The sequence below is a fragment of the Novosphingobium sp. Fuku2-ISO-50 genome (genome assembly GCF_001519055.1).
Lineage (GTDB): Bacteria > Pseudomonadota > Alphaproteobacteria > Sphingomonadales > Sphingomonadaceae > Novosphingobium.
This window is the reverse complement of record NZ_KQ954287.1, coordinates 1-56152: the sequence shown is the minus strand read 5'-3', so window position 1 is coordinate 56152 and position 56152 is coordinate 1. Positions and strand designations below refer to the sequence as shown.

At 64.8% G+C, this 56152-nt stretch carries 51 protein-coding genes, 2 tRNA genes and 1 pseudogene (1 of these 54 cut by a window edge); 34 read left to right on the top strand and 20 right to left on the bottom strand.

Annotated elements, in window-relative coordinates; all coding sequences use genetic code 11:
• A pseudogene (locus AQZ50_RS19980) lies at window positions 1–148 on the top strand (DUF2155 domain-containing protein) (its annotated part extends 323 nt beyond the left edge of the window); the annotation flags it as partial.
• Between the two features lie 35 nt (window positions 149–183).
• Here the strand turns inward: AQZ50_RS19980 and aat are convergent.
• The gene (aat, locus tag AQZ50_RS05935; RefSeq protein WP_197412393.1) at window positions 184–990 is read right to left on the bottom strand and encodes a leucyl/phenylalanyl-tRNA--protein transferase; all 807 of its coding nucleotides are present in this window, start codon (window positions 988–990) and stop codon (window positions 184–186) included.
• An 89-nt stretch (window positions 991–1079) separates the two neighbouring features.
• Here aat and AQZ50_RS05930 point away from each other — a divergent pair.
• Window positions 1080–1155, top strand: a tRNA-Trp gene (locus tag AQZ50_RS05930).
• Window positions 1156–1400: 245 nt separating this feature from the next.
• Here the strand turns inward: AQZ50_RS05930 and AQZ50_RS05925 are convergent.
• The gene (locus AQZ50_RS05925) at window positions 1401–1793 is read right to left on the bottom strand and encodes a type II toxin-antitoxin system HicB family antitoxin (protein WP_067744662.1); all 393 of its coding nucleotides are present in this window, start codon (window positions 1791–1793) and stop codon (window positions 1401–1403) included.
• 29 nt (window positions 1794–1822) lie between these two features.
• Window positions 1823–2185 (bottom strand): type II toxin-antitoxin system HicA family toxin, encoded by a 363-nt coding sequence (locus tag AQZ50_RS20900; RefSeq protein ID WP_231730131.1) that lies wholly within the window; start codon window positions 2183–2185, stop codon window positions 1823–1825.
• Between the two features lie 63 nt (window positions 2186–2248).
• Here AQZ50_RS20900 and AQZ50_RS05915 point away from each other — a divergent pair, with 63 nt between their 5' ends.
• Complete coding sequence (locus AQZ50_RS05915) at window positions 2249–4042, top strand: sensor domain-containing diguanylate cyclase (protein WP_067744083.1); 1794 nt, start codon at window positions 2249–2251, stop codon at window positions 4040–4042.
• Here AQZ50_RS05915 and AQZ50_RS05910 read toward each other — a convergent pair whose 3' ends face one another.
• Complete coding sequence (locus AQZ50_RS05910) at window positions 4043–5374, bottom strand: AMP-binding protein (RefSeq protein WP_067744081.1); 1332 nt, start codon at window positions 5372–5374, stop codon at window positions 4043–4045.
• Window positions 5375–5703: 329 nt separating this feature from the next.
• Between AQZ50_RS05910 and secE the strand changes: the two genes are divergently transcribed.
• The 4 genes from secE (at window position 5704) to rplA (ending at window position 7796) form a co-directional block, all read left to right on the top strand.
• Window positions 5704–5898, top strand: a complete 195-nt coding sequence (secE, locus tag AQZ50_RS05905; protein ID WP_067744078.1) for a preprotein translocase subunit SecE — start codon at window positions 5704–5706, stop codon at window positions 5896–5898.
• A 35-nt stretch (window positions 5899–5933) separates the two neighbouring features.
• Window positions 5934–6470, top strand: a complete 537-nt coding sequence (gene nusG, locus AQZ50_RS05900) for a transcription termination/antitermination protein NusG (protein WP_067744075.1) — start codon at window positions 5934–5936, stop codon at window positions 6468–6470.
• Between the two features lie 188 nt (window positions 6471–6658).
• Window positions 6659–7090, top strand: a complete 432-nt coding sequence (gene rplK / locus AQZ50_RS05895; RefSeq protein ID WP_067744072.1) for a 50S ribosomal protein L11 — start codon at window positions 6659–6661, stop codon at window positions 7088–7090.
• 4 nt (window positions 7091–7094) lie between these two features.
• Window positions 7095–7796: a 50S ribosomal protein L1 gene (gene rplA, locus AQZ50_RS05890; protein ID WP_067744069.1), complete on the top strand. Its 702-nt coding sequence runs from the start codon at window positions 7095–7097 to the stop codon at window positions 7794–7796.
• A gap of 71 nt (window positions 7797–7867) precedes the next feature.
• On the opposite strand, the gene AQZ50_RS05885 is transcribed toward rplA, so the two are convergent.
• The 7 genes from AQZ50_RS05885 to rimO form a co-directional block, all read right to left on the bottom strand.
• Window positions 7868–8773, bottom strand: coding sequence for an NAD-dependent epimerase/dehydratase family protein (locus AQZ50_RS05885; protein ID WP_067744066.1), 906 nt, complete (start codon window positions 8771–8773; stop codon window positions 7868–7870).
• A gap of 93 nt (window positions 8774–8866) precedes the next feature.
• Window positions 8867–10228, bottom strand: a complete 1362-nt coding sequence (locus AQZ50_RS05880) for a hypothetical protein (protein ID WP_067744063.1) — start codon at window positions 10226–10228, stop codon at window positions 8867–8869.
• Between the two features lie 109 nt (window positions 10229–10337).
• Window positions 10338–10904 (bottom strand): chorismate--pyruvate lyase family protein, encoded by a 567-nt coding sequence (locus AQZ50_RS05875; protein ID WP_067744060.1) that lies wholly within the window; start codon window positions 10902–10904, stop codon window positions 10338–10340.
• Window positions 10901–11662 carry a competence/damage-inducible protein A gene (locus AQZ50_RS05870; protein ID WP_067744057.1) on the bottom strand — a complete coding sequence of 254 codons (762 nt, stop codon included), beginning with the start codon at window positions 11660–11662 and terminating at the stop codon, window positions 10901–10903. The genes AQZ50_RS05875 and AQZ50_RS05870 overlap by 4 nt, the downstream gene beginning before the upstream one ends.
• 42 nt (window positions 11663–11704) lie before the next feature.
• Window positions 11705–13210 carry a flavin-containing monooxygenase gene (locus tag AQZ50_RS05865; RefSeq protein ID WP_067744054.1) on the bottom strand — a complete coding sequence of 502 codons (1506 nt, stop codon included), beginning with the start codon at window positions 13208–13210 and terminating at the stop codon, window positions 11705–11707.
• Window positions 13211–13287: 77 nt separating this feature from the next.
• The gene (locus tag AQZ50_RS05860; RefSeq protein WP_067744052.1) at window positions 13288–14706 is read right to left on the bottom strand and encodes a serine hydrolase domain-containing protein; all 1419 of its coding nucleotides are present in this window, start codon (window positions 14704–14706) and stop codon (window positions 13288–13290) included.
• Between the two features lie 44 nt (window positions 14707–14750).
• Window positions 14751–16145, bottom strand: a complete 1395-nt coding sequence (gene rimO / locus AQZ50_RS05855) for a 30S ribosomal protein S12 methylthiotransferase RimO (protein ID WP_067744049.1) — start codon at window positions 16143–16145, stop codon at window positions 14751–14753.
• A 126-nt stretch (window positions 16146–16271) separates the two neighbouring features.
• Between rimO and AQZ50_RS05850 the strand changes: the two genes are divergently transcribed.
• The gene (locus tag AQZ50_RS05850; RefSeq protein ID WP_067744046.1) at window positions 16272–16685 is read left to right on the top strand and encodes a DUF1761 domain-containing protein; all 414 of its coding nucleotides are present in this window, start codon (window positions 16272–16274) and stop codon (window positions 16683–16685) included.
• Window positions 16686–16706: 21 nt separating this feature from the next.
• Here the strand turns inward: AQZ50_RS05850 and AQZ50_RS05845 are convergent, their stop codons facing one another.
• Both AQZ50_RS05845 and serS read right to left on the bottom strand, forming a co-directional pair.
• Window positions 16707–17468 carry a M23 family metallopeptidase gene (locus tag AQZ50_RS05845; RefSeq protein ID WP_067744661.1) on the bottom strand — a complete coding sequence of 254 codons (762 nt, stop codon included), beginning with the start codon at window positions 17466–17468 and terminating at the stop codon, window positions 16707–16709.
• A gap of 14 nt (window positions 17469–17482) precedes the next feature.
• Window positions 17483–18763: a serine--tRNA ligase gene (gene serS / locus AQZ50_RS05840; protein ID WP_067744043.1), complete on the bottom strand. Its 1281-nt coding sequence runs from the start codon at window positions 18761–18763 to the stop codon at window positions 17483–17485.
• Here serS and AQZ50_RS05835 point away from each other — a divergent pair.
• The 4 genes from AQZ50_RS05835 to cydX all read left to right on the top strand — a co-directional run bounded on the left by AQZ50_RS05835 (window position 18758) and on the right by cydX (window position 22066).
• Window positions 18758–18979, top strand: coding sequence for a hypothetical protein (locus tag AQZ50_RS05835; RefSeq protein WP_067744040.1), 222 nt, complete (start codon window positions 18758–18760; stop codon window positions 18977–18979). The genes serS and AQZ50_RS05835 overlap by 6 nt on opposite strands.
• Before the next feature lie 228 nt (window positions 18980–19207).
• On the top strand, window positions 19208–20776 hold the full coding sequence (locus AQZ50_RS05830) for a cytochrome ubiquinol oxidase subunit I (RefSeq protein WP_067744037.1): 1569 nt from the start codon (window positions 19208–19210) through the stop codon (window positions 20774–20776).
• A 13-nt stretch (window positions 20777–20789) separates the two neighbouring features.
• On the top strand, window positions 20790–21938 hold the full coding sequence (gene cydB, locus AQZ50_RS05825; RefSeq protein WP_067744034.1) for a cytochrome d ubiquinol oxidase subunit II: 1149 nt from the start codon (window positions 20790–20792) through the stop codon (window positions 21936–21938).
• Between the two features lie 17 nt (window positions 21939–21955).
• On the top strand, window positions 21956–22066 hold the full coding sequence (cydX, locus tag AQZ50_RS19975) for a cytochrome bd-I oxidase subunit CydX (protein WP_082703443.1): 111 nt from the start codon (window positions 21956–21958) through the stop codon (window positions 22064–22066).
• A 79-nt stretch (window positions 22067–22145) separates the two neighbouring features.
• On the opposite strand, the gene trxC is transcribed toward cydX, so the two are convergent.
• On the bottom strand, window positions 22146–22589 hold the full coding sequence (gene trxC / locus AQZ50_RS05820) for a thioredoxin TrxC (RefSeq protein ID WP_067744032.1): 444 nt from the start codon (window positions 22587–22589) through the stop codon (window positions 22146–22148).
• 4 nt (window positions 22590–22593) lie between these two features.
• On the bottom strand, window positions 22594–22944 hold the full coding sequence (locus tag AQZ50_RS05815; RefSeq protein WP_067744029.1) for a carboxymuconolactone decarboxylase family protein: 351 nt from the start codon (window positions 22942–22944) through the stop codon (window positions 22594–22596).
• Window positions 22945–23069: 125 nt separating this feature from the next.
• Between AQZ50_RS05815 and AQZ50_RS20345 the strand changes: the two genes are divergently transcribed.
• From AQZ50_RS20345 to thiS, 5 genes are read left to right on the top strand one after another with little or no spacing between them, the layout of a single operon-like run.
• A complete protein-coding gene (locus tag AQZ50_RS20345; RefSeq protein WP_156427244.1) occupies window positions 23070–23207 on the top strand; it encodes a hypothetical protein in 138 nt (45 codons plus the stop codon).
• Window positions 23204–23527: an ArsR/SmtB family transcription factor gene (locus AQZ50_RS05810; protein ID WP_067744026.1), complete on the top strand. Its 324-nt coding sequence runs from the start codon at window positions 23204–23206 to the stop codon at window positions 23525–23527. The genes AQZ50_RS20345 and AQZ50_RS05810 overlap by 4 nt, the downstream gene beginning before the upstream one ends.
• 60 nt (window positions 23528–23587) lie before the next feature.
• Window positions 23588–24916: an MFS transporter gene (locus AQZ50_RS05805; protein ID WP_156427243.1), complete on the top strand. Its 1329-nt coding sequence runs from the start codon at window positions 23588–23590 to the stop codon at window positions 24914–24916.
• Window positions 24916–26655, top strand: a complete 1740-nt coding sequence (locus AQZ50_RS05800) for a chloride channel protein (protein ID WP_067744019.1) — start codon at window positions 24916–24918, stop codon at window positions 26653–26655. The genes AQZ50_RS05805 and AQZ50_RS05800 overlap by 1 nt, the downstream gene beginning before the upstream one ends.
• A gap of 46 nt (window positions 26656–26701) precedes the next feature.
• Window positions 26702–27676, top strand: a complete 975-nt coding sequence (gene thiS / locus AQZ50_RS05795; RefSeq protein WP_067744657.1) for a sulfur carrier protein ThiS — start codon at window positions 26702–26704, stop codon at window positions 27674–27676.
• Window positions 27677–27823: 147 nt separating this feature from the next.
• Here thiS and AQZ50_RS05790 read toward each other — a convergent pair whose 3' ends face one another.
• Window positions 27824–30088: an NADP-dependent malic enzyme gene (locus AQZ50_RS05790; protein WP_067744016.1), complete on the bottom strand. Its 2265-nt coding sequence runs from the start codon at window positions 30086–30088 to the stop codon at window positions 27824–27826.
• Window positions 30089–30244: 156 nt separating this feature from the next.
• Window positions 30245–31882, bottom strand: coding sequence for a hypothetical protein (locus tag AQZ50_RS05785; protein WP_067744013.1), 1638 nt, complete (start codon window positions 31880–31882; stop codon window positions 30245–30247).
• Between the two features lie 203 nt (window positions 31883–32085).
• Here AQZ50_RS05785 and mutS point away from each other — a divergent pair, with 203 nt between their 5' ends.
• Genes mutS through AQZ50_RS05770 form a run of 3 tightly spaced genes read left to right on the top strand, consistent with a single transcriptional unit; the run spans window position 32086 to window position 36936 of the window.
• Window positions 32086–34674, top strand: a complete 2589-nt coding sequence (gene mutS / locus AQZ50_RS05780; RefSeq protein ID WP_067744010.1) for a DNA mismatch repair protein MutS — start codon at window positions 32086–32088, stop codon at window positions 34672–34674.
• Window positions 34675–34728: 54 nt separating this feature from the next.
• A complete protein-coding gene (locus AQZ50_RS05775) occupies window positions 34729–36291 on the top strand; it encodes a carboxylesterase/lipase family protein (protein ID WP_067744007.1) in 1563 nt (520 codons plus the stop codon).
• 12 nt (window positions 36292–36303) lie between these two features.
• Complete coding sequence (locus AQZ50_RS05770; protein WP_067744004.1) at window positions 36304–36936, top strand: 5'-methylthioadenosine/S-adenosylhomocysteine nucleosidase; 633 nt, start codon at window positions 36304–36306, stop codon at window positions 36934–36936.
• A gap of 636 nt (window positions 36937–37572) precedes the next feature.
• On the opposite strand, the gene AQZ50_RS05765 is transcribed toward AQZ50_RS05770, so the two are convergent.
• Window positions 37573–38835 carry a NupC/NupG family nucleoside CNT transporter gene (locus AQZ50_RS05765; RefSeq protein WP_067744001.1) on the bottom strand — a complete coding sequence of 421 codons (1263 nt, stop codon included), beginning with the start codon at window positions 38833–38835 and terminating at the stop codon, window positions 37573–37575.
• A gap of 94 nt (window positions 38836–38929) precedes the next feature.
• Here AQZ50_RS05765 and AQZ50_RS05760 point away from each other — a divergent pair, with 94 nt between their 5' ends.
• The 5 genes from AQZ50_RS05760 (at window position 38930) to AQZ50_RS05740 (ending at window position 42545) form a co-directional block, all read left to right on the top strand.
• On the top strand, window positions 38930–39613 hold the full coding sequence (locus tag AQZ50_RS05760) for a queuosine precursor transporter (RefSeq protein ID WP_067744655.1): 684 nt from the start codon (window positions 38930–38932) through the stop codon (window positions 39611–39613).
• A gap of 66 nt (window positions 39614–39679) precedes the next feature.
• The gene (argB, locus tag AQZ50_RS05755; RefSeq protein WP_197412392.1) at window positions 39680–40594 is read left to right on the top strand and encodes an acetylglutamate kinase; all 915 of its coding nucleotides are present in this window, start codon (window positions 39680–39682) and stop codon (window positions 40592–40594) included.
• A gap of 46 nt (window positions 40595–40640) precedes the next feature.
• Window positions 40641–40934 carry a YggT family protein gene (locus AQZ50_RS05750; RefSeq protein ID WP_067743995.1) on the top strand — a complete coding sequence of 98 codons (294 nt, stop codon included), beginning with the start codon at window positions 40641–40643 and terminating at the stop codon, window positions 40932–40934.
• A gap of 4 nt (window positions 40935–40938) precedes the next feature.
• Window positions 40939–41832, top strand: a complete 894-nt coding sequence (gene folD / locus AQZ50_RS05745) for a bifunctional methylenetetrahydrofolate dehydrogenase/methenyltetrahydrofolate cyclohydrolase FolD (RefSeq protein ID WP_067743992.1) — start codon at window positions 40939–40941, stop codon at window positions 41830–41832.
• Between the two features lie 353 nt (window positions 41833–42185).
• Window positions 42186–42545, top strand: a complete 360-nt coding sequence (locus AQZ50_RS05740) for a hypothetical protein (RefSeq protein WP_067743989.1) — start codon at window positions 42186–42188, stop codon at window positions 42543–42545.
• A 3-nt stretch (window positions 42546–42548) separates the two neighbouring features.
• On the opposite strand, the gene AQZ50_RS05735 is transcribed toward AQZ50_RS05740, so the two are convergent.
• Both AQZ50_RS05735 and AQZ50_RS05730 read right to left on the bottom strand, forming a co-directional pair.
• Entirely contained in the window at window positions 42549–43163 is a 615-nt protein-coding gene (locus AQZ50_RS05735; protein WP_067744652.1) for an LON peptidase substrate-binding domain-containing protein, read from the bottom strand.
• Window positions 43164–43180: 17 nt separating this feature from the next.
• Window positions 43181–44110, bottom strand: coding sequence for a tetratricopeptide repeat protein (locus AQZ50_RS05730; RefSeq protein WP_067743986.1), 930 nt, complete (start codon window positions 44108–44110; stop codon window positions 43181–43183).
• Between the two features lie 223 nt (window positions 44111–44333).
• Between AQZ50_RS05730 and AQZ50_RS05725 the strand changes: the two genes are divergently transcribed.
• The 9 genes from AQZ50_RS05725 to AQZ50_RS05685 all read left to right on the top strand — a co-directional run bounded on the left by AQZ50_RS05725 (window position 44334) and on the right by AQZ50_RS05685 (window position 56016).
• A tRNA-Gly gene (locus tag AQZ50_RS05725) sits at window positions 44334–44408 on the top strand.
• A gap of 586 nt (window positions 44409–44994) precedes the next feature.
• Window positions 44995–47049 (top strand): GMC oxidoreductase, encoded by a 2055-nt coding sequence (locus tag AQZ50_RS05720; RefSeq protein ID WP_067743983.1) that lies wholly within the window; start codon window positions 44995–44997, stop codon window positions 47047–47049.
• 117 nt (window positions 47050–47166) lie between these two features.
• Complete coding sequence (locus AQZ50_RS05715; RefSeq protein WP_067744650.1) at window positions 47167–48684, top strand: calcium-binding protein; 1518 nt, start codon at window positions 47167–47169, stop codon at window positions 48682–48684.
• 86 nt (window positions 48685–48770) lie between these two features.
• Entirely contained in the window at window positions 48771–50093 is a 1323-nt protein-coding gene (locus AQZ50_RS05710; protein WP_231730130.1) for an MFS transporter, read from the top strand.
• A gap of 86 nt (window positions 50094–50179) precedes the next feature.
• Window positions 50180–50923 carry a TadE/TadG family type IV pilus assembly protein gene (locus tag AQZ50_RS05705; RefSeq protein WP_067743980.1) on the top strand — a complete coding sequence of 248 codons (744 nt, stop codon included), beginning with the start codon at window positions 50180–50182 and terminating at the stop codon, window positions 50921–50923.
• Window positions 50917–51606 carry a TadE/TadG family type IV pilus assembly protein gene (locus AQZ50_RS05700; RefSeq protein WP_156427259.1) on the top strand — a complete coding sequence of 230 codons (690 nt, stop codon included), beginning with the start codon at window positions 50917–50919 and terminating at the stop codon, window positions 51604–51606. Before AQZ50_RS05705 ends, AQZ50_RS05700 begins: the two co-directional genes overlap by 7 nt.
• A gap of 8 nt (window positions 51607–51614) precedes the next feature.
• Window positions 51615–53252 carry a pilus assembly protein TadG-related protein gene (locus AQZ50_RS05695; protein WP_067743975.1) on the top strand — a complete coding sequence of 546 codons (1638 nt, stop codon included), beginning with the start codon at window positions 51615–51617 and terminating at the stop codon, window positions 53250–53252.
• 104 nt (window positions 53253–53356) lie between these two features.
• Window positions 53357–54835, top strand: a complete 1479-nt coding sequence (locus tag AQZ50_RS05690) for a bifunctional enoyl-CoA hydratase/phosphate acetyltransferase (protein ID WP_067743972.1) — start codon at window positions 53357–53359, stop codon at window positions 54833–54835.
• Complete coding sequence (locus AQZ50_RS05685; protein WP_067743969.1) at window positions 54832–56016, top strand: acetate/propionate family kinase; 1185 nt, start codon at window positions 54832–54834, stop codon at window positions 56014–56016. The genes AQZ50_RS05690 and AQZ50_RS05685 overlap by 4 nt, the downstream gene beginning before the upstream one ends.
• The last annotated feature ends 136 nt before the right edge of the window (window positions 56017–56152 follow it).

Sequence of the window (56152 nt, the reverse complement as noted above, 5' to 3'; positions counted from 1 at the left end):
CATCATCAAGCTGGCGACCTGCGAGCGCACCGCGCCATGGGAAGACCCGCAGGAAACCGGCGCCTTCGTCCAGGTCTTTGTCGAGGAACGTGCCAGCATTCAGGACCGGCTGGCCTGGCACAAGGTGTTTTCCGGCTGGCTGTTCAAGAACACGCCTTCGCTCAATGTGGTCGAACATCCGGTCTATGACGTCTGGGTCAAGGACTGCGCGATGAAATTCCCGGGCGAAGAAGACGAGCCCGCCGCCGCCGCTTCGATGAGAGCGGCAAAGCCCAAGGGCAAAAGCGCGCCCGCCCCCGATGTCGCCGCAGATGCGGCAGGCGGGGACGACGCCCCGGTTGAAGACGCCCCGCCGCAGTAAAGTGCCCGATCGCCGGGCTCGGCAGGCCGCATGGCATGGGCCAACAGCGCCAGATAGTCGGCCTGGGGCAATTCGACCGCGCCCAGCGAGGCCAGATGCGGCGTGGTGAACTGGCAATCGAGCAGTTCCGCGCCGCCAAAGCGCAAGGCCGCGACCAGCCAGGCCAGCGCCACTTTCGATGCATCGGTTTCGCGGGCAAACATGCTCTCGCCGCAAAATACGCGGGAAAAGCCCACGCCATAGAGCCCGCCGACCAGCCGTTCCACGCCATCGGGCCCGGTCGCCCATGTTTCGATGGAATGGGCTGCGCCCAAGGCGTGCAATTGGCGATAACTGTCGCGGATGCGCGCGCTGATCCAGCTTTCTTCCGCATCGGCGCGCGGCGCGGCGCAATGATCGATCACGGCGTCGAACGCGGTGTTGCAGGTCACGCGGAAATGGTCGCGGCGCAGCGTTTTGGCCAGCGAGCGCGACAGGTGAAAGCCGTCGAGCGGCAGGATCGCGCGCATACGCGGCTCGACCCAATAGATTTCGGGATCGTCACGGCTGTCGGCCATGGGAAAGATCCCGGCGCGATAAGCCCTGAGCAAAAGCTCGGGCGGAATGATATGAGGATCTTCGCGCGCCATGGTCTGTCGATTTTGATGATCTCTGCGGTTGCATCCCTTTCGTCAACCCACTATGGGCGACGCTCTTCCGGTGCGTAAGCCCTGGATGCAGGAGTGTAGCTCAGTTGGTAGAGCATCGGTCTCCAAAACCGAGGGCCGTGGGTTCGAGTCCCCCCACTCCTGCCATTTTCTTTCAGAAGCTGTTATATTTCAGTTCGTCAGGAAGGGGTGGCGTTGGCCGCTTTTCCAGCGGCAGCTAATTCGTCAATTTGAGAATCAATTTCCGGGGTGCGTTCGAACCGCTCGCCTCGGAGTCTTTTGCTTGGCAAATGCCGTATGAAAGTGGCGCTCAAGGATCGGGCAGTCGGCGGGCAATCCTTGACGACCAGATCGAAATCACTGGCGGTAGAGGATGTCCTCTCGATCACCGGTCAATGCGCGCCCTGAATTTCGTTGAGCACCGATTGAGCGATGAACGCGCTGCGGGTCAGGTTGCGCTCGGTCGCGGCTCTGTCGATCGCGACCAGCATGCCCCGGTCAAGCGAGATATTTGCGCGAACCACTTTCCCGTCGTTACGCACGTAAGGAACCGCAACGATGAAAGCGCCGGCGGCCAGATCGGCAGCCGCAGCGCCTTGCACTTCGTCGAGGCGCATCGGTTGCACGAACGGGGTATCTTCGAACCACAGGCTCAACGCCTCACACGCGTTGGGCACGATGTCCTTCACGTCATCCGCAGCCGAAAAACAGCCGGGCAGATCGGGGAAAGACACGCCCCAGGCGCTATCTTCATCCTTATGCACGATGGCATAAAAATATTTCATGTCGCCCTCCTTGGCGCCGGTCGGGTGGGTCAGAGCCACCCGGCCATCTTTGCTATGTTGCGAGCGGTGCCCAGCGGCAGATCCTTTTTCGGGTGCGGGACAATCACGACCCGATCGGCTTTGCGGAACTTGTGATGCGAACCGGCGACTTTCACCAGTTCGAACCCTTCGTCGACAAGGCGCTTGACGATCTGCCTGCTGTTTCGCTCCATGCGCAAATATATGCACATGGCGTGGGCGGTGTGCAATGGATAATGCGCAAATAATTGCGCATTGCGTTCTCGCGGGTTCGGTAGTTGCGGGTTTGCCGAGGGTCGCGCCTCTGTTCGGGGGCTTCCCATCCTTTCGCGCCTCATGCCTTCACGGCAGTCGTTTGCCGCATGAATCTGCATCCGCGCGTCTTTGGGTGGCCGTTGGCAATGGTCTGTTAACACGTATTGCCAAAAGGTGACCGTATGGTGCTGAGGCAAGATCAGGTGAGCGATGGCGAAGGCCGCGTGCTGCGCGACCGGGCTCTGTGGGCTTTTGTGGGCGCCGCGACCTATTTCCTGATGGCCACGGCGACGATTGTCCTGACCAGCGACGGGCGCAGTCATGCCACCGTCTGGCCGGCGGATGCGGTCATCCTGGCGCTGATGTTGTCACGGCCACGGCGCGACTGGTCTGCGTTGCTGCTGGCGGGATGGCTGGCCAATCTTCTGGCCAATGGCGTGGCGCGGGGCTGGTCGGGCGGCATCGTGTTCTATGGCGTGATCAACATGGCCCAGACGGCGATGGCGGCCTGGTGTATGGATCGTTCGCGGGCGAGCGAGGAAATCCTGGCCGATGGGCGCACGATGGTGCGTTTCCTGTTCGGCGCGGGGCTGGTCACGCCGGCGTTGGGGGCGGGGGCCGGGGCGCTGGTCTCGGCACTGACCTATGGAACGCCCATGGGGACGTCGTTCCTGCGCTGGTATGGCAGCAACGCGCTTGGGTTCGTCATTTTCACGCCTTTTTTCAAAGCGTTGTTTGATGGAAGCTATGCCCGCGCGATCAAGGCGCAATCCCCCGTCGGGCATGCGCGCGCGCTGGGGCTGTTTGCGCTCCATGCGGCGGTGACGGTTGTCGTTTTTGCCCAGAGTGGATTGCCGATCCTGTTCCTGTCGTTTTCCACGCTGCTTTTGCTGTCGTTCGGATCGGGGCGGCTGTCGACTCAGGGCGGGGTCATTCTGGTCGCGGTGATCGGTGCGATGGCCTCGCTGCACCAGGGCGGGCCGATGGCTCTGATTCATCAGGGGCCGGTGTTTCAGGCGCTGTTTTTTCAGGCCTATCTGGCGGTCTTGTTGTGCACGGCGATGCCGGTTGCGGCAATCGTCGCCTCGCGCGCAGAGGCCCGCGCCTTGCTGGCCGATCGCGAAGAACTGCTTCGGCTGATCATGGCGCATTCGCCCGATGCGATTCTCGGCTTCGATGGCGCGGGCATCTGTCGCTGGGCGGATGGCCCGGTGCGCGATTATCTGGGGCGAAGCCCTGAGGATCTGGTCGGCGTGTCTTTGACAAAGCTGGCGACGCGCGCCGGGGTTGCGCTCGATCAGTTGTTGCAAGGGCCCGCCGCGGGCGGATTGCGCACGGTCGAATTTCGCGCACCGGGCCAGCCGCAGATCACGCTCGAGGCTTCGCTGCGCGTCGCACAAGGGGAAAGCCAGGCGGTCGGATCGGTCATCACGCTGCGCGACATCACGTTGCGCAAGGCGCGCGAACTGGCGATTTCGCGGCGGATCGAAACCGATGACCTGACCGGTGTGTTCAGCCGCGCCGGGTTTCGCCAGCGGTTTCTGCGGGCGATCGAGGCGGCCGCCGCCACGCCCGGACGCGAGCTGACGCTGGCCTTGATCGATGTCGATCATTTCAAGACCATCAACGACACCCATGGCCATCCGGCGGGCGATGCCGCGCTGGTCGAAATCGCCCGCCGCCTGTTGGCCGGCACGCGCGAGGATGATGTCGTCGGGCGGTTGAGCGGGGACGAATTCGCCATCCTGTTCCGCTGCGGCCTCGAAACCGCGCGCGCGGCCTGCGAACGGATCACCAGGATGATCGCGGCAGAGCCGATCGTGATCGCGGGGAATGTGCGGGTCTTGACCTCGATTTCGTGCGGGCTGGCGCAAATGCATCCGGGGATGACCCGCGACGCGCTGTTCGACAGCGCCGATCTGGCGCTTTACGAAGCGAAGCGATCAGGGCGCAACGGGGTTCGCGCCGTCGCCTGATTAGGGGGCCAAATGAAGCCGCCCTTGCGTATCGAGATGGCCGCGATCGCCGGTCAGCACCCAGCCATCGCGGGTCAGCGCCATGGCGGTCGCTTCGGGCCGGTTCCAATAGCCGAGCATGGTGCTGGACGATCGCGCCGCGATGGCGCCCGTCGTTCCTGCGGGAAGCGGGGTGCCGTCGGCGTCGACAATGCGGAGTTCCACCCCCGGCAAGGCATGCCCGACGGCGCTGGTCGCCTCGGCCTCGTCGGGGGGCAGCATGGCGATTGTCCCTGCGGTTTCGGGGCGGCCATAGCTGCGGACAAGGCGCGCGGACAGCCGCGCCCGGACGCGTCGGCGCAGCCCGGCGGCGACCGCCTGCGGGCCGCAGGTGATATAGCGCAAGGTTTGGCACGCGGTCGCGGCGGGATGGTCGAGCACGGCGCCAAGGTCGGCGGGCGCGATATAGAGCCGCGTTACCCTGTGGGCAGCGAGGGCGGCTACGATGTCGGCGGGATCGGCAGGGGCGCGAATCACGGCAGGCACGCCCGCGGCGAGAGCCATGACCACCGGGCCGATCCCCGCGATGCGCCAGAACGGCATGGCCACCATCAGCGCTTCGTCATCGCCGGGCGCGACGTGGGGCAAATCATGGCCCAGCATCGCCTTGCGCAGGCCAAGCAGATTGCAATGCGACAAGAGCGTGCCGCGCAAGTCACGGGGGCGCAAGTCAGGGGGGCGCAAGTCAGGGGGGCGCAGTTCACGGGGCGGATTGACCACCGGGCCGGGCTCGTAAAGGTGCAGGACCGCGGCATTGGGGGCAGGCGCGGCCAGCCTGGCGGGGGCAAGGCCCGCGATCCAGCGCCGCGTTTCATCGGCATCGAGGCAGCGCACAGGGCCGGAGCGCACGGGGTCGGAGCGTACAGGGCCCGGGAGCCCCGCCATGGCGGCCCTGACCATGGCATGCCCGCTGCCCAGAAACACCGCCTTTGCCCCGGCGTCTTCGACGATGGCCTGCGCGGCATCACAGGCATGGTCAGGCTCGATCGGCACCATGACCACCCCGGCGCGCGCCGCAGCCAGAAACAACATGAAAAACAGCCCGGCATCGCGCCCCTGCCAGGCGATTCGATCGCCCTCGTCGACGCCAAGCTCGCCAAAACCCGCCGCGATCGCTGCCGTGATCCGGTCGAGGTCTGCAAAGTCGAGCACCGCGTCGGAGGTATCGAGCGCAAGCCGACCGGGCCTGTCTTCGGCCCAGAAGCGCACATAGCCGTCAAGCGTGAAGACATGCGCAGTGCGCTCGGCCGTGTCAGGCACTGCCGAAGGCACGGCGAGGTGCGGCTCGCCCATGCATCACTCTCCCTTTCACGTGCCGTCCGGTACTCGTGCCGGCGGCATCGCTTTCGTTTTTTCCGAAGACAGCCCCCCGGAGCGCGTATCAGGCCACGGCTTTGGCGCTTGTGCAACAGGCATTGCAGCGAATCGGGCGCAATTGCGCGGGATTCGCACTGCCTTGCGCCGCTGTTCAGGCCTGCCCTTGCGTTTTTGCGCGTCGCCGCCTAGATGCGAATCTCTCCCGCATACATGGAGCGTTACTTGCCCCTCCCGGACTTGTCCGGGGCGGCGATGACCCCTAGGCGGAAGGCGTGTACATTTTCGTTGAAGGCAAGAAGAGAGCCATGGCCAGGACCAGCCCGAGCGAGTTTTTCAACCAGGTCAAAGCCGAAGCGCGCAAGGTCGTTTGGCCGACCCGCCAGGAAACCGTGACCACGGCGATTTTTGTCGGGGTCATGATGCTGCTGCTGTCGGTGTTCTTCCTCGGTATCGATACCCTGTTCGGCTATGCCGTCCGGCTTCTTCTTTCGCTTGCTTGATTGCCCTAAGCGGCAGTTCTGTTCAGGAAATCCCCATGGCCCGTTGGTATATCATCCACGCCTATTCCGGCTTTGAAAACAAGGTCCGCGAAGCGATCATCGCCGAAGCCGAGCGCAAAGGCCTGTCACAACTGGTCGAAGCGGTCGAAGTGCCGACCGAGACCGTGACCGAAGTCAAGCGCGGCAAGAAAGTCCAGGTCGAACGCAAGTTCATGCCCGGCTATGTTCTCGCCAAGCTGACCTTGAACGACGACATCTATCACCTGGTCAAGAACACGGCCAAAGTGACCGGCTTTCTCGGCACCAACAACAAGCCGCAGCCGATTTCCGAAAAGGAAGCGCAGCGCTATTTCGGCGCGCGCGATGCCATGGCTGCCGAACCGAGCAACCAGATCCTGGTCGATTACGAAATCGGCGATTCGGTCAAAGTCAACGCGGGGCCCTTCGCTTCGTTCAACGGCATCGTCGAAGAGCTCGATTTCGAAAAGCAGCGCGTCAAGGTGTCGGTGTCGATCTTCGGTCGCGCCACACCGGTCGAACTCGCTTTCGAAGAAGTCGAACTGGTCAGATAACAGGCGCGCCTCTTCTCGCTTGCGGGGGGAGGCGGTGCTTGCATTTTTCGCGCGTGCTGTTATGCGCGCGCCCTTCACCCGGTAAAACCCGGGTGTTTCCGCTGCGGGAGGCGCGGGCCTTTATGGTTCGCTCTGTTTGACCGCTACCTCTGCGGGGGCAACCCCAACAGGACTACAAGGAGGCCATCATGGCCAAAAAGATCGACTGCTATATCAAGCTGCAGATCAAGGCAGGCGAAGCCAAGCCTTCGCCGCCGATCGGGCCTGCGCTGGGTCAGCGCGGCGTGAATATCATGGGTTTCTGCAAGGAATTCAACGCCGCCACTCAGGAAGTGGAAAAGGGCACGCCGTTGCCGACGGTGATCACCGTCTATGCCGACCGCTCGTTCACGTTCATCACCAAGACGCCGCCGGCGACCTTCTTCATCAAGCAGGCGCTCGGTCTCAAGTCTGGTTCGAAGACTCCGGGCAAGGCTTCTGCCGGCACGATCACGCAGGCGCAGCTTGCCGAAATCGCCCAGGCGAAGATGAAGGATCTCAACGCCAACTCGATCGAGCAGGCGGCGAAGATCATCGAAGGTTCTGCCCGTTCGATGGGCATCCAGGTTGTGGAGGGCTGATCCGATGGCAACGCAGACCAAGAAGGCCAAGGCCCTTACCGCCAAGCTCGGCGACAACCAGAAGCTTTACGGCATCGATGAAGCCATCGCGCTGTTGAAGGATCTCAAGAGCGCCAAGTTCGACGAATCGCTCGAAGTCGCGCTGAATCTCGGCGTCGATCCGCGTCATGCCGACCAGATGGTTCGCGGCATGGTCACGCTGCCTTCGGGCACCGGCAAGGACGTCAAGGTTGCCGTGTTCGCGCGCGGCGACAAGGCCGAAGCGGCGCTCGCCGCCGGGGCTGACCGCGTCGGCGCCGAAGACCTGCTCGAAGAAATGCAGGGCGGCAATGTCGATTATGGCCGCGTCATCGCGACGCCGGACATGATGGGCGTCGTCGGCCGTCTCGGCAAGATCCTGGGCCCCAAGGGCCTCATGCCGAACCCGAAGCTGGGCACCGTGACTCCGAACGTTGCCGAAGCGATCAAGGCAGCCAAGGGCGGCCAGATCGAATTCCGCGTCGAAAAGGCCGGGATCATCCATGGCGGCATCGGCAAGCTGTCGTTCTCGAACGAAGCGCTGCGCGCCAACTTCGACGCGTTTGTCGACGCGATCGTCAAGGCCAAGCCGTCGGGCGCCAAGGGCAAGTATCTGCGCAAGGTCGGCCTGTCGAGCTCGATGGGTCCGGGGATCAAGGTCGATCTGACCGAAGTCCACGGCGGCTGATCCGTCAGACACCGAACACGAAAAAGGGCGGTCGGGAGCAGTCCCGGCCGCCCTTTTCGTATGCGCGCCGATCAAAAGGGAAGCGGCGCCCCTGTGCGCAGGCTTTCGAGCAGCGCGGCAAAGTCCGTCGTGCAGCGAAAGCCCAGTTCGCGCTCGATCAGGCCCGCATCATAGACCCGGTCGATCGAGCGCGGCAGAGTCCAGCCGCGCGCGGCAAACAGCGCGGCGGCATCGGGGAAGTGGCGCGCGATGACCGAGGCCGCGTCGCGTTTGAGCTCGACCGCTTCGTCGCGGCGGAACGGGGTCGGCGCGGACACGATATAGGCGGCAAAGCCGGGCTTTGCCGCATCGAGCGCATGGATGCATGCGGCCACGGCATCGGTCAGCGTCAGGCGGCGGTGAAGCAGCTCGATGGCGCGTGCATTGTCGCCCCGGATCAGGCCGATGGCGTTGTCGTCTTCGGGGAAGAAGCGCGACAGGCGCAACGCGGCGACCGCAATGTTTCCTTCGGCAAACAGGCGAGCGAGATTTTCCGCCGCCAGCTTGGTCGCGCCATAGATGTTGCGCGGCGCCAGCGGGCCGTGGCTTTCATCGAGGAATTGCGCGCGATCAGCCTGCCCCGCCGAGAGCGCGGCATCGATCATCAGCGAAGTGCTCGATGTCAGCACGATCCGCGTGCAGCCGGCGGCGCGTGCGGCTTCGAGGACATTGAGCGTGCCGCTCACGTTGACATCGACAAAGGCGCGCATCGCGGCCTTTCGCAAGTCGGGCTGGTGCAGCGCGGCGGTGTGGATCACGGCGTCGGCGCCAAAGGCAAAGGCGCGGTCGACCACGGTGCGATTGGCGACCGAGCCGACAACTTGCGTTTCGGGCCCGGCCACGAGGTCGAGCCCGGTAACGCGGTGATCCTTTGCGCGTAACGCGGCGGCGAGTTGTCGGCCCAATCGGCCTGATGATCCCGTCAGGACTATGCGCAAAATTATCCATCCCGCTTGTTTGTCATCAGCGGGATAGAGGTCATTTCTCCGACATCTGCAATTCGGACAAAGTCCGAATTGCAGATTGAAGGATCAGAACGCGACCCAGGTAAACAGGCGGAGCGAGTTGTTGTCACTGGCGTTGGCTGTGGTGCCGTCGAACTGCCGGTATGCGGTGTATTGCGCGCCGACGCGCAGATTGACCAGCGGGCCGAGTGGACCATTGCCCGCGCCCCAGGGGGTGAAGTCGATTTGCCCCATGACCCCGTTGCTGTCGGGGCGGTCAATCGTGTTGCCGGCATAGACGAAGTTGTTGACCGATCCTGTCGTGGTAAAGCCGGTGAGCGTCAGTCCGACTTTGCCGTGCCAGTTATAGGCCACGTCGCCACGCAGCTCGCCAATGTTGACGTTCGCGCAATCGAGCGGCATTTCGCTGAGCGCGCAGCTCGCCTGCAGGCTCTGGGCTTCATGGATATAGCGGGCCTGAAGGGTAAAAGTGTCGCCCTTGCCCAAGGGCAGCATGTACGAACCATCGACCCCGAGATCGGTGTAATGGTCGGTCACCCCGGTTGAACGGTCGCGCCCGGGATTGATCGCCGCCTTCAGGGCAAGCGCGCCGACATGCAACGTGCCGTTGCCCAGATCGCGCTGATAGGCGATGCGGCCATAGGGCGCGACACCATGGATGTCGCCCATCCCGATCGGATCAGCGCCCAGCCATTGCAGCGTGCCCGACGCCGGGGACGTATAGCCGCCGGCCTCAAGATAGAAGTGGTGGTCGATCCAGGCATAAGCCGACACGCCGAGCACTTGCTGCGCCAGCGCGCCGTTGACCAAGGTCGCCGCGCCCGGGGTCTGTGCCACGGCGCCGCCGGTATAGGGGAAGCCCCAAGCCGGCGTGGTGTTGAACACGTCCTGTGCGGTCGGGTTGTTGTTGATGTCAAACCCGTAGGTCGCGTCCTTGCCGAACAGCTTGCCCTGATTGACCACGCGGATATCGATATTGTCCCAAGTCCAGACTTTGCCGATACCGTCGTAGGTGACCTGCGCCAGCCCGCCGACATGCTCGCCGATCCCGCCGCCGAGGAATAAGCCGACCTGATCCAGCGTGAAATTGTCGTTGGGCTTCAGGTTGTCCGGCGCGGGCACCTGATCGGCCTTGGTGTGGGTGTATGCCCCGATCGCCATCGCCGACAGCGGCACGTTGAACGCCTTGGCGCGCATCGTATAACCGTTCAGCTTGAATTCGCGCCCGAATGTGGTGAGTTGCGGCCCGAAACCGCCGACATGGCAGGCCTGGCACGGTTGCCCGGTCTGGTCGGCAAAGCTCGGCACGGCCGCAGCGGGCCGCGTCAGCGCCAGCGCACCGAGGCAAGCTGCCGTGGGCAGCGCCAGACGGAGTGCCAGCTTGGTATGCTGCAGTGCAGTTCGTTTTGTGTTGGATGCGTTTGGCATCGGATTTCCCCCTGTCCAGCGATTGCATCGTAGTCCCCGCGTTGGCCTATGGCCCATTTTGGCATGGTTGTCCTTGATTCGGATCAGATACAAGCCTCGGACAATACGCTCAGCGCGGCGCGATATTGGCCCGCGTGTAGCATTCGCTGACCAGGCTGTAGGCCGTGCCGTCATCGCGATGCAGCACGGCGGTGTTGTGCTGGATCGTGCCGGCGGGGCAGGGCGCCGGCGATGGGGCCCCGGCAGAAAGCGTCCGGCGATGCAGGCCGAGCGGCGCGACGACTTTGCCGAACGGCATGCGCGTGCTGTCGAGGACATGGTTCATGTCCGGCGTCAGCCGCGCGGGGACATACCAGTTGCGCGCATCGGACAGCACCGTTCCGCCGCAGGAAAGCAGGACATGGCGCACGCGCAGCGGTTCGTCCGGCCCGACGCCGAGCGCGGCGCGGATCGCAGGCGTGGCGGGGATGGCGTCGGCATCGTTCTGCGTGGCGGCTTCGACATGCGCCGGATTGGCGATCCCGCGCCGGGCGCACCATTGTTCGAGCGCAAGCGTCGCGCTGTCCTGCGCGGCGAGCGTGCGGCGAAAATCGGCGAGCGTGCCATCGCGGACGCAGCCCGTGGCAAGACCCGCCAGCAGCAGGCCGGACAGGACGGCCGGGATCGCGCGCGTCATATCCCGCCGTCGAACGGCTCTCGTCCGAGGGTGGCCAGGGCCTCGCCCAGCGAGCGGGCGCAGGCGGCGAGCACGGTCGCATCGGTCGACCGGATCACGAAATTGGCGCCCGTGCGGCCTTCGCGAAAGAACGGATAGCTGCCGATCTGGACTCCGGCAAAGCTCGCTTCGGTTTCGCGCAGCAAGTCGGCGATCTCGCTTTCGGCGACCCAGCAGCCGACGGTGTGGGACAGGAGCGGCAACCCGCCTTCGAGCTTTCCGGTCAGCCCGTCGAGCATTTGCGCGGTGATCGAAGGCACGCCCGCCATCAGGAACACATTGCCCGCGCGGATGCCGGGCGCACCCGACAGGCGGTTTTCGATAAGGTCGGCACCCTCGGGCACGCGCGCCATGCGCAACCGGGCCTCGGTCAGCCCGCCACGCGTGGCGTAATGGGATTCGAGAATGGCGCGCGCACGGGGATGGACCACGACCGGCACGCCCAGCGCTTCGGCCACGGCATCGACCGTGATGTCATCGTGAGTCGGGCCGATCCCGCCGGTGGTGAACAGGTAATCGTTGCGCGCGCGCAAGGTGTTTACCGCCTCGACGATCGCTGCGGTCACATCGGGCACGACGCGCACTTCGCGCAGGCGAATCCCCTGCACGCCAAGCCAGGTGGCGATTTGCGCGATGTTCTTGTCCTGCGTGCGGCCAGACAGGATTTCGTCGCCCACGACGATCAGCGCGGCGGTCCAGATGCGGTTGGTTTCGGTCATCAAGGCCCAGCGATATAGCAATGGCGGCCCCGTGCAAGGGGCCTATTCGGCGGCTTGCAGAACGTTTTCGGGGGCGGGTTCGAGCCGCAGCACGCCGTCGTCGAGCGGATCGCTTTTCATCCAGGCGCGATCACGCAGATAATCCTGGCTCAGCCGCCAGCGCATCGCCGACGCGCTTTTGGGCAGGAGATGGCGCGCGCGCGCGATATAGCCCGACGAGAAATCGAACGGATCATGTTCAACGAGGTCGTGATCGGCGGCAAGGACCGGAACAGCGACCGCGAGCCCGCGCGCCTTCATCAGGTTCAGCAGGCGGCAGGCATAGTCGGAGATGATGTCCGCGCGCAGCGTCCACGATGCGTTGAGATAGCCGAACACCGCGACGAGATTGGGCACGTTCGAAAACATGCACGCCTTGTAGTACCAGTGCTGCGACCAATCGATCGGCACGCCGTCGAGGCTGATGGCGATCTTGCCCGCCATGGTCATTTTAAGCCCGGTCGCCGTGACGATCACATCGGCGTCGAGATGCTGTCCCGAGGCGAGCTGCACCCCGGTCGCGTCGATGCGCTCGATCCGGTCGGTGACCACGCTCGCGCGGCCCTTGCGGATCGCGGCGAACAAGTCCCCATCGGGCACGAGGCACAGCCGTTGATCCCACGGGTCATAAGGCGGGGTGAAATCGCGCGCGTTGTAATGGGCCCCAAGCAGCTTTTGCGTTTGTTTGATCAGGAACGCCCTGACTTTGTCGGGCCGGGTGCGCGCGCGGTGAAACACCATCGATTGCAGCTTGATGTTCTTGAACCGGGTCAGGCGATAGGCCAGCTTTTCGGGCAGGACGCGGCGCAAGCCATTGGCCAGCGCATCGCGCGCCGGGCGCGAGGCCATCCAGGTCGGAGTCCTTTGCAGCATGGTGACATGGGCGGCGGTCTTCGCCATGGCCGGGACCACGGTCACCGCGGTTGCGCCCGATCCGATGACCACGACATTCTTTCCGGCATAGTCGAGATCGGCGGGCCAGAATTGCGGATGAACCAGCCGTCCGGCAAAGTCCTGCTTGCCGGGAATATCGGCCTCGTGGGGATCGTCGTAGTCGTAATAGCCCGAGCCGAGGAACAGGAAGCGAGCAGCGATCCGGCTGCGCGCACCGGCGGCTTCGACCTCCAGCCGCCATAGCGCGGCCGCGCTGTCCCAATCGGCGGACACGACGCGCGTGCCAAAGCGGATATGCGGGCGAATGCCGCGTTCGTCGGCAATGCGGTCGAGATAGTCGAGAATGGCCGGGCCGTCGGCGATCGATTTTTCATGCCGCCAGGGTTCGAAGACAAAGCCCAGCGTATGCATGTCGCTGTCCGAGCGGACGCCCGGATAGCGGAACAGATCCCATGTCCCGCCGATGCGGTCGCGGCGATCGAGCACGGCATAACGCTGATCGGGGCACAGCGCCTGCATGTGCGCGGCCATGCCGATGCCCGAAAGCCCCGCGCCCACGATGATCAGATCGAGCGGCGCGTCTGCCGTACCTTGTTGTGTCGCGCTGGCGACCATGGTTCTCTCCCGGCTGTTTTTAATCGACTCGTTAAACACTATGTCAATTCGCAGCGGACTGCCAGCGGCGTGACCATTCAATCAGGGCTGATCAGGATCTGTTCCCAGCGCCCGTTCGGCCCGCGTTCGGCATAGGTGATCACGGTCAGATCGCGCTTGCCGCACGTGACGGTGAAATTGCGGTTGACGAAGCCGCCGCGCAGGCGGGGTTTTGTCTTGGCAGCAAAGCCGGTGCAGGGCCCGAGCGCGGCGAGCGAGCGGTGATAGTCGGCAATCGCCGTGGCGGTGAAATAGCCGCGCGCGTTGTCGGTAAACCGTTTTGCGACAAAGCGTCCGGCGCCGAGCGCGGCGAATTCGGCGCGCGCGTCGTCGATCCGTGCCGCTTCGCCGGTCTGCGCCTGGACTGCGCGGGGCAGGATCACTTTGGCGATCGCGTCGGTCAGCGCGGTATCGGTATCGGAAAAGCCCGCATTGGTCAGCACCACGACAGCGGCGCGATCATCGGGCCAGACGGTGTTTTGCGACAGGAATCCGATCGATTCGCCGCCGTGATCGATGACCCGGCGCCCCTCTCGCTCGGCCAGGTGGACGCCAAGGCCATAGCCGCTGCTGGTCCCGTCGGTCAGGCGCACGGCGGTTTCCTGTTCGGCCCAGTCGCGCGGGGGGAGCACTTGCCGCTCGATCCGCGCGATGTCCCACCGGGCCAGCTCGGACGCGGTCATGGTCAATTCGCCCCCGGCAAACAGCCAGCCGCGCGCAGGCGGCGTCACCGCATGGACCGGGCCGAGCGCATAGCGGTCATGGCCTTGCGGATAGCGCGGCCCCACCGCATCGTCGATGAAGCGCGGGTGAATCGCCAGCGGGCGGAACAGGTACTGGTCGAGCAAGTCGGCCAAAGGCGCGCCACCGGCGAGTTCTGCAATCCGCCCGGCGACGACATAGCCGGTGTTGGAATATTGCCAGCGCGTGCCGGGATCGTAATCGAGCGGTTTCATCGCCCAGCGGCGGATGATCGCTTCGGGCGTGGTCGGCTCGGCCATTGCGGCAAAGGCATAGTCCTGCGGCCAGTAATCCTGCAGCCCGGAAGTGTGCGACAAAAGCTGGCGCACGGTCATGCGCTCCGCGCCGCTGACTTGCGGCAACCATTTGGCCACTTTGTCATCGAGCGACAGGCGGCCCTGATCGGCGAGCAGCAGGATCAGCGCGCCGAGGAACTGCTTCGAATTTGACGCGATCTGATAGGGCATGTCGGGCTTTGCCGGGCCCAGCGTGGCGGATGCCTGTCCCCAGGCGCGCGCCATGACCAGCTTTCCATCGCGCACCACCGCGATCGACACCGAGGGCACCCCGGTCCGCGCGAGCGTCGCGGTGACGGCGCTGTCGATCGCCATGTCCTCGTCCGGGCTCAGCGCCTGGGCGGTTGCGGGCAGGGGGATGGCCGTCAGCGGCAGGGCGGCAAGCGCCAGCGCGATCAGGGTGCGGATCGGTCGTTTCATGGACCGCCACCCTAAGCCGCAGCGCCTGCCTTGCAAGCGGTCGTTCAGTCCGCGACGATCACCCCGAACAAGTCGTGATCATCGGCCTCTTCGATGGCGACATCGACGAAATCGCCCGGGGCGAGATCGGCGGGGACGTTGCGCAGATGGACCGCGCCGTCGATCTCCGGCGCATCGGCCTGAGACCGGCCGGTCGCGCCGATGTCGCCGTCTTCGTCGGGCTCGCCCACGTCGTCGATGATCACGCGGATCGTGCGGCCGACTTTGGCGGCAAGCTTGGCGCGGCTGATGGCCTCCGTCTTTTCCATCAGGCGGGCATAGCGTTCTTCCTTGACCGCCTCGGGCACCTGATCGGGCAAGGCATTGGCCGCAGCGCCTGCGACCGGCTCGAACCGGAATGCGCCGACCCGGTCGAGCTGCGCTTCGTCGAGCCAGTCGAGCAGATAGCGGAAATCGTCCTCGGTCTCGCCCGGAAAGCCGACCACAAAGCTCGACCGGATGGCGAGGTCGGGGCAGATGTCGCGCCATGTGCGCAGCCGTTCGAGCACTTTGGCCTCGTTTGCCGGGCGCTTCATCGCGCGCAGTACGGCGGGGCTGGCATGCTGGAACGGGATGTCGAGATAGGGCGTGATCAATCCTTCGGCCATGAGCGGGATCACCGCTTCGACATGGGGATAGGGATAGACATAGTGCAGCCGTACCCACGGCACCTGACCATCGGGGGTGCGCAGACCGCCCAGTTCGCGCGCGAGATCGGTCATGTGGGTGCGCACCGCATGGCCTTTCCACTGCCGTTCTTCATGGCGGACATCGACACCATAGGCAGACGTGTCCTGGCTGATGATCAGCAATTCGCGCGTGCCCGCCGCGACCAGCTTTTCCGCCTCGCGCAGCACGGCGTCGATACGGCGGCTGACGAGGGGCCCGCGCAATTGCGGAATGATGCAAAAGGCGCAGGCATGGTTGCAGCCTTCGGAAATCTTCACATAGCTGTAGTGGCGCGGGGTCAGTTTGACATCGCCCGGCACGGCCTGGGGAATGAGGTCGATATAAGGCCCCATGCCCGGCGGCGCGGCGGCATGGACCGCATCGACGACATCTTCGTACTGGTGCGCGCCGGTGACCGCGAGAACCTGGGGAAAGCGCGCGCGGATCGCTTCGGCTTCGTTGCCCATGCATCCGGTCACGATGACTCGGCCGTTTTCGGCAATCGCCTCGCCGATCGCGGCCAGGCTTTCCTCCTTGGCCGAATCGAGAAAGCCGCATGTGTTCACCAGAACGACATCTGCGCCCTGATAATCGGCGCTCATGTCATAGCCGTCGGCGCGCAGCCGGGTCAGGATCCGCTCGGAATCGACCAGCGCCTTTGGACAGCCGAGGCTGACCATGCCGACGCGGGGAGGGGCGGGAACGATTTGGGGGGATTGATCGGAAGCCATCAGGCGCGGCGCATAGCCTGTTTTGACGGCTGCGTCACGGGGGCCCGCGAATTGCCAACACGGGCGGCGATATGTATGTGCAAAATCCGCGTCATTTTCACGAAATGGCGCGCTGGAGAGCGGTCTATGGGTCCGGTTAACTGGTTGGGCGTCTTTGTGGCAGCGCTGGTCGCGCTGGGGGTGTCTGCCTTGTGGTATGGCCCGATCCATGGTCGTGCCCGGCTGGAGGAGCTCGGGCCCGGTGGACTGGGGCAGCGGATCGCGCCGGGGCGCACGGCGCTGGCCAGCTTTGCCCTGCTGCTGATTTCGGCGACGATGATCGGCCACATGTTTGCCCGCGTCGGTCCCGCCACGCTGTCGGTCAAGCCGTGGCTCTATTTCATGATGTCGGGCGGGCTTGCCGGGGCCTTCATCATCCCGGCGATGTGGGTCAACTACATGAATTTGCGCGTGAGCCGCCGACTGGCGCTGATCGATGCGGGCTTCTGGCTGATCGCATATCTTGCGATGGGGCTGACCTTTTTCCTGATGGCGCGCTGAAGCGGGGTTCCAACCGGGCCGTTACAGGCGGATCGGCAGCACCGGCAGCGGGTCTCGCGGTACGTTGTCGTGGCGCAGTTCGAAATGGAGCGTGGGCTTTTTGGCTTCGCCGCTGGTGCCGATCCGCGCGATCGGGGCCCCCGCGCGCACGGTCTCGCCCTGTTTGACCATGACTTTGCCGAGATAGGCATAAGCCGTGGCCCATCCGGCGCCGTGGTCGATCACGATCAATTGGCCAAATCGCTCGGGCTCGGTCCCGGCAAAGATCACCCGGCCCCCCGCGGCGGCGCGCACGGTCATGCCGGCAAAGGCGGCCAGATCGATGCCGTTGTTGGGGCGACCGCGGACATCGGCGGCAAACCGGCTGACGACGGCGCCCGATGTCGGCCAGATCAGATGCGGCGTGCCCGCCTCGGGGCGATGCGCCGGGGCCAGCTCGGGCAAAGGGCGCGGCGTCGGTGCGGGCCGCGGCGTGGGCGAGGGGCGCGGGGGCACCGGCGGACGGCGCGGCGGGCGCGCCGTTGCGGACGGCATGCCGCCTGGATCGGGGCGTTTGAGCACGGTGCCGGGCGGCAGCGGGGCATCGGCGTCGATGCCGTTGGCGCGTGCCAGTTCGGGCGGTGAAACACCCATCCGCGCGGCGATCCCCGCCATCGTGTCGCCCGACCGAACCGTATACGTCCAGGCGACGATCGGCGGCGCAGCCACCGCGACGCCTGCCAACGGCGACGGGGCCAACAGGGTCAGGGTCAGGGTCAGCAAACCCGGCCAGAGCTGTTTCACGCCCCGGATCTTTTTCACATCAGCGGCACGAGACGGGTGAGCCCGCCGGTATAAGGCGCGAGCGCGGCGGGAACCTCGACCGAGCCATCGGCCTGCTGATAGTTTTCGAGCACCGCGACCAGGGTTCGCCCGACCGCCAGGCCGGAGCCGTTGAGCGTGTGGACGAATTCGTTGGTCTTGCCGCCTTCGGGGCGAAAGCGCGTGTTCATCCGCCGCGCCTGGAAATCGCCGCAGTTGGAGCACGAGGAAATCTCGCGATAGGCGCCCTGACCCGGCAGCCAGACTTCGAGATCATAGGTCTTCCGCGCCGTAAAGCCCATGTCGCCGGTGCACAGCAGAACCTTGCGATAGGGCAGGTTCAGCGCCTTGAGCACGGCTTCGGCACAGGCGGTCATGCGTTCGTGTTCGGCTTCGGAGTCTTCGGGCCGCGTGATCGACACCAGCTCGACCTTTTCGAACTGATGCTGGCGGATAAAGCCGCGCGTGTCGCGCCCGGCGGCGCCCGCTTCGGAGCGAAAGCACGGGGTCAGCGCGGTCAGGCGTTGCGGCAGCGTGGCATCGGCCAGGATCTGTTCGCGCACCGAATTGGTCAGGCTGACTTCGGCGGTCGGGATCAGCCAGCGCCCGTCGGTGGTGCGAAACAGGTCTTCGGCAAATTTGGGCAATTGCCCGGTGCCGAATGCGGCTTCGTCGCGCACCATCAGCGGGGTGATGCATTCGGTATAGCCATGCGTTCCGGTTTGCAGATCGAGCATGAACTGCGCCAGCGCGCGATGGAGCCGCGCCATCTGCCCCCGAAGGAACGTAAAGCGCGCGCCCGACAGCAGCGCACCGGTTTCGAAATCGAGCCCCAGCGCCGGGCCGATGTCGGCATGTTCGCGCGGGGTGAAATCGAAATCGCGCGGGGTTCCCCAGCGCATGACTTCGACATTGTCGGCTTCGTCGGCGCCTTCGGGCACTTCTGCCGCGGGCAGATTGGGCAGCGCGGCCAGCGCGGCGTTCAATTCGGCGGTCAGGCGGCGCTCGTCGTCTTCCTGCGCGGGAAGCTCGTCCTTGAGCGCGGCGACTTCGGCCTTGAGCTTTTCGGCGGTTTCGCGATCGCCTTTGCCCATCGCCGCGCCGATCGCCTTTGAGGCTTCGTTGCGGCGGGCCTGCGCCTCCTGCATCCGCGTGACCAGTTCGCGGCGCGCGGAATCGAGCGCGAGGATCGCGGCTGCGGCGGGGGGAGCCCCGCGCCGGGCAAGGCCGGCGTCAAAGGCTGCGGGGTTTTCGCGGATCAGTCGAATATCATGCATGGTGCACAAGCCTATGCCCGCGCGCGTGGCCGCTTTCAACCCGGTGAAGGCAACAAGCTGGCCGGCGAAGGCAACAAGCTGGCCGGTGAAGGCAACAAGCTGGCCGGCGAAGGCAACAAGACCGTTTCATGCGCCAGCACGGCCACGGCGCAGCGCCCGCAACGATCAGCGCCGGACCTAGACTATCTGCTTGATGAAAAACGATCCGATGACTGATACAATGCGCCAGCCAGGCTGCAAAAAGGACTGCGCCAACGCTGTCCGGGATCCACCACAAGGCGGCGCGGCGATCCGGCGCGGAATTTGCAGCGCGGCAAGCGATCTAACTATATTATGAGTACATTATATTGGAAATGCCCGAATTGAAAGACCGGTCCGACGTTCGCCGGGCCGGCTGTTCGACTCTCTGACGCCCCGGCGCCAAACTGCAAGGGATTCCCCCCGATGGACATGGCTGTCATCGAACTTTCGCGGCTGCAATTTGCACTGACCGCGATGTACCATTTTCTGTTCGTGCCGCTCACGCTCGGCCTGTCGTTCATGCTGGTGATCATGGAAAGCATCTATGTCATCACCAAGCGCCCGATCTGGCGTGTGATCACCCGGTTCTGGGCGCGGCTGTTCGGCATCAATTTCGTGCTCGGCGTGGCCACCGGGCTGACCATGGAATTCGAATTCGGCACCAATTGGGCCTATTACGCGCACTATGTCGGCGACATTTTCGGCGCGCCGCTGGCGATCGAGGGGCTGATGGCCTTTTTCCTCGAAGCCACGATGATCGGGCTGATGTTCTTCGGTTGGGACCGGTTGAGCCGGGTGCAGCATCTGGTGGTCACGTTTCTGGTCGCGCTTGGCAGCAACCTTTCGGCGCTGTGGATCCTGATTGCCAACGGCTGGATGCAGAACCCGGTCGGGGCGAGCTTCAATCCCGCGACGATGCGGATGGAAGTCACCGATTTCAAGGACGTGCTGTTCAATCCGGTGGCGCAGGCGAAATTCGTCCACACCGTCAGCGCGGGCTATGTCTGCGCCGCGACTTTCGTCATGGGGGTTTCGGCGATCTATCTGCTGCGCGGAAAATGGACCAATGTCGCGCGCCGCTCGATGATGGTCGCCGCCGCGTTCGGGCTGGCCTCGTCGCTTTCGGTCGTCGTGCTGGGCGATGAAAGCGGCTATGCGCTGACCGACAACCAGAAGATGAAGCTCGCCTCGATCGAGGCGATGTGGAAGACCGAAGACGCGCCTGCCGGGCTCACTCTGTTCGGCGTGCCCGATGTCGCCGCGCACAAGACCCGCTATGCGATTCAGGTGCCCTATGTGCTGGGCCTGATTTCGACGCGCAGCCTGTCGGGCGAAGTGACCGGGATCGACGATCTGGTGCTGCGCGCCGATCAGCGCATCAGCAGCGGGATCATCGCCTATGACGCGGTGCAAAAGCTGAAAGCGAACCGCTTCGACTTGTCGGCGCGGGCCGCGTTCGAGGCGCACAAGGCCGACATCGGCTTTGCCTTGTTGTTGAAGCGCTATGTCGCTGACCCGCGTCAGGCGACCAATGACCAGATCCTGCGCGCCGCTGCCGATACCATTCCCAATGTGCCGGTGATGTTCTGGCTGTTCCGGGGGATGGCGGGGCTTGGCTTTGGCTTCATCGCCTATTTCGCTGCGGCTTTCTGGTGCGCGTCGGCCTGCCATTTTTCGAAGCGCTGGTTCCTCAGGCTGGCGGTGGTGATGATGCCGCTGCCGTGGCTCGCGATCGAGGGCGGCTGGGTACTGGCCGAAATCGGGCGCCAGCCCTGGGCGGTCGACGGCGTGTTGCCGACGTTCCTGGGCGCCTCTTCGCTGACCGTGTCCCAGGTCTGGGCGACGATCATCGGCTTTACCGCGCTCTATGGCACTTTGGCGGTGATCGAGGTCCGCTTGATGATCGCCTCGATCCGCAAGGGACCGATCGAACACGCCCCCGGCGAGGACCACGGCTTTGCCGACGGCCTTGCTCCGCTTCCCGCCGAATAAGGGAGACAGGCACATGCATATCCCGCTCGACTATGAAACCTTGCGCCTGATCTGGTGGGCGCTGCTCGGCGTGCTGCTGATCGGTTTTGCGCTGACCGACGGTTATGACCTTGGCGTCGCCGCGCTGCTGCCGTTTGTGGCGCGCAATGACGAGGAACGGCGCCTGACGATCAACACGATCGCGCCGCACTGGGAAGGACACCAGGTCTGGCTGATCCTCGGCGGCGGGGCGATTTTTGCCGCCTGGCCGTTCGTCTATGCGGTCAGCTTTTCGGGCTTTTACCTGGCCATGTTCCTCGTGCTGGCATCGCTGATCCTGCGCCCGGTGGCGTTCAAGTACCGCTCGAAACGCCCCGATGCCGCCTGGCGCGCGCGCTGGGACTGGGCGCTGTTCGTCGGCGGATTTGTCCCCGCTTTGGTGTTCGGCGTGGCCGTGGGCAATGTCCTGGTCGGTGCGCCGTTCCGCTTCGACAGCGATCTGCGCATGACCTACGAAGGCTCGCTGCTCGGGCTGTTCACGCCGTTTACCGTGCTGACCGGGCTGTTGTCGGTGGCGATGCTGGCGCTGCACGGCGCGGGCTGGCTGGCGGTCAAGGCCGAGGAAGGCCCGGTTCTGGTCCGTGCCCGCGCCATCGGGCGGATTGCCGCGATGGTCAGCATGGTGCTGTTTGCGCTGGGCGGACTGATGGTGGCGAAATCGGGCATGGGGATGCATCTTGTCGGCGCCGTCGATGTCGAAGGGCCATCGAATCCGCTGATGTCGCCGAGCGTCGCCGCGCCGGGGGCCTGGCTGGACAATTACGGCGCGCATCCGTGGATGATCGCGGCGCCTGTGCTCGGCTTTGTCGGTTCGCTGCTCGCGCTCGCCGGGATTTCGGCGCGGCGCGGATGGATGAACTTTGTCGGCACCGCGCTGGCGACGACCGGGATCATCGCCACTGTCGGCCTGTCGATGTTTCCCTTCATCCTGCCCAGTTCGATCGATCCGCGGTCGAGCCTGACGGTGTGGAACGCTTCGTCGAGCCATCTGACGCTGTTCATCATGCTGCTGGTGACGATCGTCTTCCTGCCGATCGTGCTCGCTTATACGTTCTGGGTGATGAAAGTTCTGTCGGGCCGGATCACGCTGGCCGAAGTGCGCACCAGCCCCGACTTCTATTGAGCGAAAGGCCAAGCGACATGTGGTATTTTACCTGGGTTCTCGGCGTTGGCTTTGCCGTCGCCTTTGGCGTGATCAACGGCCTGTGGCACGAATTCAATTCGCCGATCGATGACGATCCCGCCGTATAAACACCGGACCTTTCCGCAAATATGAAAAACCCCGCAAGGCGCGTGCCTCGCGGGGTTTTTCATGGAGCCTTTGGGCGGGTCAGGATCGCGCCCAGGCGATGATATGGCGCGCGTCCATCGCGCCCGACACCCGCTTTACCTCGCGCCCGCCCGAAAACAGGATCATCGTCGGGATCGAGCGAATGGCATGCGCCCCGGCCAGCGCCTGCTCGGCCTCGGTATCGACTTTGGCCAGCCGGATCTGCGGTTCGAGGACATGCGCGGCTTCGGCAAACGCCGGGGCCATCGTGCGGCACGGGCCGCACCACGGCGCCCAGAAATCGACGAGCACGGGCAGGCTGCCCTTGCCGACATGCGCGGCAAAGGCGGCAGCGTTGAGCGCCAGCGGATGGCCGGTGAACAGTGCGGCGTGGCACTTGCCGCAATTGGGCGCATTGTCCAGCCGGTCGTGTTCGACGCGATTGAGCGCGAGACAGTGCGGACAGACAACCAATTCCGGCGCGAGGATTTCCGGGGCGGACATCGTGTTAGCCTTTCGCGGCGGCGAACTGGTCAAAGGCTTCCACAGCTTGCGCCGCATACATCAGGCTGGGGCCGGCTCCCATGTAGATGGCAAGACCCATGGTTTCCATGATTTCCTCGCGGCTGGCGCCATGTTTGACCGCCGCCTGGGCATGAAACGCGACGCAGCCGTCGCAGCGGATGGCGACCGCGATGGCCATGGCCATCAATTCCTTGGTCTTGGTGTCGAGCGCGCCGGTGCCGGTTGCCGCCGTGGCCATCGCCGAAAAGTTCTTCATCACGTCGGGCGCGCCGACGCGCACTTCCTTGATCGCGGCAGAGAGATCGCGGGCCATCTGCGGCCAATCCTTGTTCATGGCATGCTCCTGTTTGACAGTCAGTTATAACTTGCGCCGACCAGTCGCTGGCCTTCGGCCTCGATCGCGTCGCATGAATGGTGCTTGGTGAATATTCGTAAAATAGCATATTCGCAAGAAATGATTTGAACGGACCGCAATTCGTGTGGGAAGTGCCCCGGGGCACGTTCCGCGACATGGGCGGGGCGTTCATGGTCGCGCCGCCGGCGATCTGCGTGGTCTTGCGCGATGACGGGATCGCTCTATCTGGGGAGGCACCATGAAACCGAACGACCTTTCCGAATTGAAGTCCAATGCCGGCCAGATGGCGCAGCGGCTCAAAGTGATGAGCCATCCCGAGCGGTTGTTGATGCTGTGCCGTATGGACGAGGGCGAAGCCAGCGTGACCGAACTGGTGGTGATGACCGGCCTGTCGCAATCGGGCGTGTCGCAGCATCTCGCGCTGCTGCGCGCGGAAGACATCGTCACCGTCCGGGTCGATGCCAATACCCGCTGGTACAGCCTGAAAGACCGCATCGTCTCGGGCGTGATTCACGCGCTGTGCGACTTGTGCGAGCCGAATGCGCGGTGCGCGCAGGCCTGACCTGCGCGCGGAGGGCTCGTCAAGCGGTGGGGCACCGGTTATGGCTGCGGGCATGAGCCGGTGCAAGTTTTGACAATCGGGAGGGATGCAGCTTCGCGCCGGATCGGGGCGGGCATTTCCGACAAGCGCGGCGCGTCGCTCTTTGCGCTTGCGATGTTTGGCGCCCATCTGGCTTATGCGCCGCTGCTGACTCTGTTGCTGCCCCGGCGGATCGTCGCGATCGCGCCGCAGCATGCAGCGGCGATGGCTTCGGTCGTGATGCTGACCGGCGCGGTCGCGGCCAGCCTCGCCCATATCTTCGCCGGACGGATCAGCGACGGCTGGCGTCGACGCCACGGCAACCGGCGCGCCCCGATCGCGCTGGGGCTGTGCCTGACTGTGGTGGCGCTGATCGGCCTTGGCTTTGCCCGGCGCGTCGATCTGATCATCGGCGGGCTGATCGTGTTTCAGGTCGCGCTCAATCTGATGTTCGCTCCGGCAGGGGCGCTGCTGGTCGATTATTTTCCCGACCGGGCGAAAGGGCGCGTGGCGGCCTTGAGCAATCTGGCCATGCCGCTTGCCGGTCTTGGCACCGGGGCCGCTGCGCTGCTCTTTCCGCGAGATGGATGGGCGCCGTTTGTCGCGCTGGCGGGCGCGGTGATGCTGGCGGTGCTGCCGTTGATCGCGGTCTGGCCTTTTGCGGCTGCGGCGCCAGTACTGTCTGCAAAGGATGTACTGCCTGCAAAGAATGTATTGCCTGCGCCCGAGGAGCCGTTGCCCCCGTCGGCGCACGATGGTGCGTGGCGTCGCGATTTGTGGGGTGCGTGGCGCCGCGATTTGTGGCGGGCCGGGCTGGCGCGGTTGCTGGTGCAAGGCGGCGCGGCGTTCATGATGACGTATTTCTATCTCTTTCTGGTGCGTCATCCGGGGCGGGTCGGGCTTGAGCCGGGACAGGCGGTTGACGGGCTTTATGGTCGGCTGGTCATGGCGACGACGCTGGTCGTGCTGATCGTGACCGTGGCGGCCGGGCACTGGTCGGATCGCCATCGCCGCCGCCGCGCGCCGATGATGGCCGGCGCGCTGGCGGCGGCGCTGGCGCTCGGCGCGGTGCAAGGGGGGCATGGCGCGCTGCTGATGGTCGGCTATGGCTTGTTTCAGGTCGGCCTGATCGCCTATCTCGCGCTGGATGCCGCGCTTGTGGCGGAACTGTTGCGCGGCCATGCCCGGCCGGGGGAAATGCTCGGCTACATGAACCTTTCCAACACGCTGCCTTCGATTCTCGTGCCGCTGATCGTGCTCGGCCTGACGGGGGGCGCGGCGGATGTGCTGTGGGCGCCGGGCTTTGCCGGTGCGGCCGGGTGTTGTGTATTGGCCGCGATGCTGGTTGCGCGCATCCGGACGGTTGCCTGATGGGGTTTGCGCGCTCCCTTGCGATCCGCCTGCGGCGGCGCCTGCGCGAAAGCGAGGCGGCGCTGATCGTGCTGGCGGCGCTGGTCGGCAGCGCTGCCGGGCTGGCTACGCTGGCGCAAAGCTGGCTGGCGCATGCCATGCAGCATCTGTTCTATGGCGTGACGATAAACCGGTTGAGCGCGCTTGCCTCGATTCAGCATCCCTGGCGCCTGCTCGCGCTGCCGCTTGGCGGGGCGGGGATCGTCGCGCTGGGGCGCTGGATGGCGCGGCGCGGCGGGGCGCCGGTCGATGTGGTCGAGGCCAATGCGCTGCATGGCGGGCGCATCCCCGCCGGCGACAATCTGGTGATCGCGGCGCAGACGATCGTGTCGAACGGCTGCGGCGCGTCGGTCGGGCTGGAGGCGACGTATGCCCAGATGGGCGGCGGCATGGCGTCGTTGCTGGGCCAATGGCTCAATTTGCGCCGCGCCGATCTGCGCACGCTGGTCGGTGCAGGCGCCGGGGCGGGCGTCGGTGCGGCGTTTGGCGCGCCGTTGGCGGGCGCGTTCTATGCATTTGAAATCGTTATCGGCTCTTACAGCATCGGGGCTGTCGCGCCGGTCATTGCGGCTACGCTGGCCGGGGTTTTGGTGCTGCGCTGGCTGGGGGTCGAGCCCTATCTCGTGGCCCTGACGGTCAGCCGCGCGCGGACCGTTTTCGATTATGGCGCGGCGGTTGCGCTGGGGCTGATCTGCGCGGGGCTGGGGATCATGCTGATGCGCCTGGTCACTGCCGTCGAGCGCCTGTTGCAATCCGCGACGCGCGGCAGCGTATGGCGCCCGGTATTGGGCGGGGCGTTGCTGATGCCGGTCGCCTGGCTTTCGCCGCAGGCGCTGTCGGCGGGGCATGGCGCGCTGCATCTCGATTTGTTGACGCGTCCGCCGGTGCAGTATCTGTTGCTGATCCTCGGGCTCAAGATCGCCGCTTCGGTGATTTCGCTGGCGAGCGGGTTTCGCGGCGGGCTGTTCTTTGCCTCGCTGTTCCTCGGCTCGCTGGCGGGGCAGGCCTTTGCCGAAGCGCTCAATCTCGTCGGGCTTGGCGTCATGTTCGATCCGACCGATTTTGCGCTGGTCGGCATGGCCGCGCTGTGCGTTTCGGTGATCGGCGGGCCGATGACGCTGGCGCTGCTGACGCTGGAGACGACTCACGATTTTTCGCTGATGGGGGTGGTCCTGACTGCCGCGCTCATCGCCAGCGCGGTGACGCGCGAAGCATTCGGCTATTCGTTCTCGACATGGCGGCTGCATGTGCGCGGGTCCGACATCCGCTCGCCGCGCGACATCGGCTGGATGCTGTCGCTGACGGCAGAGCGGATGATGCGCCGCGATTTCGTGACTGTTCCGGAAACGGCGACGGTGGCGGTGTTTCGCGACACAGTCCCGCCGGGATCGGCCAGCAAGGCGATTCTGGTCGATGCGCAGGGCGTCTATCGCGGTATTGTCGCCAGCGCGGCGGTCCATACGTCGGCACTGGACCCGGCGGCGCCGATCGCCCCGCTCGCGCGCCTCGCCAATGTCACGCTGGCCCCCGATTGCGGGATCAAGCCGATCCTCGCCGCCTTCGACGCCGAAAGCGCCGATGAACTGGCCGTGGTCGACGAGGCCGGGCGCGTGATCGGCGTGCTGACCGAAAAGCACGCGCGCCGCCGCTATCTCGAAGAAATCGAAGCGGCACAAAGGCGCATGTTTGGCGAAGGTTAGGGCCGACTCGCTTGATCGGCAGGACAAGCACGGTATGGCCTTTGCCATGACCGACCCTCTTCAGATCATCGTCAACGGCGAACCCCGCCGCGCCGCCCCCGGTTCGATTGCCGATCTCGTTCGCGCGCTCGACCTCGATCCCGCCAAAGTCGCGGTCGAACGCAATGCGGTGATCGTGCCGCGCTCGACGCTGGACGAAGTCGCGCTGGCCGATGGCGACGTGCTGGAAATCGTCCATTTCGTCGGCGGCGGCAATGACACCTGGAGCGTCGCCGGGCGCACATTTACCTCGCGGCTGATCGTCGGCACCGGCAAGTACAAGGATTTTGCGCAGAACGCCGCCGCCGTCGAGGCCTCGGGCGCGGAAATCGTCACGGTCGCGGTGCGCCGGGTCAATGTCTCGGACCCCAAGGCGCCGATGCTGACCGATTTCATCGATCCCAAAAAGATCACGTATCTGCCCAATACCGCCGGTTGTTTCACGGCCGAAGACGCGATCCGCACGCTGCGCCTGGCGCGCGAGGCGGGCGGCTGGGATCTGGTCAAGCTCGAAGTGCTGGGCGAGGCGCGCACGCTCTATCCCAACATGATCGAGACGATCCGCGCGACCGAAGTGCTGGCCAAGGAGGGCTTTCTGCCGATGGTCTATTGCACCGACGATCCGATCGCGGCGAAGCAGCTGGAAGACGCGGGCGCCGTGGCGGTCATGCCGCTGGGCGCGCCGATCGGATCGGGGCTCGGCATTCAGAATCGCGTGACCATCCGCCTGATCGTCGAAGGGGCCAAAGTGCCGGTGTTGGTCGATGCAGGCGTCGGCACGGCGAGCGATGCGGCGGTCGCGCTGGAACTGGGCTGCGACGGCGTGCTGATGAACACCGCGATTGCCGAAGCGAAAGACCCGATCCGCATGGCCCGCGCGATGAAACTGGCGGTCGAAGCCGGGCGCGACGCCTATCTTGCGGGCCGCATGGGCACGCGCAAATATGCCGACCCGTCGAGCCCGCTTGCCGGCCTGATCTAGATACTCCCCGAACCGGGGAGGGGGACCACGCGGCGCGTGGTGGAGGGGTTGCGCCTTGGGCACGCCTTAGCCCCGGGTGGTGTCACGAGGATAGCCCCCTCCACCACCCTGCGGGCGGTCCCCCTCCCCGGCACGGGGAGGAATGGCTTAGCCCGCGATCCCTGCGGCCGCGAGCACGGCAAGCGTCAGGATGTCGGGCGCGATCGAGGTCATCGGGGCGATCTGGACCGGCTTTTCCATGCCGATCAGCATCGGGCCGATCACCGCATTGCCGCCCAGTTCGCGCAACAGCTTGGCCGAGATATTGGCCGATTGCAGCCCCGGCATGATCAGCACGTTGGCCCGGCCCGACAGGCGGCTGAACGGGTAATTGGCCATGACCTTGGGATTGAGCGCGACGTCGGGGGCCATTTCGCCTTCGTATTCGAAGCCGGGCTTGCGTTCGTCGAGGATCGCCACCGCGTCGCGGATATTGTCGTTCCATTTGCCGAACGGATTGCCGAAGGTCGAAAACGACATGAACGCGACGCGCGGTTCATGCCCCATGCGGCGCGCGACGGCGGCCGTCTCGGTCGCGATCTGCGCCAGATCTGCGGCCGAGGGGCGTTCGTTGACCGTCGTGTCGGCCAGAAACACGGTGTCGTTCTTGCCAACCATCAGGTGAATGCCAAAGGGGATATGCCCCGGCTTGGGATCGAGCACGCGGCGCACTTCGGCCAGAGTTTGCGAAAACGTGCGCGTCATGCCCGAAATCATCGCGTCGCCATGGCCCAGCGCGACGAGCAGCGAGGCAAACACGTTGCGGTCCTGATTGACCATCCGCTTGACGTCGCGTTCGAGAAAGCCCCGGCGCTGCAGACGCGGATAGAGATAGGAAACCATTTCGGGGACCAGCGGCGAAATCGACGAATTGTGGATTTCATAGCTGTCGGGGTTCGACACGCCCAGTTCGAGCAGCTTGTCGACCACCGCCTGGGTGCGGCCGACGAGGACCGGGGTGCCATAGCCGAAATCGCGGTACTGAATCGCCGCGCGCAGCATGACTTCGTTTTCCGCCTCGGCAAAGACCACCCGCTTCGGGTTCTGCTTCACCTGGGCATAGACGTTGGTCAGCACCGACGTCGTCGGGTTGAGCCGCGCCTTGAGCGCGTTGCGATAGACTTCGAAATCCTCGATCGGCAGCCGCGCCACGCCCGAATCCATCGCCGCCTTGGCCACGGCGGACGAAACGACTTCCATCAGGCGCGGGTCGAACGGGGCGGGGATGATATAGTCGAGCCCGAACTGGTGGTTCTTGCCGTAGGCGGCGGCGACTTCTTCGGGCACCGGTTCGCGCGCCAGCTCGGCAATCGCCTTGGCTGCGGCGATTTTCATCTCTTCGTTGATCGTCGTCGCCCGCACGTCGAGCGCGCCGCGAAAGATGAACGGAAAGCCGAGCACGTTGTTGACCTGATTGGGATAGTCCGACCGGCCCGTGGCGACGATGCAATCGGGGCGCGCCGCCTTGGCTTCGGGCGGGGTGATTTCCGGATCGGGATTGGCCATGGCAAAGATGATCGGCTGCGGCGCCATGTCCATGACCCATTCGGGCTTCAGCGCCCTGGCCGCCGACAGGCCGAGGAATATGTCCGCGCCTTTCAGCGCGTCTTCGAGCGAGCGGGCCTCGGTGGGCACGGCATGCGCGCTCTTCCACTGGTCCATGCTGTCCTGGCGGCCCTGATAGATCACGCCCGAGCGATCGCACATGATCACATTGTTGTGCTGCACGCCCATCGCCTTCATCAGCGCGGTGCAGGCGATCGCCGCCGCCCCCGCGCCGTTGACCACGACTTTGACGTCGGCAAGGCTGCGCCCGGTCAGGAAACAGGCGTTGAGCAGGCCGGCGGCCGAGATGATCGCGGTGCCGTGCTGGTCATCGTGCATTACCGGGATTTTCATCCGGTCGCGCAACGCCTGTTCGATGATGAAGCATTCGGGCGCCTTGATGTCTTCGAGATTGATCCCGCCGAAGCTGGGTTCGAGCAGCGCGACGGCCTCGATGAACTTGTCGGGGTCTTCGGTGTCGACTTCGATGTCGATCGCATCGACGTCGGCAAAGCGCTTGAACAGCACTGCCTTGCCCTCCATCACCGGCTTTGACGCCAGCGCGCCGAGATTGCCCATGCCCAGGATCGCGGTCCCGTTGGAAATCACCGCGACGAGATTGCCCTTGGCGGTATAGTCATAGGCACAGGCCGGATCGTCGGCGATCGCCTGGACCGGCACGGCGACGCCGGGCGAATAGGCAAGGCTGAGGTCGCGCTGCGTGGCGACCGGCTTTGAGGCGATGATCTCGATTTTGCCGGGGCGGATCGTCTTGTGATAGAACAGCGCTTCGCGTTCGGTGAAACGGACGTTGCTTTCATCAGACATCGTTTATCCCCAACTCGATCGCGCCATGGCGGCGCTTGCGGCGGCATGGCGCCTTCGGTGTGCCGTGGCACTGTATCCTCTTTTCCGCTGCGTCAAGGCGGGAGGAATTCGGTTTTTCGCTCGGACGGTTCCGTTTTCCGGAACTGTCGCAGGCCGTTACAATCCGCGCGGCTGCCAATTGGGGATCGCCAGCGGGCGCACGGCGAACAACAGGCTGCGCCCGTCCTGCCAGACGAGCTGCAGGCGCGGGTCGGGACGTTTGGGCAGGCCGGTATCGATCAGCCAGACATAGTCGACCCGTTCGATCGGCGCATATTTGAGCGCGCTGTCGACGCTGCGCAGCCGCCCCCCGGCACAGCGTTCGGACCACACGAATTCCGACGGATCGGCGGTGAAATTGCGGCCCGGGCGAAAACGCGGGACGACCATGTGCAGCCCCGGCACGGCCCAGTTGTCGTTGACCCAAGCCTGTCGATAGAGGCTGGCCAGGCTGGCGAGATGGTCGCGCCGGGTGTTGCGCCAGGATTCCTCAAGGCACGAATGTTCGACAAAGGCGAGCACGCGGCTGCCCGGTTCGATATGCTGCAAGGCGACCAGTTGCTTGCGAAAATCCTCGGCATAATCGGCAAAGCTTGCCGCCGTGACGACCAGCCGCAGCGCGAGCAGAACGAGGCCGCTATAAGCGACGATCTGCGCAATGCGCGGCCGCGCCCGGCTCCAGTCCATCAGCCCGAGCAACAGCATGCAGGCCACCGGCAAGAGCCGCACATCGACGAAATTGCTGCCGTTGATGTCGCTCGGGATCGCGACGAATTCGGCCAGGACGAGAAATCCGGGCAGGAATTGCGACCATTTCCAGCGCCCGCCGATCAGCCAGCCCAACGTGATCAGCGCATAGCAGGCGATCGTCGTCGCCGCATCGAGGATCATCGACTGGTCGCGCAGCGTCAGGATCAGATACCATTCCTTTTCGTCCCAGCGCCAGCGGTTGAAGCTGCGCGCAGGGGCGGGCGACAGGAATTTCCACAGCAGGATGGTGATCACCGTGGCCGCGAGCGGCCAGAGCAGCACGATCAGCCGCCGCATCGCCGCGCGCCAGTCGTGCGTCGCGATCACTTCGCGAAACCGCGAAGGCCGCCACCAGCCTGCGGGCAGCGCGTCCATTTCGCGCCCGACCGCATTGGCCCCGATCAACAGCGCGAGCAGCAGCCCGCCGATCGCATGGCACAGCATGGCCACCGGCTGAATCACGATCAGCATCGCCGCGCGCCGGGTCGGCTGTTTTTCCAGCCAGATCGAGGCGGCAAACGCGCTCAGCGAGAGCCCGGTCGCGAGAATGAAGTTGAGAAACCCGGTGAGCAGCGGAAAACTGAACACATATATGAGCGCCCAGCCCGCCCCATGCCCGCCGCGCGCATTGAGCATGCGGATCGTGGCAAGGCACCCGCCGGCATAAAGCCCCGTGGCCAGCACCGTCGACCACCACCCGGCGGCCAGCACGCCGAATTGCGCGCCGATCAGCTTCATCAGCACGCCGTCGCCGATATTGAGCGTAAACACCCATTTCCACGCGAAATATTTTTCCAGCGGGCTGTTCGGCCCGGCGGCCTCGATCGCGGCGGCGCCCATGTGTCCGGGAATGTCGATCAGCGGCGGCACTTCGACCAGCACGAACGGCAGGCACACGAGCAGCACGATCAGCGCCATGCCCGGGCCGCTCAGCCAGGGTAGCCCGTTCTTTGTGATGGTAAATGGCCAGAAGCGGAATCGCCGCACTTTCAACCCAACCTGCATGGACGGATGGATTCGCGCTGCCCTGTGGGGCCCGAAATCCTGATTGCCCGGTTTTTTGCCGTTTGCGCTGCCAGACGCTGTCCCGGATGCCTCGGTAATGTCATCCAGGGTCGCGGAATTGTCGATATCCTCGAGGCAGCGGTTTGAGATATGCCGGTTTCTGGTCTAGCCCCGGCGACGTGACCTCTCATGCCCCAACTCCGATGATGGCGCAATATCTTGCGCTCAAGGCACAAGCCGACGGTTGCCTGTTGTTCTATCGCATGGGCGATTTCTTCGAGCTGTTTTTCGATGATGCCCGCCGCGCCAGCCAGGTGCTCGACATTGCGCTGACCAGCCGGGGCGAACATGGCGGCGCGCCGGTGCCAATGTGCGGCGTGCCGGTCCATGCCGCCGAAGGCTACCTCGCGCGGCTGATTCGCGCCGGATGCCGCGTGGCCATCGCCGAGCAGGTCGAAACCCCCGAACAGGCCAAAAAGCGCGGCGGGGCGAAGGCGCTGGTCGCGCGCGACATCGTCCGTTTCGTTACGGCGGGCACGTTGACCGAGGAAGCGCTGCTCGAACCGCGCCGGGCCAATGTGCTGGCGGCGGTGTGCTTCGTCTCGGGCGCGGTCGGTCTGGCCGCCTGCGACATTTCGACCGGGCGCATGGAGCTTGAAGAATGCGCGCCCGACGTGCTGGGCGCGGCGCTGGCCAGGATCGGCGCGAGCGAAGTGATCGTCTCCGAATCCGCCGCCGCGCAAGGTCTGGCCGTGCCGCCCGAGGCTGCGGCGCGCCCGGTGCGCGGGTTTGACGCGGGCCGTGGCGAAGCGGTGTTGCGCGACATCCACGGGGTCACCACGCTTGATGGCTTTGGTGGATTTTCGCGCGCGATGCTGGCAGCCGCAGGCGGGTTGATCGACTATCTCGACCATGTCGGGCGCGGGCGCCTGCCGTTCCTTTTGCCCCCGCAGGCGCGCACGTCGGACCAGACCATGGCGATGGACGAAGCGACGCGGACCAGCCTCGAAGTGACGCAAGCCACGGGCGGCGGGCGGCGCGGCAGTCTGATCGAAGCGGTCGACCGCTGTGTCACCGGGGCGGGCGCGCGGATGCTGGCCGAAGACCTGTCGGCGCCCCTGACCGACATCGGCGCGATCCGCCAACGGCTCGAACTGGTAAGCTGGCTTTACGATGATCCCTTGTTGCGCGGCGATGTCCGGGCGTTGCTGCGCGCCGCGCCCGACATTGGCCGGGCAATCGGTCGCGTGGTGGCCGGGCGGGGCAGCCCGCGCGATCTCGGCCAGTTGCGCGACGGTCTTGCCGAAGCGGCGCGGCTGGCCGACCTGATCGGCCAGATGGCCGATTTGCCGCAGCTTGCCGCCGGGCTCCTGCCGCATTTGCGCGGGCATGGCGCGCTGGTCGACTTGTTCGCCCGCGCGCTGGTTCCCGCGCCGCCGACCGAGCGCACCAGCGGCGGGTTCATTGCCGAAGGCTATGACGCCGCGCTTGACGAATTGCGCAGCATGGCCAGCCATTCGCGCCGCGCCATCGCCGCGCTGGAGGCGAAATACCGCGATGACACCGGCGTCGCCGCGCTGAAAATCCGCCACAACGGCGTGCTCGGCTATTTCATCGAAGTGCCAGCGCGTCATGCCGACCGGCTGATGGCGCCGGATTCGGGCTTTACCCATCGCCAGACGATGGCCGGCGCGGTGCGCTTCAACGCTTTGGCGCTGCACGAAGAGGCCAGCCGGATTGCCGAAGCGGGGGGGCATGCGCTCGCTGCCGAGGAAGCCCATTTCGAGGATCTTTCGGCCCGCGCCGTCGCCGCGCGCGAGGCGATTGCCCGCACCGCCGCCGCGCTCGCCCGCTTCGATGTCGCCGCAGGGCTTGCCGAGCGCGCGGCGGAAGGCGGCTGGTCCCTGCCGCGCGTGGTCGAAGAGCCGGTGCTCGACATCGTCGGCGGGCGCCATCCGGTGGTCGAGGCGGCGCTGGGCGTGCGCGGTGAACGCTTTGTCGCCAACGACTGCCGACTGGTTCCCGAAGATCGGCTGTGGCTCGTCGGCGGGCCCAACATGGGCGGTAAATCGACATTTCTGCGGCAAAACGCGCTGATCGTGCTGCTGGCCCAGGCCGGGGGCTTCGTCCCTGCCGAGGCGGCGACGATCGGTGTGGTCGATCGGCTGTTCAGCCGCGTCGGCGCGAGCGACAATCTGGCGCGCGGGCGTTCGACATTCATGGTCGAAATGGTCGAGACCGCCGCGATTCTGGCGCAGGCGGGCCCGCGCAGCTTTGTCATTCTCGACGAAGTCGGGCGCGGGACATCGACGTATGACGGGCTGGCGCTGGCCTGGGCGGTGGTCGAGGCGGTGCACGAGGTCAATGCCTGCCGCTGCCTGTTTGCGACGCATTACCACGAATTGGCGCGGCTGGCCGAAAGCTGCGCGGCGCTGTCGCTGCATCATGTCCGCGCGCGCGAATGGAAAGGCGATCTCGTCTTGCTGCACGAACTCGCGCCGGGCCCTGCGGACAAGAGCTATGGTCTGGCGGTCGCCAAATTGGCGGGCGTGCCGCAGCCGGTGATCCGCCGCGCGCGATCGGTGCTCGATCGGCTCGAAAAAGGGCGCTCGGCGACCGGGGGCCTTGCCGCCGGGCTCGACGATCTGCCGCTGTTTGCCGCCGCGATCGAGGCGGCGGAAGAAAAAGTCGATGCCTTGCGGGACAAGCTGAACACGCTCGACATCGACGCGCTGTCTCCGCGTGCCGCGCTCGACCTTCTTTATGAGCTCAAGCGCGAGGCCAACAGCTAGGCAAAGGCTTCCTTTTCGGGCATTCTCGCGCCGGGCAATTGGGACAAGACCGCGATGATCGGGCTAACCGCATACGCGCCATGGCGCGCTGCACTGCTGGCGCTTGCGCTGGCGGGGCCGGTTGCGGCCGAAACGGTGGCGCCGCGTATCGCATCTGCCGAACGGCAGCCCGAGATCGCGGTGGGCGCGGCGCGCGTGAAGGGGCTGGCGCTGGCCGGCGGGGTCAGCGCGTTTCTTGGCATTCCTTACGCCACGCCGCCGGTCGGCGATCGGCGCTGGCATGTTTCGACGCTGGCGCGCCTTCGTGGGCCGATCGATGCGACCCGCTTCGGCGCGGCCTGTCCGCAGGGCGAGGGGACCACTCTGTGGTATCGCAAGCTGGCCGTGGCCATGGGCAGCGATTCCGATGTCGTGCCGCCGCCGCCGCCCGGCGCGGAAAACTGCCTGTTTCTCAATATTTGGTCCCCCGCCGCGCCGCGCGCGAAGGCGGCAAAGGGCCTGCCGGTGATGGTCTGGGTCCATGGCGGATCGAACATCAGCGGCTATGGGCACGAGCCCGATTATCGCGGCGCGCGGCTGGCGGGCAAGGGCGTGATCGTCGTCACGCTCAACTATCGCCTTGGCGCGCTGGGCTTTTTTGCGCATCCCGCGATTGCCGATGTCAGCGCCGGGCGACAGGGGCTGTCCGACCAGATCACCGCGCTGCGCTGGGTTCAGGCCAATATTGCCGCGTTTGGCGGCGATCCTGCGCGTGTGACGCTGTTTGGCGAATCTGCCGGGGGCACAGACATCGTTGCGCTGATGCATATGCCCGTGGCGCGCGGCCTGTTTGCCCGCGCGATCGTCGAAAGCGGCTATTTGCCCGATGGCGCGCTGGCCACGCCTGCCGCCGCGACCCGCGCCGCGCTCGATCTCTATGGCCGCGATGTCAGCGCCGCCGCGCTGGCGCAACATTCGGCCCAGGAACTCGTGCGGGCAGAAGCCGAACGGCGCAAGGGGCAGTTTGCCGCGCCGCTGGTCCCGCCAAAGCAGGCGTTTCGCGTACCGCTGCTGATCGGCAGCAATGCCGACGAATTCCGCATGGATCTGCCCGCCGATCCGGCAACGCGCGGTGCGGGCGAAGCCTCGACGCTGCTCGGCATGGCCCATGCGGGGGATGCCGCGCATCTGTTGCAGCGCCTGTCAAACGACCCGGCGACCCGCGCCGACCTGTTGGCCAGCGCGCCGGTGTTTCATTGCCCGGCGGTGACGCTGGCCGGGGAAACCAGCGCCGCCGGACAGCCGACCTTCGTCTATCGCTTTGAGCGGGTGCGGCCGGGACACCATGGCTTTGGCGCTTATCATGGCGCGGAAATCCCCTATGTCTTCGGCACCGGGGCGGCCTGGCTGCCGAGCGAGCCGGTCGATCGCGCGCTGTCGGACACGGTCATGCGCTATTGGGTCAATTTCGCGAAAGGCGGCGATCCCAATGGCGCCGGGCTACCGGTCTGGCCGCGCTGGCCCGTCGGGGCCGCCGATCCGGCCCAGATTCCGGTCATGCATCTTGGCGCCACGGCGCATGCCGCGCCGATTGCCGATCTTGCACTTTGCCCCCTGATCAACGCGCCGCATTCGTGATAGGGGCGCGCCATGCCGCACGACCATCGCCCTGATCTGGTGCCGATGGCGGGCAGGAATGTCCTGTTCGTCATGGCCGCCGACGCCGAATATGGCCCGCATTTGCGCGCCCGTTTCAATCCGCTGTTTACCGGCGTCGGCCCGATCGAGGCGGCGATGAAGGGTGCCTTGGCCATGGGGGCTTTGGCGCGCGCAGGACAACGCCCCGATCTGGTCGTCTGCCTCGGCTCGGCGGGATCGCAAGTCTGCCCGCTGGGCGAGGTGTTTCAGGTCAAGAGCGTGTCATGGCGCGACATCGATGCCTCGCCGTTCGGGTTTGCCAAAGGCGTGACGCCGTTTCTCGACCATCCGGTCGACATTCCGCTGGCAACCCCGCTGCCGATCGCTGCGGCCCGGCTGTCGACCGGCGGCGATGTCCTGTCGGGCGATCGCTATGCGGCGATCGATGCCGACATGGTCGATATGGAAACATTCGCGCTGGCGCGGGTCTGCGCGCTGTTCGACGTGCCGCTGATGGGCCTGCGCGGGATTTCCGACGGGCCCGAGCCGCCGACCGGGCTGCACGACTGGACCAACCTGCTGGGCCACCTCGACGAGGAACTGGCCAAGGCGGTGGATATGCTGCCGGATGCCCTGGCGCAATAAGCGCGCCCCCTGAAGGGCTGTGTCGTCCACACATCGGGTCATTTAACCTGTATCGCCCCCGCGCGCGGCATTCAGGTTGCCGCCGAAGATCGACCTGAGTGAATAGGCAGGGCTTGGCGCAAGCCCGCCCGCGCATTGAGATATAATATTGTTTTTTCGGAAATATCCGCTCGTCCTGAGCCTGTCGAAGGACTCGCACCGAGGCTTGCGCTGTGCACTGACCTGATCACCTGACGAACCGTTGCGCGCGTCCTTCGACAGGCTCAGGACGAGCGGACCTATTTGATTACCATACATAAAATATGCGCAGTTGAGATATGGGGATCAGGTTGCCGCACGGTGAGGGGCTCTGTCAGGCGGTTCCCAGGTCTTGCGAATGCATCGGCGGAACGACCGGAATTGGAGGTTAGCTGTCGTCGCCAACACGTCGCTTCGTCATTCCAGCGAAAGCTGGAATCCAGTGACGGGGGCTACGGTACTGATTATGGAATACGTTGTGTCTATTCGAGGCGTCGCAACTGGATTCCAGCCTTCGCTGGAATGACGAAGAGTATGTCCGCAATTGGGCGAAAGTTGCCATTTGTCCTTCGGTGCGTTCGCGAAAGACCTGCTCACCCCCTTTGAGGGGAAGGCCGCCTAAACCGTCAGAAACAACCCCGCCAGCGCCGCGCTCATCAGGTTGCTCAGCGCGCCGGCGATCAGCGCGCGCAGGCCGAGGCGGGCGATGGTTGGGCGCTGGTTGGGGGCGAGGCCGCCGGCGACGGCCATCTGGATCGCGATCGAGCTGAAATTGGCAAAGCCGCATAGCGCAAAGGTCACGATCGCCACGGTCTGCGCGCTCAGGCCTTTGATCGCGCCGAGATCGATGAAGGCGACGAATTCGTTGAGCACGATCTTGGTGCCGAACATGCCGCCCGCGATTTCCGCCTCGTGCCAGTCGGGCGCGCCGATCAGGCGGAAAACCGGGGCGAACACCGCGCCGATGATCTGTTGAAAGGCGAGGCCCGGATGGCCGATCAGCCCGCCCAGCCAGCCGAGCAGCCCGTTGGCCAGCGCAACGAGCGCGACAAACGCCAGCACCATCGCGCCGACCGCAACCGCCAGCCGGACGCCGGTCTGCGCGCCTTGTGCTGCGGCCATGATCAGATTGGCCGGGCGTTCCTCGCCATGATCGGTTTCGGCGATGATCGGCTCATGCGGGTCGGGCAGCGGCGCGTCGCCTTCGATCTCGGGCGGGGCGGGCGGCTCGTCGGGATAGATCAGCTTGGCCATCAGCACGCCGCCCGGCGCCGACATGAAGGCGGCGGCGACCAGATAGTCGATGCGAATGCCCATCGCCGCATAGGCCGCGAGGATGGTCCCCGCGACGCCCGCCATGCCCACGGTCATCACGGTAAACACCTGCGCCGGGGCAAGCGCGGCGAGATAAGGGCGAATCACCAAGGGCGATTCGCTTTGCCCGACGAAGATATTGGCCGCCGCGCAAAGCGCTTCGACCCGGCTGATCCCGGTGATCGCTTCGAGCGCGCCGCCGATCCAGCGGATCACTTGCTGCATCACGCCGAGGTAATAGAGAATCGAGATCAGCGAGGCGAAAAACACGATCGTCGGCAGCGCGGAAATGACGAAGCTGTGCCCGCCGATCTCCGGCGCGGCGAGCGGCCCGAACAGGAACGTGACCCCGGCGCGGGCATAGCCAAGCAGGCTTTCGACGCCATGCGCCGCGCCTTCGAGCGCGACTTTGCCCGGCGGAAAGCGCAGGACCAGCGCGGCGAACCCGGCCTGAAGCGCAAACGCGGGCAGCACGACGCGCAGGCGAATGGCGCGCCGATCATGCGACAGCGCCACCGCGAGCATGAGGATCAGCGCCATTCCGGCAAGACTGGAGGCGATGTGCATGGATGCGGGTGTGCTCCGGCAGCTGAACGGGGATCAAGGAACCAAACGGGTAAAGGCAATTTGGCACGCGGTCAAAATCCGCTATCGGCTTGTCATGCAAACCGTTCATTCGCCCGCTCCATCGCCCGCTATCGCCGTGCCGCGCTCGCTGTTTCTCTATGCGCTCGTCTATGGCGGGATGGCCGTGCTGGCGGGGGTGCTGGGGGCAAAGCTGGCCGATGTCGGGGTCTGGCCGGTGATCGGGCGGATGACGGTCGAAAGCGGTATATTCGCCTTTCTGCTGCTGATCGTGCTGTCGAGCGTGGTCAGCGAGCTGCACGGGGTGGCCGTGGCGCAGCGCATGGTGCGCTATGGCTTTGTCCCGCTGATCCTGTCGATGATCCTGATCCGCTCGGTGATCGATCTCGTGCCGCCCGCGCCGGTCTGGGCCTATCAGAAGGAATTTGCGCTGATTCTGGGGCAGGGCGCGCGGATGCAGTTTGCGGGGCTGTGTTCGTATGGCCTGTCGCAAACGCTCAATGTGCTGGTCTTTGCGCGGCTGGCGGGGCGCCTGCTGATGGTGCGCGCCTGGTTTGCCAGCCTGTTGAGCCAGATTGTCGATACGGTGATCTTTATCAGCCTGTCGTTCTGGGGCGTGGTGGGCGCTGACGGGCATCCGCTGCCGCTGGGCGTGATGATGGGCAGCCAGATCATTGCCAAGGTCGTTTTGTCGACGATCCTGGTGCCGGTGCTGGTGTGGCTTGGCGTGCGGCTCGGTCGCGCGCTCGATCGCGCCTGATTCGGTGAATCTGCGGCGCGAATTCATTTCCATTTCATCCGCAGTCGCGTAATGCCCGCGTCCATCATGGCTACGAATATCGACACCAGCGACGTCTATCGCCAGGCAATGCTCGACAAGGCGGAAACCCTGATCGAGGCTTTGCCTTACCTGCAGCGCTATGCGGGTAAGACCTTTGTCGTGAAATACGGCGGACACGCGATGGGCGACCCCGCCGCGCAGCAGGATTTTGCGCAGGACGTCGTGCTGATGAAAGCGATCGGGATCAACCCGGTGGTGGTTCACGGCGGCGGCCCGCAGATCGGCGCGATGCTGAAAAAGCTCGGTATCGAATCGCGCTTTGTCGACGGGCTGCGCGTGACCGATGCCGTGACTGCGGAAATTGCCGAAATGGTCCTGTCTGGCCGGATCAACAAGGAACTGGTCAGCTGGATCGCCGCCGCCGGTGGCAAGGCGCTGGGCATTTCGGGCAAGGACGCGGGCCTGATCACGGCGACCAAAGTCGAAAAGGTGATCATCGATCCCGACAGCGGCGATGAATTGTCGGTCGATCTGGGCTTTGTCGGCGAACCATCGGCGATCGACCCGACGATCATTCACACCGCCTGCGCTGCCGGTATGATCCCGGTGATCGCGCCGATCGGCGTGGGCGACGACGGGCATACCTATAACATCAATGCCGACACGATGGCCGGCGCGATCGCGGCAGAGCTGGGCGCGGCGCGGCTGTTCCTGCTGACCGATGTGCCGGGCGTGCTCGACAAGAACAAGTCGCTGCTGACCGATCTGACCCCTGCGGATATCGCCCGATTGGCAGAAGACGGCACGATCAGCGGCGGAATGATTCCCAAGCTCGAAACCTGCGTCCACGCGGTCGAGGCCGGGTGCGAGGCGGCGGTTGTGCTTGATGGCCGCGTGCCGCATGCCATGTTGCTGGAAGTCTTTACCGCACGCGGCGCCGGAACGCTGATCCGCGCCTGATTCGCCGCACCTTATTCGCCGCACCTGATTCGAAGGATTGCCCCCCGTGCTGCTCTACACCCTTGTTCAGATGCTCGATTACCTGATCAGCGTGGTCAGCACGATCGTCATCGTCCAGTTCGTGCTGGGTTTGTTGATGGCGTTCAACGTCGTCAGCCCGCGCAACGAAGTCGTCCTGACGATCTATCGCGCGCTCAATGCGCTGCTCGAACCGGTTCTCGGGCCGATCCGGCGCGCGATGCCGCAGACCGGGGCGGTCGATTTTTCGCCGCTGGTGCTGATTGTCGGGCTGCAACTGCTGTCGCTGCTGCTGCGCGGCCTGGCCATGTCGGGGTATTGAACGCATGACTGCTGATGTGATTGACGGGAAGCTGTTTGCCGAAGGCCTGCGCGGCCGTATCGCCACGCTTGCCGCCGAATTTACCGCGCAAAGCGGGCGCAAGGCGGGGCTCGCCGTGGTTTTGGTCGGCGAAGATCCGGCCAGCCAGGTCTATGTCCGGTCCAAGGGCAAGGCGACGCTGGCCGCCGGCATGGCGAGCTTTGAACACCGCCTGCCTGCCGACACGCCCGAGGCGGAGCTGATCGCGCTGGTCGAGGCGCTCAATGCCGATCCGGCGGTCGACGGCATCCTCGTGCAATTGCCGCTGCCCGCGCATTGCGACGAACAGAAAGTCATCGCCACGATCAATCCCGACAAGGATGTCGACGGCTTTCACGTGACCAACGCCGGGCGGCTCGCAGTGGGGCAGCCGGGCTTTGTCCCCTGCACGCCGCTGGGCTGCCTGATGCTGCTCAAGGACCGGCTGGGCAGCCTGTCGGGGCTCGATGCGGTGGTGATCGGGCGGTCGAACATCGTCGGCAAGCCGATGGCGCAATTGCTGCTGGCGGAAAGCTGCACGGTAACCGTGGCGCATAGCCGCACGCGCAATCTGCCCGAAGTGGTCCGCCGCGCCGACATCGTCGTCGCCGCCGTCGGACGGCCCGAAATGGTCAAGGGCGACTGGATCAAGCCCGGCGCGACCGTGATCGATGTCGGCATCAACCGCGTCGCGGCGGCAGAGCCGGGCAAGACGCGGCTGGTCGGCGATGTCGATTTTGCCGGGGCGAGCGAAGTCGCGGGCGCGATTACCCCGGTTCCGGGCGGAGTCGGGCCGATGACGATTGCCGTGCTCTTGCGCAATGCGCTGGTCGCCGCGTTCCGCAATGCCGGGATCACGCTGCCCGAGGGAACGATCTGATCCGCCGCATTCTTCCTTCGGTACTGGCGCTGGCCCTCGGGCTGGCGCCGACCCTGTCGATCGCGCAATCCTCGCGCGGTGGGCTGACCCCACGGGGCAATCCCAGCGCGCTGGTCGAAGCGGAAAGCGCGCTGGCGCACCTTGCGCGCGCCAAGGGGCCCAATGCCGCGCTGGCCGCGACAGCCGACGACAATGCCGAATTCGTCGCCCCGGCGCGCAGCCCGGCCAAGCTCTGGCTGAAAGCGCACGATGCGGCGCCGTGGTTTGCCGGTCGCCAGACGGGCACGGTCTGGGCGTCGTGCGACGGGACTGCCGGGATCAGCGCGGGGCTGTGGAACGGCGGCTGGTTCGCCATGGTGTGGAAACGGCAGAAAAAGCTCGATTACAAGTGGTTGCTCGCCGATGCGGGGCCGCTGACGGTCATGCCCCCGGCGCCCGACTGGATCACCGGCAAACTGGCTGATTGCCCGGCGCGTATTCCGCGCGAAGACGGTCCGCCTGATCGCAAGGCCGGCCCGCCGCCGCTGCGCCCGTTGCCCGCGGCTGTACCGCCGCCGGAAGCCGACAGCCGCGACGGTCGCTCCGACGATGGCTCGCTCTTCTGGCGCAGCACGGTGCGGCCCGATGGCGCGCGCGCGCTTCATGCCTGGATCTATCAGGACGGCGCGATGCACGAAGTAATCGCGCGCGAAACCCCGGCAAACGGGGGCTGATCTTTATTGCAGCGTCACGCGGCCATCGTCGCGGTCGCGGCGGCCGAAGAATTGCATGAGCTGGATCAGCAATTCGCAGCGCGCGGCGAGCGAGTTGGCTTCGAGCAGGGCCTGTTTGGCGGCGATGTCGAACGGGGCGATTTGCGAGACGCCGTTGATCAGCGCGGCATCGTCAAGCTTGCTGACCGATTCCCAGTCGACCGCATAGCCCTGCCTTGCGGCAAACTTGCGTGCCTCCTGCTCGAAACCGGCGCGCTCGATCGCGCTCAGCGCGGCCTCGCCATCGTCGGGGATCAGCTCTGCCTCGACCTGACGAAACGGCGTCGTCACATCGAGTTCGCGCAGCACGCGAAACCGGGCGATGCCTTGCAGCACCAGATTATAGCGCCCGTCGTCGTTCGTTTCGACATCGACGATCTTGCCGACGCAGCCGATGCGATAGAGCGGCGCGCCTTCCTCGATGGTCTGCGGCTGGATCATTGCAATGCGCTGATCGCGCGCAAGCGCGTCGGAGACCATCGCACGATAGCGCGGCTCGAAGATATGCAACGGCAATTGCAGGCCGGGGAACAGCAGCGCCCCGGGCAGGGGAAAGATCGACAGCCGTTCCGTGGTCATCGCGCCGCCCATCCCGATTATCCGAACAGAACCGTCGACAGCTTGCGCCGTGTGGCGGCGACCCAGGGGTCTTCCAGCCCGATCGCTTCGAAGATCTGCAACAGGCGCGTGCGCGCCGCGCCTTCGTTCCAGGCGCGGTCCCTGGCCACCATGGCCAGCAACACGCCCGCTGCGCCGTCACGGTCGCCGCCGGCATAGAGGCCGTTGGCAAGCGCAAGCTGCGCCTCGAAATTGTCGGGATCGGCGGCGACCGCTGCGCGCAGCGCGATCAGCTCGTCCGCCTCGGGCGCATCCTCGGCCAGCGCGAGCGCGGCGCGGGGCTGGGCAAACACGGGGTCTTCGGCCAGCTTGGGATCGAGCGCGCCGAGCAGGGCGGCGGCCTCGTCCTTGTGCCCGGCGGCAAGCATCGCGCGAATCAGCCCGGCATGGGCATGCGCGTTGTCCGGCGCGAGTTCGATGATCTGGGCAAACACGTCGATCGCCTGTTCGGCATCGCCCTGTGTCAGATTGTTCCGCACCAGCAAGTCTTCACCCATCGTCAGCAGCGGGGTGATGTCCTGCGCCGGGGCATCGCCCGCCTCGACCGGCACTTGCGCCAGAATCTGGTCGAGAACCTGTTTCAGCTGCGATTCGGTGCGCGCGTTGGTCAGATCGGCGACCGGCTGGCCGCGAAACATGGCATAGACCGTCGGGATCGAGCGCACCTGAAACTGCGCGGCGATGAAGGCATCTTCGTCGACATTGATCTTGGCCAGCACCACGCCCTTGTCGGCATATTCGGCGGCGACCTTTTCGAGCAAGGGAGTCAAGGCCTTGCACGGGCCGCACCATTCCGCCCAGAAATCGAGAATCACCAGCTTGGTCATCGAGGGTTCGACCACCGCCTGGCGGAATCGGTCGACCGCTTTCTGTTCTTCGAGATTGAGGCCAAGGCTTGCCACGCGCATGTCTCCGCAACGGGGTGATCGGAAATAGGGTTCGATCCACCATGTGGGATCGCCGGCCCATTCGGCAAGGGCAAATGGCGCGAACGCGGGCTCGGCGCATGATTGTGCAAAGAAAGTGCATTTGGGGGGTTGCGCACCTGCCGGATCACCGTTATTGGCCCGCCTCACCCCAGCCGAACGGCGCATTTCCTAGGGAAAAGCAACGGTTCGGCGCAACGCACGAGCGGGCGTAGCTCAGGGGTAGAGCACAACCTTGCCAAGGTTGGGGTCGAGGGTTCGAATCCCTTCGCCCGCTCCAGTTGCCTTCAGTGTTGGGTCGTTGACGAGAAGTCCGACCCAGCCTTTCGGAACCCTCTGAGTCCTTTGCTGCGCTACGCGGCAAGCCGCTTCGCTGTGCGGTTCGAATCCCTTCGCCCGCTCCAGTTGCCTTCAGTGTTGGGTCGTTGACGGGAAGTCCGACCCAGCCTTTCGGAACCCTCTGAGTCCTTTGTTGCGCTGCGCGGCAAGCCGCTTCGCTGTGCGGTTCGAATCCCGAGCGCGTTCGCACAGTGTTCGGTATTTCCCGGCGTTCGTGATCGCGCACTTTGTTCGGTGGTGTGGCCGGTTTATCTGGTGGGCCGCCGTGAGCGGGTCGCGCGTAATCATGTCCAAAGCCTGTCTCGTGTCGCTGTAAACGGCGTGTCACGACGGGCGTCGATGCCGCGTGATGTGCGGCGACAATTGGTCCATTTCTGCAATATTGGTGATTCATGAAGCGTGCAGAAACCGTGGGTTGGATTGGCATGTCGTTGTAACTAGCGCGAATTGCGACCCATTTGCGGCGGCGGGTTGCTTGACTTGGGCGGCTGTTGAGCGCCCTTTCCCGTTACGGAACAACGGGACGGTTGTCTGAAAAATATTGTTTTTCAACATCCTGGTGGGTCGGTTGGGATCACGCGAGCCGTCTGTGCAGGGCGCAGGCGGTCGGCAAGGCGACAGGTGCTGCCATCACACGCTATTTCGATTTCGACAGGGCCGATTGTCCGCCCGACGTGCTGACCGATCATGATGTCCTGATCATCGGCGGCGGGGCGGCCGGAATCGTCATGACCCGCGAATTGTCCGCGCGCGGTTTGCGCGTTTGTCTGGTCGAGAGCGGCGGCTTTGAGGAAACCGCTGCGCACGAGGCGCTCAACGCGGTCGAGGCGACGGGGACGCTCGGCGATCCGGCGGTGCGCCGCGCAAGGCAGGACTGGCATGCGCCGCAGATGCGCTTCTGGTCTGCCGAAGGGCAGCAGTTTGGCGTGCGCAACCGGGTGCTGGGCGGATCGACTGTGGCGTGGGCGGGCAAAGTTGCGCCGTTTGCGCCTGCGGATTTCGCGCCCCGGGCCTGGCTGGCGGAAACCGGCTGGCCGATTGCGCACGGGGATCTGGCGCCCTTCGTCGATCGCGCCGCGCAGCATCTCGAACTCGGGCCCTTGTTGAACGAAGCGGCCTGCGAGGCGGACCGCGACGCCGTGCGCCCCGAAGGCGTGGCGCGGATGGCGGCATTTGATTCGCATTTCTGGCAATTTGCGCGGTCGCGCCGCAAAGTGACCGACGTGACGCGCATGGGTGATGATTTGCGCCATGACGACCTTGCCGGGGTGACCGTGGTGACGAACGCCACGGCGGCGCGGGTGCGGGTTGCACAGGGGCGGCTGGATGGCGTGGAATGCCTGTCATCGCTCGGCAGCGGACGGCGCGCGGTCTTGTCTGCCAGGCACGTGGTGCTGGCCGCCGGGGCGATCGAGAATGCGCGCCTGCTCCTGCTGTCGGAACTGGATCGGCCGGGGGTGGCCGGGGCGCAAGGCTTGCCCGCGATCGGCCGATACCTGATGGACCATCCGACAGTCCGGATCGGCACGATCGAGGGGGCGGGCTGCGCGGCGGCTGCGCGGTTGATGGGCTTTTTCCCGCTGCGGCGGGGGCATCGCATCTATATGTATTCGCATGGTCTGGCGCTGCGCCCGGATTGCCAGGAGCGCGAGCGCCTGCCGAACATGGCGGCCTTTGCCGCAGTCGAGCTGTCGCGCGACGATCCGGTCGCCGCGTTCGGGCGTCTTTTGCGCGGGCGCAGCGGGCAGGTTTGGGCCGACTTGCGCGTCGTGCTGGGCAATGGCGCGACGATCGCTTCGGCGCTGGGGCGCAAGCTGCTCGAAAGCCCGCGCGTGCCCGATGCGTTCAAGCGTGTCGTGGTCGATGCGGCGGTGTGGATCAACGCCGATTTTGTCGCGCGCGACTATCTCGCGCAAGGCGGCAGTCGCAAGCTCGATCGCCTGCATCTCGAACTGATTGCCGAGCAGGGCGCCGACCCGGCCAACCGGGTTACGCTTGCGCGTGAGTGCGATCCGCTCGGCCTGCCCCGCGCCAGCATCCGGTGGGAGCCGGGCGCGGCGAGCGCAGAGGCGATGCTGAAAGGCGCCCACCTCCTGATCGCGGATCTGCGCCGCGCCGGGATCGCCGGATTCGTTCCGATCGACGCCGTCGCGCAACGGGCGAGCAACCGGCTGGTGCTGCGCGATATGGCGCATACCGCGGGAACCACGCGGATGGGCCGTGATCCGGCGCTGAGCGTGGTCGATCCCGATTGCCAGGTCCATGGCATCGCCGGGCTCTACATTGCCGGCGCGTCGGTCTTTCCAACCATCGGCCATGCCAATCCGACGCTGATGATCCTGGCCATGGCGATCCGCCTGGCCGATCATATCGCGGCGCACCCTGAGCCGGTTGCGGCCTCGCTGTCGGTTCCGGGCGATGTCCCGGCGCCCGATGCGGAGCCGGTTGGCGGGCCGATCGCGCCTGATGCGGGCTTTATGCTGACCGAAAAGGAGGCCGGGTCTGCATCGCCAGATCCTGTAATCGATCCCGCTGAGTGGGGCTTGGCAAAAGAGGGCAAGTCGTTTATCGATGTAACGTAACAAAATCAGGATGAATACAATTGATTTATTTGTTTGCAATGAATTGTAATTGACCTGAAATCGCGTTTACCAGTCATATACAATTGTTAAAAACGGTTATGACCTATGTTGGCGGTCATGACCAAAGCAACCGTCGCCAGCGCAGCCAGCTTCGTCGCCTCGATCGGTATCGATGCCGAGATCGATTATACCGACGGCAAATATGCCAATATCCAGAACGTCCTGGCTGACCTGAAATATATAGGGGTCAGCCTCATCCGCACGGCAGCCTATTGGACAGGAATGCAGGGGCAGGCGGCCTATAATCTCGCCGCCAGCAGCGGCATCCGCTTTGACATGCTGCTTTATACCAACAACACCCCGGCCAACAGCGTGACCCAGATGGCCAATTTCGCAGCCGCCCATCCCGGCGCGCTCGTCGCGATCGAGGGGCCCAACGAAATCAACAATTTCGGGGCGAGCTACAATGGCCTGACCGGGGCCCCGGCGGCGATCGCGTTTCAAAATGCGCTCTATGCCGATGTCGGGGCCAGTTCGGTGCTGCACGGCACCACGGTCTACAGCTACACGATGAATGCGGGGGCCTCGTCGACCACGGGCTACGATTATGCCGCGATCCATCCTTATGCGAACAATGGCGCTGCGCCGCTGGCCTATCTGAAAAGCAACCTCGCCTCGATCCCGTCGGGCAAGCCTTTCGTGGCGACCGAGTCCGGCTATTCGACTTTGCCCGGCGTATCGGGCGGCGTCGATGCCCATGTTCAGGCGATCTATGATCTCGACATGATTTTCGATGCCAAGTCGGCGGGGGCGGCGACGGTGATCCTTTATGAATTGCTCGATGCCTATCCCGACGCGACGAACACGAACACCGGCAATCACTATGGCCTGTTCGATTACAGCAACGCGGCCAAACCGGCCGCCGTCGCGCTGCACGATCTGACGACAATCCTGGGCGGCGGGCCATCGTCCTTTACGCCGGGGTCCGTGTCCTACACGATCGGCGGCGCGGACAAGACGACCAATTCGCTGGCGCTGCAAAAGGCGACCAACGTTTTCGACGTGGTGATCTGGGACGAACAGACCATCTGGAACAACACCACGCACAGTGAAATCGCGCCGGTTACCCATACCGACACCATTCGCTTTGCCAATGTGCAGGCAACGATCGCGGTCTATGATCCGATTTCGGGCACGACGCCGATCGCGGTCTATCACAATGTTGCGTCGATCACGCTGGCGGTCGGCGCCGATCCGTTGATCGTCGAGGCCACGCACCTGGCGACGACGGCGTCTGCGGCCAAGGCAGGCGCTTCGAAAACGATCGAGGCTGTCGCGTCAGGCATGGTGATCGTCGGCGCAAAGGGCGATGTGATCAAGGCCGGCGGCAATGACGATACTTTTGTCTTTCACAAGGGGTTTGGAAACGAAACGATCGACGGTTTCCTGCCCAGCCCGGCCTCGGGCGACGTGATCCACTTCGACAAAAGCCTGTTTGCCAATTACGCCGCGCTCGAAGGTGCGATGCAGCAATCGGGCGGCAATGTAGTGATCACCTATGACGCGCATGATCATCTGGTGCTCGACCATGTCAGCATGAGCCAGCTTTCCTCTGCCAATTTCATGTTTGTGTAACGCTTTTCCCGACTGTCATCATTCCGACACGCAAGCGCGCCCTTGATGGGGCGCAGGGTTTGCCTGGGATGAAAGGGGGGCGGGGCGTGGCGGCGGTTTCGGATTTGGGGCCCGATGGAACGATCGGGCAGGACCGGGGGTGGGGCGCGGATGCCGACCTGCCGGCGATTCCGCTGCGCTGGCTGGCCCTGATGGTCGCCGCCGTGGCCATTCTGGCGACGTATTACGAAACCGACGTGATCGGCGAAATTGCCGATCTGCTCATCCGCCAGCGCGGATTTACGCAAGGCCATATCGGCAGCCTGAATGCCGCGATCTATTGGCCCAATGTCGCGCTGGCGCTGGTCGGCGGGGTTCTGATCGATCGCCATGGTGCGGCGCGGATCGCGCTGTGGACCGCCGCGATCGGGGTGGTCGGCGCCTGTCTTACCGCGATCGGTACGCCCTATTGGGTGATGTGGCTGGGGCGGCTGATTTTCGGGATTGCCGAAGGGGCGATTTTCATGGCGCTGGTCGCAGGCCTTGCCTTGTGGTTTCCGCGCAGCGGGATTGCGCTGGCCACGGGACTGTTCCTGTCGCTGGCGCGGGTCGGATCGTTTTTGTGCAACACGTCGTCGACCTGGGCGCGGCCGCTTTATGATGCCGGATGGCAGCCGCCTTTGTGGCTGGGGGCGGGGGTTACCGGGCTGGGCCTGGCGGCGGCGCTGGTATTTTACGCGCTCGAACCGAGCCGCCCGGCTCTGCCGGTGACGGCACGGGCTGCACCGGCGACGCCGCGCGGGTTGGCGCGGCTGCGGTTTGACGCGGCGTTCTGGTACATTCTGGGTCTCCATGTGCTTTATGCGGCGGTGTTCTTTCCCTTTCGCCAGACTTATGCGGTCGAATACTTTCAGCATGCCAAGCACTTGTCGTTACAGGCGGCAGGCCAGGTCAATTCGGGGGTGTTTGCCGCCGCGATCTTTGCCACGCCGTTGTTCGGCGTGCTGGCCGACCGTTTTGGCAACCGGGCGATGATGCTGGTGTTCGGCACGCTGCTCTTGCCGGTCACGCTGGCCGTGCTGGGGCTGACCAATATCAATCCGTGGATTTCGACCGTGCTGATGGGGATCAGCTGGGGTCTGGTGCCGGCGGTGATCTGGCCGGCGACGACGATGATCGTGCCGCGCGAACGGCTGGGCACGGCGCTTGGCCTGATCACCTTGATGCAATCGCTGGGGATCGCTGCGTCAAACCTGATCGCAGGAGCCCTGGCCGACCGCGCGGGGGCGGGGCCTGCGCATCCGCAAGGCTATGACGCGATCCTGCTGTTCTTTGGCGCGATCAGCCTCGCGGCACTGGCGTCGGTGTTTATGCTCTGGCGGCACGAGACCGGGCCCTGTGGTCATGGCCTGGAAACGCCCGGCGGCTGACGTCGCCCGCCGCCGATCCCGATTTTACATCGTTTTAAGGACTCGATGATAAAAATACAGCCTGGGGAATCCGGGTGAACAGGCAGATGCAATTGGCGCGGCAAAATTGGGGGCAAGGACGGTGGACCCGTCAATGCATTGCCGCGCTTCGATGCGATCGCAGCGGCGCTGCGGCGATCGAATTTGCCCTGATCATGCCCGCGTTCATCGCGCTTCTCGTCGCCATCTTGCAAACGGCGTTGACCTATATGGCGCAAGAGGGGCTGGAAACGGCGGCTGAGGCCGGTGCGCGCCTGTTGCTGACCGGGCAGGCGCAAAGCTTTCAGTCCACCAGTGTGTCCAACCCGGGCATGACCGGCGCGCAGTTTCAGCAGGCGATTTGCGGCACATTGACTTATACGCCGTCCGGTTCCAGCTCGGCTGTCGCGTTCGGCAATGGCAGCCTTCTGCCGCCGTTCCTCAGTTGCAGTCAGTTGACCGCAGTCGTTACCACGGCGGGAAGCTTCGGCAGCACGTCGGCCAGCAGTTTCAGCACGACCGCCAACACGGCGCCGACGTTCACGTTCGACACCACCGGCACTTTGACCAACAACGGCAGCGGCACTGCCAACGGTACGGTTTACGGCACCGGCGTTACCAGCACGGTGGGCGGGCAGGGCAATATCATCGTGGTGCAACTGGTGTATCTGTGGCCCACGCTTACCAGCCTGCTCGGCTTTAACATCAGCAGCAATATCGCCAACGATCCCAACAGTTACCGCGAACTCGTGGCGACCCAGGTGATCGTGACGGAAAACTACTCGTGCCCGACCGGGACGACGATATGCTGAAAAGACTGCTGCGCGACAAGGGTGGCTATGCGCTGGTGGAATTTGCCATCGTCCTGCCGTTCATGCTGGTGCTCTATCTCGGCGGCTATGTCATGTCCGACATGATTGCCTGCAATCGCAAAGTCACGCTGGCCACGCGCGCGCTGGCCGACATGACCAGTCGCGCCTTTTCGCCGACGCTGGTTGCCGCATCACCGTCGACCACTTCGGCCACGGCCTTCCTCAATGCCGCTGCCGTGGTAATGACGCCGTACGGTGTGGCCAATGCCACAGAGCAGATTTCGTTGCTGCGGATTTGCGACCAGAACAACGCTTATGTCGTGTGGACACAGGCGCAGACCCAGACGCCCGCGCAAATCGCTTCGAACACGGCGACGGCCGCCACATCGACTTTGACGGCGGGGACGTTGCCCTCGGTTGCCACGCAATCGGCGAACAGCGTGGTGGCATTGCCCAGCGGATTTGTCGCGGCGGGGTCGCCGCTGATTCCGGCGTCTCCCGATGGTTCGGATGTTTGTACCAACTATGCGCCAGGAACATCGACCGTCACGCAAGTCGGCACTGCCGGTGCCTATGTGTGGGTTGCGACGATCAATTACACCTACACACCTGCTGTGGCCTACAGTTCTTTTTCTGCCACGACATTTACAGATACCATTTACATGAGCCCAAGGCTCAACTAGGTCTTGTCATGATGCAAAACCCATTCTGCCCAGGTATTATTGCACGGATCGATGGATTCGTCCGTCGCCTATGGGCGGATCCGCAGGGCAATGTTGTGGTCATCCTGATCGTTGGCTTGATTCCGATCATGATCGCGATCGGATTCGGGGTCGACTATGCGCGCGCGGAAATGATCCAGACCCAGCTCAATGCAGCGGCGGATGCCGCCGCGCTGGCCACGGTCGACCCCACCATGCTGTGCCAGACAAGTGCCAACGCGCAGGCGGCGGCGACAGCGCTGTTCAACTCGCAGGCAGCCAGTTGGCAGGGCACGGTGGCGTTTGCGTCGGGCTATCCCCAGGTCTCGATCACGCCCGTCAGCACGAGTGCAAACTGTTCGGGCACGTTGCGCACGACCACGGTTACCTACAATGCGTCGGTCAACACGGTGTTCAGCTCGCTCATCGGCATCAACACGCTGGCGATCACGGGGTCTTCGACCGCTAACGCGTCGCAGCCGCCGAACATCAATTTCTTCATTGCGGTCGATACGTCGCCCTCGATGCTGATCCCCTCGACCACGGCCGGGATCAGCCTGCTGCAAGGTGCGACCAACAACTGCGCCTTTGCTTGCCACGTGCAAACCCCGCCCAACACGACCAACACGCCGAGGGTGACCGTGGGCGGTAAAACGTATTATATCTATGTCCCCAGTACGTCCTATAGCTCAGCTGCCGGAAGCAATCAGACCTATATGCTTTGCACCGCGATCGCTTCCGGGAACAAGGCGTGCAGCGGCGGTTATTATGATACGGCCGGAAAAAGCGTTACAGCTCCGTCATCAGGTTATGTTGCGGACGGATATTGGATCACGCAGAATTACGGCCTGGTCTATGGCGGAACGACATCGACCATCGATTTGCGTATCAATGACGCATCTTCTGCAGTCCAGGATTTGATCCCATACGCCTATAACATGTCGCAACAGTACAAGACGACTTATGGCTTTCAGATGTTCCGGTTTGGCTATCAGGGGCTGGGAAGCAGCACATCGGTCATTCCTGTTTCGCCGTTGAGCACGATGACCACGTTGACGTCTTCGAACTACAACACGATCAGCGTGCCGAATCTTGGGAGCAGCTCCAATGTGGATTACTGGGTCGCGAACGCGCAGCCGACCTCGTCAGTCACTTTGACCTATGACTGGGCTTCCGATTTTACGCACATGTTCAACACGCTGTACAGCACCATGCCGGCAGGGGGATCGGGCGCGGTCGGGGCCAATCCGCAAGAAGTTCTGTTGCTGATCACCGACGGGATGGTCGACGAATACAATGCCGCCAGCAACGCCGAAGGCATTTCCACCCTGGCTCGCGGTCCGCTGACGGCGGCAGACATTGCCTTGTGCGCGAAAATCAAGGCCCAGAACATTCAGATCGCCGTGCTCTATACGCAATATCTGCCGTCGGCGATCTCTTCGGGATATTCGTATGAATACAACGAAATCAATCCCACCGACACGCTGGTGCCCGCGTTGAAGCAATGCGCTTCGACCAATTCGGCCGGACAGGCCCTGTTCTATCAGGTATCGACCGACCAGAGCATCACGGCGGCCTTGCAGGCGCTGTTTACCATCACCGTGCAAAGCGCGCGTCTGGTGCAATAAGGTGGGCCCTTGTGGATGGGATTGACCTGACGCAAACTCGCAGGACGTGCAGGCTGCTATTGCGACAGGCACTCTATTTCCCTGTCTGTCGCGAGATCCCCCCAATGTCCCAGACGCCTGACATGATCGAGAACCGGACATTCGACGAGATCGCCACAGGCGACAGCGCCAGTGTGTCGCGCACGTTGACCGCCGCCGACATCACGCTGTTTGCGACGGTGTCGGGCGACGTCAATCCGGCGCACCTCGATGCCGAATTTGCCTCGCATGACATGTTTCACCGGGTCATCGCGCATGGCATGTGGGGGGCGGGGCTGATTTCGGCGGTGCTCGGCACAAAGCTGCCCGGGCCGGGCACGATCTACCTTTCGCAAAGCCTGAAATTCACCGCGCCGGTGGGGATCGGCGACACGGTGACCGCCAGCGTGACGGTGACCGCGCGCGATGTGGCGCGTCGCCGCCTGACGCTCGATTGCCGCTGCACCAATCAGCAGGGGCGCGACGTGATCACGGGCGTGGCCGAAGTGATCGCGCCCGATGAAAAAGTGCGCCGACCGCGCATCGCGCTGCCCGATGTGCATATTGCCGCCAATCCCTGCCACGAACGCCTGCTGGCGGCGGCCAGGGGCGGCGCGGCAGTGCCCACGGCGGTCGTCCATCCTTGCAGCGCGGCGGCGATCGAAGCAGCAGTCGAAGCGGCGGAGGCGGGCATGATCGTGCCGCTGCTGGTCGGGCCCGAAGCGAAAATCCGCGCGGCAGCGGTCGAGGCCGGATGCGACATCACCCCCTATCGCCTGGTCGCCACCGCACACAGCCACGATTCGGCAGCCAGGGCCGTGGCGCTGGTGCGCGAAGGGCAGGCGGCGATGCTGATGAAGGGATCGCTGCACACCGACGAACTGATGGCTGCGGTCGTCGCGCATGACAGCGGTCTGCGCACCGGGCGGCGGATCAGCCATGTCTTTGTCATGCAGCTTGACGGGCGCGAACAGCCGCTGCTGATTACCGATGCCGCGATCAATATCGAGCCGACGATCGAGGAAAAGGCGGACATCGTCGCCAATGCCATCGATCTGGCGCACGTGCTGGGCCTGCCCGAGCCGAAAGTGGCAATTCTGGCGGCGGTGGAAACGGTCAATCCGGCGATGCGCGCGACGATGGACGCCGCCGCCTTGTGCAAGATGGCCGACCGGGGGCAGATCAGCGGCGGCATTCTCGATGGCCCGCTGGCCTTTGACAATGCGATCAGCGAGGCGGCGGCCCGCGAAAAGGGCATTGTCTCGCCCGTTGCGGGGCATGCCGACATTCTGGTCGTGCCCAATCTCGAAGCGGGCAACATGCTGGCCAAACAGCTTACGTTTCTGGGTGATGCCGATGCCGCCGGGGTCGTGCTCGGTGCGCGGGTTCCGATCATCCTGACCAGCCGGGCCGACAGCCAGCGCACCCGTGCGGCTTCGGTAGCGGTGGCGATCATGCTGGTGCGCGCCTGGGGCGTGCCGGGGCAGGCGCCGGGGCCATTGCTGCCCGGCCAGATTTCGCCTGAATCCGCTTCGCCCGATCAGCCTTTCGGGGCCGGGCAATGACCCGCGCGCTGGTCAGCCTCAACGCCGGATCGTCGAGCATCAAGTTCGGGCTCTATCGGCTCGATGACGCAGGTCATCCGCATCACGCCGCCGGGGGCAAGATCGAGGGCATCGGCACCGCGCCGCATCTCGCCGCGCGCGCCGATGACGGTTCGCTCGCTATCGACCGGCGCTGGGACGACGGCGCGGCGATGACTCACGAAGACTTGCTGGGCGAACTGATCACCTGGGCGCAAGGGCATCTTGGCGACAATCGGATCGTCGGCATTGGCCATCGCGTCGTCCATGGCGGCGCGGATTATGCAAGCCCGGTGCGGATCGAGGACGCCGTGATGGACCGGCTTGATGCGCTGTCGGAACTGGCCCCGCTGCATCAGCCGCACAACCTTGCCGCGATCCGCGCCATGACGAAGCTCATGCCCGATGTGCCGCAAGTGGCGTGTTTCGACACCGCGTTTCATCGCGGGCGCGCCGACGAGACCACGCGCTTTGCCCTGCCGCGCGCGTTCCATGATCGCGGGCTGGTGCGTTATGGGTTTCACGGGCTGTCTTATGCCTTCATCGCGCGCGAACTGGCGCGCACGGCGCCCGAACTGGTCGCCGGGCGCGTCGTCGTCGGCCATCTGGGCAACGGCGCCAGCCTGTGCGCGATGCGCGGCGGCAAAAGCGTCGATACGACGATGGGCTTTACCGCGCTCGACGGGCTGGTGATGGGCACGCGTTGCGGCACGCTCGATGCCGGATTGGTGCTGCACCTGATCATGCACGAGGGGATGAGTGCCGAGGCGGTCGAAACCTTGCTTTATCAGCAATCGGGGCTGCTCGGCGTATCGGGGCTGTCGAGCGACATGCGCGCGCTCCATGCCAGTGATGGCGAAGCGGCGCGCCAGGCGGTCACCTTGTTTGTCGCGCGGGCTGCGCGCGAAATTGCGGCGCTTTGCACCAGCATGGGCGGGATCGATGCCCTGGTGTTTACCGCCGGGATCGGGGAAAACGATTCGCTGATCCGCAGCCTGATCTGCGAACGGCTGGGCTTCCTTGGCCTGACGCTCGATCCGGCGGCCAATGCGGCGAACGCGCGCACGATCAGCGCGGGCGACAGCCGCATAGCGATCATGGTCGTGCCCACCGACGAAGAACGGATGATCGCGCTCGATACGGTGGCCTGTCTCGGGCTTTAGAGCGCCTCTGATTCAGTCCCTTTTGCAAGAATCACGCTTTTGCTCTGGCTTGCCAAGCTCCTCTTTCGTCATTCCCGCCTTCGCGGGACGAGGTGGGGTGGGTCAGATGCTGATTGGGCTGAATCAGAGGTTCCCT

Excerpts from the sequence above, each read along its gene's own strand:
- aat (WP_197412393.1), bottom strand. The coding sequence starts at position 990 with ATGGCGCGCGAAGATCCTCATATCATTCCGCCCGAGCTTTTGCTCAGG.
- AQZ50_RS05925 (WP_067744662.1), bottom strand. The coding sequence starts at position 1,793 with ATGAAATATTTTTATGCCATCGTGCATAAGGATGAAGATAGCGCCTGG.
- AQZ50_RS20900 (WP_231730131.1), bottom strand. The coding sequence starts at position 2,185 with ATGCAGATTCATGCGGCAAACGACTGCCGTGAAGGCATGAGGCGCGAA.
- AQZ50_RS05915 (WP_067744083.1), top strand. The coding sequence starts at position 2,249 with ATGGTGCTGAGGCAAGATCAGGTGAGCGATGGCGAAGGCCGCGTGCTG.
- AQZ50_RS05910 (WP_067744081.1), bottom strand. The coding sequence starts at position 5,374 with ATGGGCGAGCCGCACCTCGCCGTGCCTTCGGCAGTGCCTGACACGGCC.
- secE (WP_067744078.1), top strand. The coding sequence starts at position 5,704 with ATGGCCAGGACCAGCCCGAGCGAGTTTTTCAACCAGGTCAAAGCCGAA.
- nusG (WP_067744075.1), top strand. The coding sequence starts at position 5,934 with ATGGCCCGTTGGTATATCATCCACGCCTATTCCGGCTTTGAAAACAAG.
- rplK (WP_067744072.1), top strand. The coding sequence starts at position 6,659 with ATGGCCAAAAAGATCGACTGCTATATCAAGCTGCAGATCAAGGCAGGC.
- rplA (WP_067744069.1), top strand. The coding sequence starts at position 7,095 with ATGGCAACGCAGACCAAGAAGGCCAAGGCCCTTACCGCCAAGCTCGGC.
- AQZ50_RS05880 (WP_067744063.1), bottom strand. The coding sequence starts at position 10,228 with ATGCCAAACGCATCCAACACAAAACGAACTGCACTGCAGCATACCAAG.
- AQZ50_RS05875 (WP_067744060.1), bottom strand. The coding sequence starts at position 10,904 with ATGACGCGCGCGATCCCGGCCGTCCTGTCCGGCCTGCTGCTGGCGGGT.
- AQZ50_RS05870 (WP_067744057.1), bottom strand. The coding sequence starts at position 11,662 with ATGACCGAAACCAACCGCATCTGGACCGCCGCGCTGATCGTCGTGGGC.
- AQZ50_RS05865 (WP_067744054.1), bottom strand. The coding sequence starts at position 13,210 with ATGGTCGCCAGCGCGACACAACAAGGTACGGCAGACGCGCCGCTCGAT.
- AQZ50_RS05860 (WP_067744052.1), bottom strand. The coding sequence starts at position 14,706 with ATGAAACGACCGATCCGCACCCTGATCGCGCTGGCGCTTGCCGCCCTG.
- rimO (WP_067744049.1), bottom strand. The coding sequence starts at position 16,145 with ATGGCTTCCGATCAATCCCCCCAAATCGTTCCCGCCCCTCCCCGCGTC.
- AQZ50_RS05850 (WP_067744046.1), top strand. The coding sequence starts at position 16,272 with ATGGGTCCGGTTAACTGGTTGGGCGTCTTTGTGGCAGCGCTGGTCGCG.
- AQZ50_RS05835 (WP_067744040.1), top strand. The coding sequence starts at position 18,758 with ATGCATGGTGCACAAGCCTATGCCCGCGCGCGTGGCCGCTTTCAACCC.
- serS (WP_067744043.1), bottom strand. The coding sequence starts at position 18,763 with ATGCATGATATTCGACTGATCCGCGAAAACCCCGCAGCCTTTGACGCC.
- AQZ50_RS05830 (WP_067744037.1), top strand. The coding sequence starts at position 19,208 with ATGGACATGGCTGTCATCGAACTTTCGCGGCTGCAATTTGCACTGACC.
- cydB (WP_067744034.1), top strand. The coding sequence starts at position 20,790 with ATGCATATCCCGCTCGACTATGAAACCTTGCGCCTGATCTGGTGGGCG.
- cydX (WP_082703443.1), top strand. The coding sequence starts at position 21,956 with ATGTGGTATTTTACCTGGGTTCTCGGCGTTGGCTTTGCCGTCGCCTTT.
- trxC (WP_067744032.1), bottom strand. The coding sequence starts at position 22,589 with ATGTCCGCCCCGGAAATCCTCGCGCCGGAATTGGTTGTCTGTCCGCAC.
- AQZ50_RS05815 (WP_067744029.1), bottom strand. The coding sequence starts at position 22,944 with ATGAACAAGGATTGGCCGCAGATGGCCCGCGATCTCTCTGCCGCGATC.
- AQZ50_RS05810 (WP_067744026.1), top strand. The coding sequence starts at position 23,204 with ATGAAACCGAACGACCTTTCCGAATTGAAGTCCAATGCCGGCCAGATG.
- AQZ50_RS05800 (WP_067744019.1), top strand. The coding sequence starts at position 24,916 with ATGGGGTTTGCGCGCTCCCTTGCGATCCGCCTGCGGCGGCGCCTGCGC.
- thiS (WP_067744657.1), top strand. The coding sequence starts at position 26,702 with ATGACCGACCCTCTTCAGATCATCGTCAACGGCGAACCCCGCCGCGCC.
- AQZ50_RS05790 (WP_067744016.1), bottom strand. The coding sequence starts at position 30,088 with ATGTCTGATGAAAGCAACGTCCGTTTCACCGAACGCGAAGCGCTGTTC.
- AQZ50_RS05785 (WP_067744013.1), bottom strand. The coding sequence starts at position 31,882 with ATGCAGGTTGGGTTGAAAGTGCGGCGATTCCGCTTCTGGCCATTTACC.
- mutS (WP_067744010.1), top strand. The coding sequence starts at position 32,086 with ATGATGGCGCAATATCTTGCGCTCAAGGCACAAGCCGACGGTTGCCTG.
- AQZ50_RS05775 (WP_067744007.1), top strand. The coding sequence starts at position 34,729 with ATGATCGGGCTAACCGCATACGCGCCATGGCGCGCTGCACTGCTGGCG.
- AQZ50_RS05770 (WP_067744004.1), top strand. The coding sequence starts at position 36,304 with ATGCCGCACGACCATCGCCCTGATCTGGTGCCGATGGCGGGCAGGAAT.
- AQZ50_RS05765 (WP_067744001.1), bottom strand. The coding sequence starts at position 38,835 with ATGCACATCGCCTCCAGTCTTGCCGGAATGGCGCTGATCCTCATGCTC.
- AQZ50_RS05760 (WP_067744655.1), top strand. The coding sequence starts at position 38,930 with ATGCAAACCGTTCATTCGCCCGCTCCATCGCCCGCTATCGCCGTGCCG.
- argB (WP_197412392.1), top strand. The coding sequence starts at position 39,680 with ATGGCTACGAATATCGACACCAGCGACGTCTATCGCCAGGCAATGCTC.
- folD (WP_067743992.1), top strand. The coding sequence starts at position 40,939 with ATGACTGCTGATGTGATTGACGGGAAGCTGTTTGCCGAAGGCCTGCGC.
- AQZ50_RS05740 (WP_067743989.1), top strand. The coding sequence starts at position 42,186 with ATGGTGTGGAAACGGCAGAAAAAGCTCGATTACAAGTGGTTGCTCGCC.
- AQZ50_RS05735 (WP_067744652.1), bottom strand. The coding sequence starts at position 43,163 with ATGACCACGGAACGGCTGTCGATCTTTCCCCTGCCCGGGGCGCTGCTG.
- AQZ50_RS05730 (WP_067743986.1), bottom strand. The coding sequence starts at position 44,110 with ATGCGCGTGGCAAGCCTTGGCCTCAATCTCGAAGAACAGAAAGCGGTC.
- AQZ50_RS05715 (WP_067744650.1), top strand. The coding sequence starts at position 47,167 with ATGACCAAAGCAACCGTCGCCAGCGCAGCCAGCTTCGTCGCCTCGATC.
- AQZ50_RS05705 (WP_067743980.1), top strand. The coding sequence starts at position 50,180 with ATGCAATTGGCGCGGCAAAATTGGGGGCAAGGACGGTGGACCCGTCAA.
- AQZ50_RS05700 (WP_156427259.1), top strand. The coding sequence starts at position 50,917 with ATGCTGAAAAGACTGCTGCGCGACAAGGGTGGCTATGCGCTGGTGGAA.
- AQZ50_RS05695 (WP_067743975.1), top strand. The coding sequence starts at position 51,615 with ATGATGCAAAACCCATTCTGCCCAGGTATTATTGCACGGATCGATGGA.
- AQZ50_RS05690 (WP_067743972.1), top strand. The coding sequence starts at position 53,357 with ATGTCCCAGACGCCTGACATGATCGAGAACCGGACATTCGACGAGATC.
- AQZ50_RS05685 (WP_067743969.1), top strand. The coding sequence starts at position 54,832 with ATGACCCGCGCGCTGGTCAGCCTCAACGCCGGATCGTCGAGCATCAAG.